General features: G+C 71.2%; 57 protein-coding genes, 2 tRNA genes and 1 other RNA gene (2 of these 60 only partly in view). 20 read left to right on the top strand and 40 right to left on the bottom strand.

The features are described 5' to 3' along the window. The 3 genes in view from DA085_RS14065 to pheS are tightly spaced (each overlapping or abutting the next) and all read right to left on the bottom strand, a layout consistent with a single transcriptional unit that may run on beyond the window. Positions 1–420 carry the start of an SDR family NAD(P)-dependent oxidoreductase gene (locus tag DA085_RS14065; protein ID WP_237565518.1) on the bottom strand. It extends 444 nt beyond the left edge of the window, so 420 of the gene's 864 nt are visible here — the first part of the coding sequence; it begins with the start codon at positions 418–420; the stop codon falls past the left edge of the window. Beyond that, positions 417–2,966, bottom strand: a complete 2,550-nt coding sequence (pheT, locus tag DA085_RS14060; protein WP_109473601.1) for a phenylalanine--tRNA ligase subunit beta — start codon at positions 2,964–2,966, stop codon at positions 417–419. The genes DA085_RS14065 and pheT overlap by 4 nt, the downstream gene beginning before the upstream one ends. Further along, positions 2,966–4,060 (bottom strand): phenylalanine--tRNA ligase subunit alpha, encoded by a 1,095-nt coding sequence (gene pheS / locus DA085_RS14055; RefSeq protein WP_109473600.1) that lies wholly within the window; start codon positions 4,058–4,060, stop codon positions 2,966–2,968. The genes pheT and pheS overlap by 1 nt, the downstream gene beginning before the upstream one ends. Before the next feature lie 567 nt (positions 4,061–4,627). Here pheS and DA085_RS14050 point away from each other — a divergent pair. Continuing rightward, the gene (locus DA085_RS14050; RefSeq protein WP_161958505.1) at positions 4,628–5,539 is read left to right on the top strand and encodes a hypothetical protein; all 912 of its coding nucleotides are present in this window, start codon (positions 4,628–4,630) and stop codon (positions 5,537–5,539) included. Positions 5,540–5,812: 273 nt separating this feature from the next. Here DA085_RS14050 and DA085_RS14045 read toward each other — a convergent pair whose 3' ends face one another. From DA085_RS14045 to DA085_RS13995, 11 genes are all read right to left on the bottom strand, one after another. Continuing rightward, the gene (locus tag DA085_RS14045; RefSeq protein ID WP_237565517.1) at positions 5,813–6,622 is read right to left on the bottom strand and encodes a TrmH family RNA methyltransferase; all 810 of its coding nucleotides are present in this window, start codon (positions 6,620–6,622) and stop codon (positions 5,813–5,815) included. 32 nt (positions 6,623–6,654) lie between these two features. Next, on the bottom strand, positions 6,655–7,053 hold the full coding sequence (gene rplT / locus DA085_RS14040) for a 50S ribosomal protein L20 (RefSeq protein WP_109473598.1): 399 nt from the start codon (positions 7,051–7,053) through the stop codon (positions 6,655–6,657). Between the two features lie 32 nt (positions 7,054–7,085). Continuing rightward, positions 7,086–7,280: a 50S ribosomal protein L35 gene (gene rpmI / locus DA085_RS14035; RefSeq protein WP_109473597.1), complete on the bottom strand. Its 195-nt coding sequence runs from the start codon at positions 7,278–7,280 to the stop codon at positions 7,086–7,088. 76 nt (positions 7,281–7,356) lie between these two features. Further along, entirely contained in the window at positions 7,357–8,007 is a 651-nt protein-coding gene (gene infC / locus DA085_RS14030; protein ID WP_109473596.1) for a translation initiation factor IF-3, read from the bottom strand. 368 nt (positions 8,008–8,375) lie between these two features. Then, the gene (locus tag DA085_RS14025; protein WP_109473595.1) at positions 8,376–9,215 is read right to left on the bottom strand and encodes an SseB family protein; all 840 of its coding nucleotides are present in this window, start codon (positions 9,213–9,215) and stop codon (positions 8,376–8,378) included. A gap of 95 nt (positions 9,216–9,310) precedes the next feature. Further along, positions 9,311–10,060 (bottom strand): HisA/HisF-related TIM barrel protein, encoded by a 750-nt coding sequence (locus tag DA085_RS14020; RefSeq protein ID WP_109473594.1) that lies wholly within the window; start codon positions 10,058–10,060, stop codon positions 9,311–9,313. Beyond that, on the bottom strand, positions 10,057–10,686 hold the full coding sequence (locus tag DA085_RS21180; protein WP_161958504.1) for a hypothetical protein: 630 nt from the start codon (positions 10,684–10,686) through the stop codon (positions 10,057–10,059). Before DA085_RS21180 ends, DA085_RS14020 begins: the two co-directional genes overlap by 4 nt. 58 nt (positions 10,687–10,744) lie before the next feature. After that, positions 10,745–13,909, bottom strand: a complete 3,165-nt coding sequence (locus DA085_RS14010) for a bifunctional [glutamine synthetase] adenylyltransferase/[glutamine synthetase]-adenylyl-L-tyrosine phosphorylase (RefSeq protein ID WP_109473593.1) — start codon at positions 13,907–13,909, stop codon at positions 10,745–10,747. Then, the gene (locus tag DA085_RS14005) at positions 13,906–15,243 is read right to left on the bottom strand and encodes a glutamine synthetase family protein (RefSeq protein ID WP_109473592.1); all 1,338 of its coding nucleotides are present in this window, start codon (positions 15,241–15,243) and stop codon (positions 13,906–13,908) included. The genes DA085_RS14010 and DA085_RS14005 overlap by 4 nt, the downstream gene beginning before the upstream one ends. 80 nt (positions 15,244–15,323) lie before the next feature. Beyond that, positions 15,324–15,917 carry a hypothetical protein gene (locus DA085_RS14000; RefSeq protein WP_109473591.1) on the bottom strand — a complete coding sequence of 198 codons (594 nt, stop codon included), beginning with the start codon at positions 15,915–15,917 and terminating at the stop codon, positions 15,324–15,326. 204 nt (positions 15,918–16,121) lie between these two features. After that, a complete protein-coding gene (locus DA085_RS13995; protein WP_109473590.1) occupies positions 16,122–16,355 on the bottom strand; it encodes a methionine aminopeptidase in 234 nt (77 codons plus the stop codon). Between the two features lie 43 nt (positions 16,356–16,398). Between DA085_RS13995 and map the strand changes: the two genes are divergently transcribed. Continuing rightward, complete coding sequence (gene map / locus DA085_RS13990; RefSeq protein ID WP_109473589.1) at positions 16,399–17,262, top strand: type I methionyl aminopeptidase; 864 nt, start codon at positions 16,399–16,401, stop codon at positions 17,260–17,262. Between the two features lie 73 nt (positions 17,263–17,335). Further along, on the top strand, positions 17,336–18,100 hold the full coding sequence (gene ppgK, locus DA085_RS13985) for a polyphosphate--glucose phosphotransferase (protein WP_109473624.1): 765 nt from the start codon (positions 17,336–17,338) through the stop codon (positions 18,098–18,100). 139 nt (positions 18,101–18,239) lie between these two features. Here ppgK and DA085_RS13980 read toward each other — a convergent pair whose 3' ends face one another. Further along, complete coding sequence (locus DA085_RS13980) at positions 18,240–19,697, bottom strand: GuaB1 family IMP dehydrogenase-related protein (protein WP_109473588.1); 1,458 nt, start codon at positions 19,695–19,697, stop codon at positions 18,240–18,242. A gap of 93 nt (positions 19,698–19,790) precedes the next feature. Between DA085_RS13980 and DA085_RS13975 the strand changes: the two genes are divergently transcribed. Further along, on the top strand, positions 19,791–20,453 hold the full coding sequence (locus DA085_RS13975) for an MBL fold metallo-hydrolase (RefSeq protein WP_109473587.1): 663 nt from the start codon (positions 19,791–19,793) through the stop codon (positions 20,451–20,453). A 26-nt stretch (positions 20,454–20,479) separates the two neighbouring features. Here the strand turns inward: DA085_RS13975 and DA085_RS13970 are convergent, their stop codons facing one another. The 12 genes from DA085_RS13970 to DA085_RS13920 all read right to left on the bottom strand — a co-directional run bounded on the left by DA085_RS13970 (position 20,480) and on the right by DA085_RS13920 (position 28,539). Next, entirely contained in the window at positions 20,480–21,583 is a 1,104-nt protein-coding gene (locus DA085_RS13970; protein WP_109473586.1) for a VIT1/CCC1 transporter family protein, read from the bottom strand. Positions 21,584–21,595: 12 nt separating this feature from the next. After that, positions 21,596–21,862, bottom strand: a complete 267-nt coding sequence (locus DA085_RS21680) for a hypothetical protein (RefSeq protein WP_237565516.1) — start codon at positions 21,860–21,862, stop codon at positions 21,596–21,598. Between the two features lie 55 nt (positions 21,863–21,917). After that, positions 21,918–22,061, bottom strand: coding sequence for a phytanoyl-CoA dioxygenase family protein (locus DA085_RS21675; RefSeq protein WP_237565515.1), 144 nt, complete (start codon positions 22,059–22,061; stop codon positions 21,918–21,920). A gap of 227 nt (positions 22,062–22,288) precedes the next feature. After that, entirely contained in the window at positions 22,289–22,690 is a 402-nt protein-coding gene (locus DA085_RS13960; RefSeq protein ID WP_109473585.1) for an ectoine synthase, read from the bottom strand. A gap of 45 nt (positions 22,691–22,735) precedes the next feature. Further along, the gene (gene ectB, locus DA085_RS13955; protein ID WP_109473584.1) at positions 22,736–23,998 is read right to left on the bottom strand and encodes a diaminobutyrate--2-oxoglutarate transaminase; all 1,263 of its coding nucleotides are present in this window, start codon (positions 23,996–23,998) and stop codon (positions 22,736–22,738) included. Further along, entirely contained in the window at positions 23,995–24,558 is a 564-nt protein-coding gene (ectA, locus tag DA085_RS13950; RefSeq protein ID WP_109473583.1) for a diaminobutyrate acetyltransferase, read from the bottom strand. The genes ectB and ectA overlap by 4 nt, the downstream gene beginning before the upstream one ends. Beyond that, a complete protein-coding gene (locus tag DA085_RS13945; RefSeq protein WP_109473582.1) occupies positions 24,555–25,886 on the bottom strand; it encodes an aspartate kinase in 1,332 nt (443 codons plus the stop codon). Before DA085_RS13945 ends, ectA begins: the two co-directional genes overlap by 4 nt. A gap of 188 nt (positions 25,887–26,074) precedes the next feature. Then, positions 26,075–26,554, bottom strand: a complete 480-nt coding sequence (locus tag DA085_RS13940; RefSeq protein ID WP_109473581.1) for a DUF421 domain-containing protein — start codon at positions 26,552–26,554, stop codon at positions 26,075–26,077. A gap of 37 nt (positions 26,555–26,591) precedes the next feature. Then, positions 26,592–27,110, bottom strand: a complete 519-nt coding sequence (locus tag DA085_RS13935; protein WP_109473580.1) for a hypothetical protein — start codon at positions 27,108–27,110, stop codon at positions 26,592–26,594. Between the two features lie 82 nt (positions 27,111–27,192). Then, positions 27,193–27,575: RNase P RNA component class A (rnpB, locus tag DA085_RS13930), an RNA gene on the bottom strand. Between the two features lie 44 nt (positions 27,576–27,619). Continuing rightward, positions 27,620–27,805, bottom strand: coding sequence for a mycothiol transferase (locus DA085_RS13925; protein WP_337189788.1), 186 nt, complete (start codon positions 27,803–27,805; stop codon positions 27,620–27,622). Positions 27,806–27,846: 41 nt separating this feature from the next. Continuing rightward, positions 27,847–28,539 carry an alpha/beta fold hydrolase gene (locus tag DA085_RS13920; protein ID WP_109473578.1) on the bottom strand — a complete coding sequence of 231 codons (693 nt, stop codon included), beginning with the start codon at positions 28,537–28,539 and terminating at the stop codon, positions 27,847–27,849. A gap of 185 nt (positions 28,540–28,724) precedes the next feature. Here DA085_RS13920 and DA085_RS13915 point away from each other — a divergent pair, with 185 nt between their 5' ends. Beyond that, positions 28,725–29,279, top strand: a complete 555-nt coding sequence (locus DA085_RS13915) for an NADPH-dependent FMN reductase (protein ID WP_109473577.1) — start codon at positions 28,725–28,727, stop codon at positions 29,277–29,279. Between the two features lie 7 nt (positions 29,280–29,286). Here DA085_RS13915 and DA085_RS13910 read toward each other — a convergent pair whose 3' ends face one another. Next, a complete protein-coding gene (locus tag DA085_RS13910; protein WP_109473576.1) occupies positions 29,287–30,723 on the bottom strand; it encodes an RNB domain-containing ribonuclease in 1,437 nt (478 codons plus the stop codon). A gap of 53 nt (positions 30,724–30,776) precedes the next feature. On the opposite strand from DA085_RS13910, the gene DA085_RS13905 reads away from it, so the two are divergent. Genes DA085_RS13905 through DA085_RS13890 form a run of 4 tightly spaced genes read left to right on the top strand, consistent with a single transcriptional unit; the run spans position 30,777 to position 34,220 of the window. After that, a complete protein-coding gene (locus DA085_RS13905; RefSeq protein ID WP_419866512.1) occupies positions 30,777–31,793 on the top strand; it encodes an aldo/keto reductase in 1,017 nt (338 codons plus the stop codon). Positions 31,794–31,799: 6 nt separating this feature from the next. After that, complete coding sequence (locus DA085_RS13900) at positions 31,800–32,558, top strand: YaaA family protein (RefSeq protein WP_109473574.1); 759 nt, start codon at positions 31,800–31,802, stop codon at positions 32,556–32,558. Beyond that, on the top strand, positions 32,555–33,301 hold the full coding sequence (locus tag DA085_RS13895; protein ID WP_109473573.1) for a B3/B4 domain-containing protein: 747 nt from the start codon (positions 32,555–32,557) through the stop codon (positions 33,299–33,301). The genes DA085_RS13900 and DA085_RS13895 overlap by 4 nt, the downstream gene beginning before the upstream one ends. Positions 33,302–33,326: 25 nt before the next feature. Continuing rightward, entirely contained in the window at positions 33,327–34,220 is an 894-nt protein-coding gene (locus DA085_RS13890) for a dihydrodipicolinate synthase family protein (RefSeq protein WP_109473572.1), read from the top strand. A 30-nt stretch (positions 34,221–34,250) separates the two neighbouring features. On the opposite strand, the gene DA085_RS13885 is transcribed toward DA085_RS13890, so the two are convergent. The 5 genes from DA085_RS13885 to DA085_RS13865 form a co-directional block, all read right to left on the bottom strand. Continuing rightward, positions 34,251–35,396, bottom strand: a complete 1,146-nt coding sequence (locus DA085_RS13885) for a cystathionine gamma-synthase (protein WP_109473571.1) — start codon at positions 35,394–35,396, stop codon at positions 34,251–34,253. A gap of 147 nt (positions 35,397–35,543) precedes the next feature. Continuing rightward, entirely contained in the window at positions 35,544–36,902 is a 1,359-nt protein-coding gene (locus DA085_RS13880; RefSeq protein ID WP_109473570.1) for a cystathionine beta-synthase, read from the bottom strand. A gap of 86 nt (positions 36,903–36,988) precedes the next feature. Continuing rightward, a complete protein-coding gene (locus DA085_RS13875; RefSeq protein ID WP_109473569.1) occupies positions 36,989–38,176 on the bottom strand; it encodes a bifunctional RNase H/acid phosphatase in 1,188 nt (395 codons plus the stop codon). 2 nt (positions 38,177–38,178) lie between these two features. Continuing rightward, the gene (locus tag DA085_RS13870) at positions 38,179–38,916 is read right to left on the bottom strand and encodes a zinc ribbon domain-containing protein (protein WP_109473568.1); all 738 of its coding nucleotides are present in this window, start codon (positions 38,914–38,916) and stop codon (positions 38,179–38,181) included. Further along, positions 38,913–39,788, bottom strand: a complete 876-nt coding sequence (locus DA085_RS13865) for a Nif3-like dinuclear metal center hexameric protein (protein WP_161958503.1) — start codon at positions 39,786–39,788, stop codon at positions 38,913–38,915. The genes DA085_RS13870 and DA085_RS13865 overlap by 4 nt, the downstream gene beginning before the upstream one ends. Before the next feature lie 212 nt (positions 39,789–40,000). On the opposite strand from DA085_RS13865, the gene DA085_RS13860 reads away from it, so the two are divergent. Further along, positions 40,001–40,073: transfer RNA gene (locus tag DA085_RS13860), tRNA-Val, on the top strand. On the opposite strand, the gene ctlX is transcribed toward DA085_RS13860, so the two are convergent. The 3 genes from ctlX to DA085_RS13845 form a co-directional block, all read right to left on the bottom strand. Continuing rightward, positions 40,033–40,983 (bottom strand): citrulline utilization hydrolase CtlX, encoded by a 951-nt coding sequence (gene ctlX / locus DA085_RS13855; protein WP_237565523.1) that lies wholly within the window; start codon positions 40,981–40,983, stop codon positions 40,033–40,035. The genes DA085_RS13860 and ctlX overlap by 41 nt on opposite strands. 207 nt (positions 40,984–41,190) lie before the next feature. Further along, on the bottom strand, positions 41,191–41,673 hold the full coding sequence (locus DA085_RS13850) for a peroxiredoxin (RefSeq protein WP_109473566.1): 483 nt from the start codon (positions 41,671–41,673) through the stop codon (positions 41,191–41,193). Beyond that, on the bottom strand, positions 41,670–42,053 hold the full coding sequence (locus tag DA085_RS13845) for a DUF3052 domain-containing protein (RefSeq protein WP_237565514.1): 384 nt from the start codon (positions 42,051–42,053) through the stop codon (positions 41,670–41,672). Before DA085_RS13845 ends, DA085_RS13850 begins: the two co-directional genes overlap by 4 nt. Positions 42,054–42,298: 245 nt before the next feature. On the opposite strand from DA085_RS13845, the gene aceE reads away from it, so the two are divergent. Beyond that, complete coding sequence (gene aceE, locus DA085_RS13840) at positions 42,299–45,049, top strand: pyruvate dehydrogenase (acetyl-transferring), homodimeric type (RefSeq protein ID WP_237565513.1); 2,751 nt, start codon at positions 42,299–42,301, stop codon at positions 45,047–45,049. A gap of 2 nt (positions 45,050–45,051) precedes the next feature. Here aceE and DA085_RS13835 read toward each other — a convergent pair whose 3' ends face one another. Further along, positions 45,052–46,041, bottom strand: coding sequence for a glycerophosphodiester phosphodiesterase (locus DA085_RS13835; protein WP_109473564.1), 990 nt, complete (start codon positions 46,039–46,041; stop codon positions 45,052–45,054). Then, positions 46,034–46,585, bottom strand: a complete 552-nt coding sequence (locus DA085_RS13830) for a DinB family protein (RefSeq protein WP_109473563.1) — start codon at positions 46,583–46,585, stop codon at positions 46,034–46,036. The genes DA085_RS13835 and DA085_RS13830 overlap by 8 nt, the downstream gene beginning before the upstream one ends. 108 nt (positions 46,586–46,693) lie before the next feature. On the opposite strand from DA085_RS13830, the gene DA085_RS13825 reads away from it, so the two are divergent. The 6 genes from DA085_RS13825 (at position 46,694) to DA085_RS13800 (ending at position 53,061) form a co-directional block, all read left to right on the top strand. Next, positions 46,694–47,878: a PucR family transcriptional regulator gene (locus DA085_RS13825; RefSeq protein WP_109473562.1), complete on the top strand. Its 1,185-nt coding sequence runs from the start codon at positions 46,694–46,696 to the stop codon at positions 47,876–47,878. A gap of 147 nt (positions 47,879–48,025) precedes the next feature. Continuing rightward, on the top strand, positions 48,026–48,997 hold the full coding sequence (locus DA085_RS13820) for an ACP S-malonyltransferase (protein WP_109473621.1): 972 nt from the start codon (positions 48,026–48,028) through the stop codon (positions 48,995–48,997). Further along, positions 48,994–50,049, top strand: a complete 1,056-nt coding sequence (locus DA085_RS13815; RefSeq protein WP_109473561.1) for a beta-ketoacyl-ACP synthase III — start codon at positions 48,994–48,996, stop codon at positions 50,047–50,049. The genes DA085_RS13820 and DA085_RS13815 overlap by 4 nt, the downstream gene beginning before the upstream one ends. Positions 50,050–50,117: 68 nt before the next feature. Then, complete coding sequence (locus tag DA085_RS13810) at positions 50,118–50,366, top strand: acyl carrier protein (protein WP_109473560.1); 249 nt, start codon at positions 50,118–50,120, stop codon at positions 50,364–50,366. 120 nt (positions 50,367–50,486) lie between these two features. Then, complete coding sequence (gene fabF / locus DA085_RS13805; protein WP_109473559.1) at positions 50,487–51,737, top strand: beta-ketoacyl-ACP synthase II; 1,251 nt, start codon at positions 50,487–50,489, stop codon at positions 51,735–51,737. A 187-nt stretch (positions 51,738–51,924) separates the two neighbouring features. After that, entirely contained in the window at positions 51,925–53,061 is a 1,137-nt protein-coding gene (locus tag DA085_RS13800; protein ID WP_109473558.1) for a glycosyltransferase, read from the top strand. A gap of 127 nt (positions 53,062–53,188) precedes the next feature. On the opposite strand, the gene DA085_RS13795 is transcribed toward DA085_RS13800, so the two are convergent. Beyond that, complete coding sequence (locus DA085_RS13795) at positions 53,189–53,704, bottom strand: DUF3145 domain-containing protein (RefSeq protein WP_109473557.1); 516 nt, start codon at positions 53,702–53,704, stop codon at positions 53,189–53,191. A gap of 247 nt (positions 53,705–53,951) precedes the next feature. Beyond that, positions 53,952–54,025 (bottom strand) — tRNA-Ile (locus tag DA085_RS13790). 216 nt (positions 54,026–54,241) lie between these two features. On the opposite strand from DA085_RS13790, the gene DA085_RS13785 reads away from it, so the two are divergent. The 3 genes from DA085_RS13785 to DA085_RS13775 all read left to right on the top strand — a co-directional run. Continuing rightward, positions 54,242–55,015 carry an amino acid ABC transporter ATP-binding protein gene (locus DA085_RS13785; protein ID WP_109473556.1) on the top strand — a complete coding sequence of 258 codons (774 nt, stop codon included), beginning with the start codon at positions 54,242–54,244 and terminating at the stop codon, positions 55,013–55,015. 32 nt (positions 55,016–55,047) lie between these two features. Further along, positions 55,048–55,899, top strand: a complete 852-nt coding sequence (locus tag DA085_RS13780) for a glutamate ABC transporter substrate-binding protein (RefSeq protein WP_109473555.1) — start codon at positions 55,048–55,050, stop codon at positions 55,897–55,899. An 88-nt stretch (positions 55,900–55,987) separates the two neighbouring features. Beyond that, a protein-coding gene (locus DA085_RS13775; protein ID WP_109473554.1) for an amino acid ABC transporter permease crosses the window boundary here: on the top strand, positions 55,988–56,011 show its 5' end (the start). The gene runs 657 nt beyond the window's last position; only the first 24 of its 681 coding nucleotides appear in the window; it begins with the start codon at positions 55,988–55,990; the stop codon falls past the right edge of the window.

Here is a 56,011-nt window from a genome sequence, read left to right as displayed (position 1 = left end):
CACCAGGAACGGGCCCCGGACGTTGGTCTCGATGACCTGCCACCACTGGTCCGGGTCGGCCTCCCAGAGCGGCCGCTCCGGCTCGACCAGTCCGGCGTTGTTCACCAGCAGGTCGATCCGTCCGTGCTCCGCGACGACCGCATCGACGGCGGACTGCACAGCGGTCACATCCGTCACGTCGCACGCGACCGTCGGCGCGCCCGTGGGGTCGCCGCTGCCGCTGCGGGACAGCCCGACGACGCTCCAGCCGGCCCCGCGCAGCGCTGCGGCGAGGTGGGCGCCGATGCCCCGGGAGGCTCCGGTGACCAGGGCCACGCGCTGCCCGCGGACGTCCCCTGCGGGGTCAGTGACAGGCGCGCTGTCGGTGCCGCCCGCGTCCTTGCGGGACCGGTCCGGGGAGGTGGGGGTCGGCATACTCATCGCTGCACCGCCCCGTGGTCCTTCGCCGCGCGGGCGACCGCGGCGTCACGCGCCGCGTTGACCTCCTCGGTCGTCAGCGTCCGGTCCGGGGCGCGGAAGACGAGGTGGAAGGCCAGGCTCTGCTGGTCCTCGCCGATCTGGTCACCGCGGTAGACGTCGAACAACCGCACCGACTCCAGCAGCGGACCCGCCCCGGCACGGACGGACGCCTCGAGGTCGCGGAAGCTGGTGCTCCGGGACACCGTCAGCGCGATGTCCGACCCGGCCGGTGGATGGTTGGACAGCGGCGCCCCCTGGGCGCGGCGATCGCTCGCCGTGAAGAGCACGTCGAGGTCGAGCTCGGCGGCCGCGGTGCGCTCGGGCACGCCCAGGGCCGTGACCACCTTCGGGTGCAGCTCGCCGGCCCAGCCGATGATCGTGCCGTCGGGCAGGCTGAGCTCGACACAGCGGCCGGGGTGGAACGGCTCGCGCTCGGCCTGCCGCCGCTCCACCGCCACACCGAGTGCGTCGCAGACCGCGTGCGCCCAACCGACCACGTCGGTGACGTCGGTCGCGCGGCCCTGGCCCCACCAGCCACTGCGGTCCGCCTGTCCGGTGGCCACGATCGCCACGTGGAGGGGCTGGTGCGGGACGGCCGCCCGGATCTCCTCCAGCACCGCGTCGTCGGGCCGGACGCCGACACCGGGCACCGGCGCCCTGCGGCTCAGGTCCGGCAGGGTGACCGTGTCGATCTCGAACAGGGCCACGTCCTTGGCACCCCGGGCCAGGTTGCGGCGCAACGCGTCCGGCAGGGTCTGCAGCAGCTCCGTGCGCATCAGGGGCGCCTCGTCCGAGAGCGGGTTCGCGAGCCGGACGGCGTGCCGCCTCTGGTCCTCCTCACCCAGGCCGAGGTCGGCGAAGCGACTCTCACCCACGAACGGATAGGTGAGCACCTCATGCAGGCCCTGACCAGCCAGGGCCGCGGCGACCGTGCGTCGCGCACGCTGGGCGTGGGAGAGCCCTCGTCCGCCGGGTGCGGTCGGCACGACGGACGGGATCTTGTCGTACCCGTCGATCCGTGCGACCTCCTCGACCAGATCGGGTCCGGTGAGCAGGTCAGGACGCCAGGACGGCGGCAGGACGGACAGTATGCCGGCACTCGCCTCCGTGACCCGGCAACCGATCTCCTCGAGCACCTCTCGCACCCGCTGCGGGCTGTAGTCGACCCCCACGTAGCGCGTCGGCAGGCTGACCTCGATGCCGATGGCCTCGCGCGGGGCGACCGCGCCCTCGTCGGTGACTGCCGGGTCCGCGGTGCCCCCGCCCAGCTCAGTCATGAGCTCGACCATCAGCTGGGCGGCCTGCGGGGCGAGCTCGGGGTCGACACCGCGCTCGAACCGCTTGGAGGCCTCCGTCGAGAGCCGGTGCCTCCGGGCACTGCGGGCGACAGTGCGCGGGTCGAAGTGCGCGGCTTCGATGAGCACGTCGGTCGTCGTGTCGCTTACCTCGCTGGAGGCTCCACCCATCACGCCGGCGATGCCGAGCAGCGTCTCCCCGCCGTCGGTGATGAGCAGGTCCTCGGGGTCGAGGGCGCGCTCGACGTCGTCCAGCGTGGTGAGCTTCTCCCCCGCGCGTGCGCGCCGGACCACGATGGGCCCGTCGACCTTGGCCAGGTCGTAGGCGTGGGTCGGCTGCCCGAGCGCCAGCATCACGTAGTTGGAGACGTCGACGGCCAGGGAGATGGGCCGCATGCCCGCCTCGGTGAGGCGGGTGACCATCCAGGCCGGCGTCGGTGCCTGCGGGTCCAGGCCGCGCACGATCCGGGTGACGAAGCGGTCGCAGCCCGGGGTGCCGTTCAGCGGCGACCCGTCGCGCAGCTCGACGGCGAAGCCGTCCTGCGTGGCCCCCGGGGCCGTCAGCGGGTTCTCCGCGCCATCCACCACGCGCACCAGCGCGGGGTCGCGGTAGGCGGCACCGGTGCTGTGGGAGTACTCCCGGGCGATGCCGCGGATCGAGAAGCAGTAGCCGCGGTCGGGGGTGACATTGACCTCGACCGTCTCCCGGTCCAGCCCCAGCAGCGGGATGGCGTCCTGCCCGGGCACGAGGCCCTCGGCGCCCGCGCCGAGCCAGTCGGTGAGCACGATGATGCCGTCGTGGTCATCGCCCAGTCCCAGCTCGAGGGAGGAGCAGATCATCCCTGCGCTGACGTGCCCGTAGGTCTTGCGTGCCGAGATCTCGAAGTTCCCGGGCAGCACCCCGCCGGGCAGGATCACCACGACCAAGTCGCCGGGGGCGAAGTTGTGCGCGCCGCAGACGATGCCCTGCGGCTCCCCGGTGCCGTTGGCCTGCCCCACATCGACCTGGCACCAGTTGATCGTCTTGCCGTTCTTCTGCTTCTCGGGGGTCATCTCCAGGACACGGCCGACCACCAGCGGTCCCTGGATGTCGCCGCCGTGCAGACCCTCCTCCTCGAGCCCGACGCGGACCAGGTCCGCCGCGACCTGGACGCCGGTCGCCCCGGCCGGCACCTCGGCATACTCCCTGAGCCAGTCAAGGGGAACCCGCATCAGATCTCCATCCCGAACTGCGCGTTGAAGCGCACGTCTCCCTCGATCATCTCCCGCATGTCAGCCAGGTTGTTGCGGAACATCAGCGACCGCTCCACCCCCATGCCGAACGCGAAACCCTGGTAGCGCTCCGGGTCGACACCGCAGGCCCGGAGCACGTTGTGGTTGACCATCCCGCAGCCACCCCACTCGATCCACCCGGTGCCACCGCACGTGCGGCACGCACTGTCCTCGCCGCGGCACACGAAGCACTGGAAGTCCATCTCGGCGCTGGGCTCGGTGAACGGGAAGTAGGCCGGGCGCAGCCGGGTCGTCAGGCCCTCGCCGAACAGCTCGCTGGCCAACCGGTCCAGGGTGCCCTTGAGGTGGGCCATGGTCAGGCCCTCGTCGATCGCCAGGCCCTCCATCTGGTGGAATACGGGCGTGTGGGTGGCGTCGAGCTCGTCGGTGCGGAAGGTCTTGCCGGGCACGGCGACATACAGCGGTGCGCCGCGCTCGAGGAGGGCGCGCGCCTGCACGGGCGAGGTGTGGGTGCGCAGCACGACGCCTGCGTCGGCGGGGTCGACGAAGAAGGTGTCCTGCATCTGACGGGCCGGGTGGTCCTTGTCGAAGTTGAGCGCGTCGAAGTTGAACCACTCGGCCTCGACACCCGGCCCCTCGGCGATCTCCCAGCCCATGCCGACCATCACGTCGGCCATCCGCTCCGCGGTCAGCGTGATCGGGTGGCGGCGCCCGAACGGGCGCCGGTCCGCGCGGAGCGTGAGGTCCATCGCCTCCTCGACGAGGATGCGCTCGTCGCGCTCGGCCTCGAGCTCGGTCTGCCGTGCCGCGAGGGCCTGGTTGACCCGTCCCCGCGCCTGGCCCACACGCTTGCCGGCCTCGGCCTTGGCGCTGGGTGGCAGGGCTCCGATCTCGCGGTTCGCCAGGGCCAGTGGGCTCTTCTCGCCGGCGTGCGCGATCCGCGCGGCCTTGAGCTCGTCGAGGCTGACGGCTGCCTTGATGGCGGCGAGGGCGTCGGTGACGTCCTGCTCGACCATGGCTGGGTCGAGGGCCGTCACCTCGACGGGGTCATAGTTCGTGTTGGGTCCGGACACGCGCCCGAGTCTAAGTGGGCGGGGACCGCCCCGGCGAAAGGGTTCCCGCCTGCCCAGCGCGACCGACCCTGCCCGGCGCCCTCGGCCCCGCGCTCCGGCCAGGCGCCCCGGCCGCGCACCCGCCCGGCCCCGCGCTCCGGCCGCGCACCGGCCCGCCACAGGACCGTCCTACCGACGAGGGGGTCGAGTCCGGCGGGCACGTGCCCGGCTTCTACCCGCGATGTCGCCTGAACCCAAGCCCGTTCCGGGGTAGAGGGCGTGCACGTGCCTCGCTGTCACCCGGGTGGTCGCCGGCAATCTGACATGTGCCCGGCTTCTACCCGCGATGTCGCCCGTTCCTGGGTAGAGGGCGTGCACGTGCCTCGCTGTCACCCGGGTGGTCGCCGGCAATCTGACATGTGCCCGGCTTCTACCCGCGATCTCGCCCGTTCCTGGGTAGAGGGCGTGCACGTGCCTTTCTGTCACCCGGGTGTTCGCCGGCGACCGGGGAGTTGCCAGCGGCTCCACCGGAGACTTCGACTGTGGATAACGTCCTCGCCAGGCAGCCGCCGTCGGCGACAGTGGGGCATGCCGTTTGAGACGCACACACCTTTCCGTTGGCGGGACGGGCATGCGGCGGGGCTGTCCAACAACAGGCTCAACTCCTCGGCCTTTCGCAAGCTCGTGCGAGGGGTGTTCATCGACAGCCGCGTCGACATCGATGCCCTGGTCGAGGCTCGAGCGGCCGTTCTGGTGGCCGGCGCACACTCGTTCGTCTCTCACCACACTGCGGCTCGCCTCTACGGGTGCGTGGTGCCGGACGAGGCCACGCTCCATGCCAGCGTGCCGCCCGGCCGGTCACGTTCGGACCATCCAGACGTGGCGGTCCACCGGTCGCGCCGGGTCCCGCAGACGTTCCGGGGAGTCCCCGTCACCAGTCCTGTGGACACCTTCCTCGACCTCGCGACCAGCCTCGGTCTCGTGGACCTCGTGGTGCTGGGCGACTCTCTCGTCAAGCGTCGTCGCACGACCCCCGAGAAGCTGCTCGCTGCGGCTCGGTCTGCCAGGGGTCGTGGCTGCCGACTGGCCCGCCGAGCTGCGTCGTTGGTGCGGACCGGAGTTGACTCGCCGATGGAGACTCGGAGCCGCCTGCTGCGGGTCCTCAGCGGGCTGCCGGAGCTGGAGACCGACATCCGGTTCCACGACCCGGTCACGCAGGCGCTTCTCAGGCGCCTGGACGCCGGCGATCGGGCCACCCGAACAGCCGTGGAGTACGACGGTAAGCACCACGTGCAACGGCAGGAGCAGTGGGAGTCCGACATCACGCGACGTGAGGAGTTCGACGATGAGGAGTGGCGCATCGTGACGCTCATCAGCAAGGACATCTACAACACACCCGGAGACACGGTGCGGCGTCTGGAGCGGATCCTCCGCAGGCGCGGGATGAGGTTCGGCCCGCTCAAGGATGAATGGCGTTTGCACTTCCGCGGACACGGCTGACGACTCGCGGACGAGGCTGGTGGCTCGATGAGCGGAGGATCAGTGTGGGCGGAGGGCGCCGGGGTCCAGACCCGTGCCGGGGAACTACCCACGGAACCGGCAAACCACGGGTATTTGCCGTGCTCGTGCCGCCGGCACAAGTCTGGGCGGCGACGTATGAACCCACGCGGTGATGTGCCAGGTCGGGCGGCGACGTATGAACCCAGGCGGTGATGTGCCAGGTCGGGCGGCAACGTATGAACCCAGGCGGTGATGGGCCAGGTCGGGCGCGTCTCAGGAAACGGCAGCTGAGGACGAGGCGTGCAGACACACGGTGGCGGCCATCGCCAGGTTCAGCGACTCCGCGCGCACGATCGGGATCGACACCACGTCGTCGCACAGGTCGCGGATCTCGGGCTCCAGGCCCCAGGCCTCGTTACCCATCACCCAGGCGTGGGGCACGGACAGGTCGACGTCCGGCAGGGACGTCTGACCGGAGCCGTCTGCAGCAAGCACTCGCAGACCGGCGGCACGACAGGCTGTCAGCAGCTCGGGAACGGGGGCGCCCACACTGACGGGCAGGTGGAACAGCGACCCCACAGTGGAGCGCACGACCTTCGGGTTGTAGATGTCCACGCTGGCGTCGCTCACCAGGACCGCGGCCGCCCCGAAGGCGTCGGCAGCGCGCAGGACGGTGCCCGCGTTGCCGGGATCACGCACGTTGGTGAGCACGACCACGAAGCCGCCCCCGACGGAGGCCAGAGCGTCGGCGAGGGGCACGTCGACCGGTTCGGCAACTGCGATCATGCCCTGCGGGTGCGGGGTGTCGGTCATGGCCGCGAGCACCTCGTCGGTGCAGGACCGCACCCGGACACCGGCCTGCTCAGCCAGCTCGACCACGTCCGTATGCCGCTCGGCGGCCGAGGCGGTGAGGTACAGGTCCCGGGCAGCGGGCCCGGCATACGACAGGAGCTCGCGGACGGCCTGCGGGCCCTCGACGACGAAGCGCCCCTGCCGCTCCCGGACAGCACGACGGCCCAGGGACCGGACCGACCTGACCCGATCGCTGCGAGCATTGCTCAACAGGTCGGGGTCAGTGGTCACGGAGCCCTGGGCCGTCGGGGTGGTGCGGTGGCTCAGGCGGCGGAGGTGTCGCCGGACTCGGCGGCCTCGGCCTGCGCGGGGACGTTGGCGCGAGCGATCTCGACCAGCGCGGTGAACGCGGCCTCGTCGTGCACGGCCAGCTCGGCCAGCATGCGGCGGTCGACCTCGATCTCGGCCGCCTTCAGGCCCTGGATGAACCGGTTGTAGGTCATCCCGTTGGCGCGGGCCGCGGCGTTGATGCGCTGGATCCAGAGGCGCCGGAAGTCACCCTTGCGGGCGCGACGGTCGCGGTAGCTGTAGACCAGCGAGTGGGTGACCTGCTCCTTGGCCTTGCGGTACAGGCGGGACCGCTGGCCCCGGTAGCCGCTGGCGCGCTCGAGAATAACCCGACGCTTCTTGTGGGCGTTGACCGCCCGCTTCACGCGTGCCACGTGAGTACTCCTTCAGTCGATGGGTGCTGGGCTCAGCGGCCGAGCAGCTTCTTGGCGGTCTTCGCATCCGGGCCGGACAGGACCTTGTCGTTGACCAGACGGCGCGCGGCAGAGGCGGTGCGCTCCTGGAACTTGTGCACGTGGCGGGCCCGCTGGTGCATGATCTTGCCCGTCCCGGTCACCCGGAAGCGCTTCTTCGCGCCGCTGTGCGTCTTCATCTTCGGCATGTGCCGATCTCCTCGTTGCTCGATTGCGACCCGGTCGGGCCGCGTGCCTGCGTGGAAACTCGTGGTGGTGCCGGCCTCAGCTGGCGGTGCTGGTCTGGGCCTGGTCGTCCTGCGTGACCCCGGCGTCGTCCTGTGTCGCCTCGACGCTGTCGTCCGAGGTGTCGGAGGACGCGGTGGAGGCGGCCTTCTCGGCGCGCTTCTCGTTGCGGACGGCAGTCTTCTTCTTGGCCGGCCCGAGGACCATCACCATGTTGCGACCGTCCTGCTTGGGCGAGCTCTCGACGAAGCCGAGCTCGGCGACGTCCTCGGCCAGCTTCTGCAGCAGCCGGAAGCCCAGCTCGGGCCGCGACTGCTCGCGACCGCGGAACATGATCGTCACCTTGACCTTGTCGCCACCCTTGAGGAAGCGCACGACGTGACCCTTCTTGGTCTCGTAGTCGTGGCTGTCGATCTTCGGGCGGAGCTTGATCTCCTTGATGATCGTGTTGACCTGGTTCTTCCGTGCCTCACGGGCCTTGACGGCGGCTTCGTACTTGTACTTGCCGAAGTCCATGAGCTTGGCCACCGGGGGGCGCGCCATGGGAGCCACCTCGACCAGGTCGAGGTCGGCTTCGGCGGCCAGGCGGAGCGCGTCCTCGACGCGCACGATCCCGACCTGCTCACCGTTAGGGCCAACCAACCGCACTTCCGGGACCCGGATGCGGTCGTTGATTCGAGGCTCGCTGATTGCGTACTCCTTCGTTCATGTCAGTGGACAACCCCCGAAACGAGGAGAGGCCCCTCGGCACGGGTGCACGAGAGGCCTGGAGCCCCGCCACGGTCGAGGTATGCCGCTGGGTCGCCCCACGCGGCCACCTCACCCTCACGGGCGGCGGACCAGATAACCCGGTAACCTCAGAGGTCGTCGCGGGTGGAAGCTCAAGGCCTCACTTGCACGGTGTCCCGAGAGTACTGCAGCACTGCGGCTGACGCACAACGAAACACCTGGATGGATCAATGGTAGCAGGGTCGCCGCACGTGGACCGAATCACCCGCAGCGAAAACCCGCTCGGCATCGCCGGGCGCGGCTCGGCATCGCCGGGCCGGGCAACCCGCTCAGCCCGCCGACACGCTGAAGGCGAGCGCATCGATCCGGGCCCGGACCTCGCCGTCCAGCGCGATCCGCTCCCCGACACGCTGCGCCAGCTGTTGCAGGTCCTCGGCCGTGAGGCCTGGGCGCAGGGCCAGGTCGATGCGCAGAGCGCCGCCCGGCCCGCCGGAGAGAGCCACCCGGACGACGTGGCCCTCCTCGGTCACGGCCGCCTCCACCCCGGACCTGACCTGCGCGTCCTGGTGCGGCGGGATCCACGGACGGTCCATGGCCAGGGACCAGACCATGGACCCGCGGAGGACCCCGTAGCTGGGGGCACCGACATCGAGCACGATCTCCTGGCACCCCTCCTGGATGGCCGCCTGAGCGGCCCGTTGGGCCGTCACGGGCACCGGCCTGGCGGTGGCGTCCCACTCCGCCAGCGTCTGCAGGCTCGTGAAGGCCGGCAGCGCCTTGTGGCCGCCCGGCGCGACGAGGGTCACGGCAGCCATGTCGCTGGTGGCGTCGCTGACCAGCCCGTTGACCTCGGTGGTCTCACCGGCAACGGCCACGACGGGGACGATCAACCGCGCGGCCGCGACCAACCCGACCAGCCGGACGTCGGCCTCGAAGGCGAGCTCGGGGTCCTCGGGCTCGACGGCACGACCGTGGGTCTGCCCACCCGTGGCGTCACGATCAGTGAGGAGAGCAAGCAGCTCCGGGTCGGCACCGCCGGTGTCGCCGTCGAAGCCGGTGCTCGTCAGCTGGCGCCCCGCCCACGGTGTGCCGCCCGTGTCGTGCCCCGCTGCCGGGTCGTGTCCTGCGAACCGTCGGCGGACCTGCTCGGCACCGTCCGTGTCACTCATCCGGCTCCCTTCCATCGCTTGTCCGTGTCGTGTCCGCTGCGTCACTCGTCCGTGTCGTGTCAGCCGCGTCACTCATCCGTGTCGTGTCAGCCGCGTCACTCATCCGTGTCACCCGTTCTCGTCACTCGGTGCCCGATGCCGCTCGCCACCTCGAGCGCCTCGCTCAGCGTGAACGCCCCGTGATAGAGCGCGGCTCCCAGGACGACACCCCGGACCCCCACGTCCACGAGCCTGCGGAGTCGGCTCAGGTCCTCGAGGGAGGCGACACCCCCGGAGGCGATGACCTGGCCGTCGACGCGCTCGGCCACGTGGCGGAAGAGGTTGTCGTCGGCCCCGTGCAGGCTCCCGTCGCGGCTCGCGTCGGCCACGACATAGGTCTGGCAGCCGGTGCCGTCCAGGTCGGCGAGGACGTCGTCGAGGGACCCCAGCCGGGCGTCGGTCCCTCGGGCCACCACCTCGCCACCGCGCACGTCGATGCCGACGGCCACCCGCTCACCGTGTGTCCGGACGGCGCGGCGCACCCACTCGCGGTCGCGCAGGGCCGTGCTGGCCAGGTTGACCCGCGTCGCCCCGCTGGCCAGCGCGGCGGCCAGGGAGCGCTCGTCCGCGATGCCCCCGGAGACCTGGACCGGCACGGTCTGGGCGGCCACCAGCTCGGCGATCAGGGCGGCGTTCTCACCCCGGCCGAAGGCACGGTCGAGGTCGACCAGGTGCAGCCACTCGGCGCCCTCGGCGACCCATCGCGCGGCGACCCTGCCAGGGTCGGCGTCAGCGTCCCCGACGACCTGGCTCGCCCGACCACCGGCGATGTCGACCGCGGGCAGCAGCGTCAGTGCGGTGTTCATGCCTCGAGCTCCTGGCGCAGGGCGACGGCGTCGCGCACCGCATCGTTGAAGTAGCCGACCTGGCGGGGGGCCGGGAGCACCGGGACCGCGCCGGGAAGGTCGGTGACGCCACTGGAGTCGAGCAGTAGCCGGGCGCCCGGCAGCTCGAGCACCGCGACGACGGCGGCGAGCAGCCGGTCGGGCTGGACATACAGCTCGTGCAGGATCTCGACGAGCTCGCTGCGGCTTCCTCCACCTGCCAGCCGCTGCAGGGTCACCGGGCCGGCGACCGCCAGCCCCGGCGGGGAGACGATGCCACGCTCGGGCTCCCACACCACCCAGCGGATCCCGCGGCGCCCGCGGGTCTGGACCGTGATGACCGCGCGCCCGTCGAGGACCCAGAAGCCGAGTGCCGGTCCGAGCCTGCGCGGCACCGGACGGCCGGCCAGCAGCATCGTGCCGTCGGCGTAGGGGGGATCAGCGAAGGAGCGCTGCTCGGGCAGGACCGCGGTCCAGCCCTGCATCGGCACCACCGTGGCCGGCACCACGCCTCGACGCACCCAGGCGGAGACGTCGGGGAGGGGGCCGCGGAGCAGGAGCAGCCCAGCCGGATCGTCCCCGGGGTCGGGGCGGGGACTGGTGCGCACCCTGCCATCCTACGAACGTCGGCACGGTCTGGACGACTCGCGACGCCCTGCCTGCCACTCACCCGCGTGAGCCACCACCCCGTTGCCGACGCTGCGCCGAGCCGGTTCCGCGCCAGGAGCCGCCACCGCGACCGGGCACGCCCTCGACACTGCCGGACGCGGCGTGGTCGGGACCGAGCGGTCCGCCGTACAGCAGCTGCTCGACGACCTGCCGGCAGCGGCGGGCGGTCCGTCGCCACTCCTCAGCGAGGTCGCCACCGTGTCCCGGCGGCCGGCCCAGGATGCGGCTCACGCCCTCGGCCTCCCGGCTGTCGCTGGGGACGGACTCGACGGGGCGGCCGCGCCACAGGACGCCGGCGTCCCGCAGGCGCGAGGCCAGGGTCCACGCCCGGCGCAGCACCGAGGCGTCCTCCTCGGTGACCAGGCCCGCCTCGACCGCGGCATGGAGGGCCGCCAGCGTGCCCGTCGTGCGCAGCCCCGGGTGCTGGTGGGCGTGCTGCAGCTGGGTGAGCTGAACCACCCACTCCACGTCGGTGAGGCCGCCGAGACCGAGCTTGAAGTGCGTCCTGGGATCGGCTCCGCGCGGCAGTCGCTCCCCCTCCATGCGTGCCTTGAGCCGACGGACGTCGCGCACCGCGCCCTGGTCGATGCCCCCCTCCGGCCAGCGCAGCGGCTCGATCAGCGCTGTGAACCGCTGCGCGAGGTCCTGGTCGCCGGCGACCGCCCGCGCCCTCAGCAGGGCCTGGGACTCCCACCCGGCCGACCAGCGCTCGTAGTAGGTCGCGTAGGACTCGAGGCTGCGCACCAGGGGCCCGGACTTCCCCTCCGGTCGCAGGTCGGCGTCGATCTCCAGCACCGGGTCCGGGCCGTTGCCGGACAGTCCCCTGCGCAACCGCGTGATGATCTCGGCGGCCTGCTCGCCGGCCCCCTCCGCACCATCGACGGGCTCGTAGACGAACAGCACATCGGCGTCGCTGGCGTAGCCCATCTCGCGACCGCCGAGCCGACCCAGTCCCATGATCAGCATCCGGACGGAGGGGGCGGCGGAGCCCACCACGCCCCGGGTGGCCAGGCCGAGGGCGGCCGCGAGCAGCTCGTCGGTGAGCTCGGTCAGCGCGGCGCGCAGCGCGGGCTGGTCGATGGCCCCGACCAGGTCGGCCAGCACGAGCCGCAGCAGCTCCCGGGCGCGGACGGCACGGATCGCCCGGAAGGCGTCGTCCACGTCGTCGTGCCGGTCCGCGGCGGCCTCCATGCGGGCCCGCATGGTCTCCCGACTGACCGGTTGCAGGCCGCTCGCCTCGCCCAGCAGGGAGACGGACTCGGGGGCCCTGATCAGCAGCTCCACGGCATACCTGCTGGTCGAGAGCACGTGGGCGAGCCGCTCGGCGGCGCTGCCCTCGTCACGCAGCATCTTCAGGTACCAGTGGGTCGTGCCCAGCGTGTCGCTGATCCGCCGGAAAGCGAGGAGGCCGGCGTCCGGGTCGGCGCCGTCGGCGAACCAGCCGAGCATGACGGGCAGGAGGTGACGCTGGATCGTGGCGCGGCGGGACACCCCGTCGGTGAGGGACTCCAGGTGGCGCATCGCGCCCGCCGGGTCCCGGAAGCCCAGCGCGTTGAGCCGTTCTCGGGCGGCCTCCGGGGAGAGCCGGACCTCGTCGGTGCTGAGCCTGGCCACGGCAGCCAGCAGGGGACGGTAGAAGAGTCGCTCGTGCAGCCGGCGCACCTCCCGCTGCTGCGCCCGCCACCGCTGGACAACGCTCGTGGCCGGGTCGCGCCGCTCGCCCAGCGATCGCCCCAGTCGGCGCTGGTCGTGCTCGGTGGCGGGCATCAGGTGCGTGCGGCGCAGACGCTGCAGCTGGACCCGGTGCTCCAGGACCCGCAGGAACCGGTAGGCGTCGTCCAGGGCGTGCGCGTCGTCGCGCGCGACGTAGCCCCCGTCACGGAGCGCGCCGAGAGCCTCGAGCGTGGTGCCGGAGTGCAGGTCGGCGTCGGTGCGGCCGTGCACGAGCTGCAGCAGCTGCACACTGAACTCGATGTCCCGCAGACCGCCCGGCCCCAGCTTGAGCTGCCACGGCGCCTCCCCGGCGGGCACGTGCTCCTCGACCCGGCGGCGCATCGCCTGCACGTTCTCCACGAAACCGTCGCGCGCGCTGGCCTCCCACACCATCGGCTGCACCAGGTCGAGCCACTCCCGGGAGAGCCCGCCGTCACCGGCGGCGTGGCGTGCCTTGAGCAGGGCCTGGAACTCCCACGTCCGCGCCCAGCGCCGGTAGTACTCGCGGTGCGAGTCGAGCGAGCGCAGCAGCGGCCCGTTCCGCCCCTCGGGCCGCAGGGCCGCGTCGACCTGCCACAGCGACCCCTCCCCCGTGGACTGCCCGCAGATGCGCATCACGGCGGTGGCCAGGTGGTTGCCGATGGTCACGGCGTCCTCCACGCCGGAGTATGCCGCTCGCCCGGCGTCGCCGGGGCGGTCACCGGCGTCGTCGGCCGGGTCACCCTCGTCGCCGTCCCGGTCATCCTCCGTCGCGGGTGCCACCAGGAAGACGACGTCCACGTCGGAGATGTAGTTGAGCTCGCGCCCACCGGTCTTGCCCATCCCGATGACCGAGAACCTCACCGAGTCGGCCCCCTCGGTCTCCTGTCGGGCCAGGAGCAGGGCGGCGTGGAGCGCGGCACACGCGAGGTCGGCGAGCGCCGAGGCCACGTCGGGCAGCAGGCCGACCGGGTCGTCGGAGACCAGGTCAACGGCGGCGATCAGGAGCAGCTCACGCCGGTAGGCCACGCGCAGCGCGTCCATGCCCTCGCGGCCCGACAGGCCGGCCACGGCGGCGGCGAGCCGCTCACACAGCGCGTCCTGGTCGGGCATGAGCCGGCCGGGCCCGAACGGCTCGGGGTCGGCGAGGACGGTCGTGTGCTCGGGGTGGCGCACCAGGTGGTCGGCGAGCGCGCTGGATCCGCCGAGCACTGCGAGGACCCGGTCCCGCGCCGTCCCCTCCTCGGCGAGCACCTCCCCCGTGGCGGGATCGGCCTCGACCAGCCGGACCGCCCCCAACAGGGCCTGGTCCGGGTCGGCCACGCGAGACAGGGCGGCGGTGAGGTCCGCGCTGTCCGGCTCCCCCGGCATACGGCCGAGCAGCTCCCCGATCAGCCGGTCGGCCCGGCGCGGGTCGGTGAACCCCGCGCGGACCAGGCCGCCGGACCGCGGCGGGGACGGTGAGGTCACAGCCGGATGAGGTAGCGGTCCAGCTCGAAGGGCGTGACCTGGGCCCGGTAGTCGTGCCACTCCTGGCGCTTGTTGCGCAGGAAGAAGTCGAACATCGTCTCGCCGAGCGTCTCGGCGACCAGCTCGCTGGACTCCATCACCGCGATCGCCTCGGACAGGGACTGCGGGAGCTCCTCGATGCCCATCGCCCGGCGCTCGCCGCTGGTCAGGGCCCAGACGTCGTCCTCGGCCTCCGGCGGGAGCTCATAGCCCTCACGCACCCCCTTGAGCCCGGCCGCCAGGATCAGCGCGAAGGCCAGGTAGGGGTTGCAGGCGGAGTCCAGGGAGCGGATCTCGATGCGGCGGCTGTGCCCCTTGCCGATGCTGTACATCGGGACCCGAACCAGGGCGCTGCGGTTGTTGTGCCCCCAGCAGACGTGGGCCGGTGCCTCGCCGCCTCCCCAGATCCGCTTGTAGGAGTTGACCCACTGGTTGGTCACGGCAGTGATCTCCCCGGCGTGCCGGAGCACCCCCGCCGTGAACCGGCGGCCGGTCGTGCTCAGCTCGTAGCTGGCGCTGGGCTCGTAGAAGGCGTTGCTGTCGCCCTCGAACAGGGAGACGTGGGTGTGCATCGCCGACCCGGGGTGCTCGGCCAGGGGCTTGGGCATGAACGAGGCGAACGCCCCGTGCTGCAGCGCCACCTCCCGCACGACCGTGCGGAAAGTCATGATGTTGTCCGCCATGGACAGGGCATCGGCGTAGCGCAGGTCGATCTCGTTCTGGCCCGGGCCGCCCTCGTGGTGGCTGAACTCCACCGAGATGCCCATCTTCTCCAGCATCGTGATCGCCGCGCGTCGGAAGTCGTGGCCGTCGCCGCGGGCGACGTGGTCGAAGTAGCCGGCCTGGTCGATCGGGACCGGGCCGACGCTGGGGTCGTAGGGCTCCTTGAACAGGTAGAACTCGATCTCGGGGTGGGTGTAGAACGTGAACCCGTCCTCCGCCGCGGAGTCCAGGGCCCGGCGCAGCACCTGCCGGGAGTCGCTGCCCGCCGGCGAGCCGTCCGGCATGAGGATGTCGCAGAACATCCGGGCCGTGCCGGGATTGTCGCCACGCCACGGGAGCACGGTGAAGGTGCTCGCGTCCGGCTGGACGATCATGTCCGCCTCGTAGACGCGGGTGAAGCCCTCGATGGAGCTCCCGTCGATCCCGATGCCCTCGAGAAAGGCCTGCTCCAGCTCTGCCGGAGCGGCGGCTACCGACTTCAGGGCACCCAGGACGTCGGTGAACCACAGCCGCACGAACTTGATATCGCGTTCCTCGATGGTGCGGAGGACGTACTCCTGCTGGCGATCCATGGCCACATCCTGCCGTATGCCGGGGCTCATCCCCCGCACCCCGGCCCTGACCGGCACCCGGGCCGTCGAGCGAGGGGCGGCTACGAGGCGACGGCCACGGACGGGCCGGGCACGGGGCTGCCAGCCGGCCGATCGAGCCAGCGCGTCAGGCGGTGCAGTCCCCAGACAGGGAGCGCGTAGACAGAGGTCAGGAGCACCGCGATCAGGACCTGGGCTGCCAGGCCGGTGCCTGCGTCCACCGTCATCATGACGACGGAGCTGACGGCGACCCAGCCCAGCCCCAGGTAGTACGTGACGCGCACGGCACGGGCCCATCGCCGGCGCACTCCGAGGAGGAGGAGCGAGCGACCGAAGGACACCAGGTCGGACCGCTCCGGCCGCTCCGCCTGTACAGCCCGCAGCTTCTCCTCGACGGACAGGTACGCGCGCTCCAGGTCTGCCAGCGCCCGCGCCACCCTGTGGTCACGCTCCGGATCGCCGTCGGCAAGGGTCGCGTGCGCCTGGGACCACTGCGCGATGAAGGACACCTCATGCAGGCCGTGCTCCAGGATCAGTCGCTCCCGGTTCTCCCAGCGCCGTTGCGTACGCCACTCCTGGAGCAGCACGCCGAGACCGGCGATCGCGGCCGTCAGGAGTGGGCCGAGAGCCAGGGCGAGAATCTGCTCAACCTTCATCAGGTCACCTGCCACGGGAGTGCCGCCGAGACGCCCCACCTGCTGGGGTCTCCGTCAGGATCCCACTGCGAGGCCTCCCGCACCAGCCCCGTGCGGCGCCGACGCACCCGCCGGCACCTCGGCATACTCAGGTGTGCACGTCCAGCTCCTCCTCGGCGCCGTGACCGGGGTTCCTGCCCCAGCCACCGGTGACCTGCCGGGTGGTCAGCCGTTGAGCGGGTTGTTGTCCCAGGTGTTGGACTCGGGGTCCCCGGTCTCCCACTCCCGCTCGCGGCGCTCGGCCTCGTCCCACTCCTCAGTGCGCCTGCGGGCGGACTCCAGGGCTGTCGAGGCCTCGGTCTCGGTCTCGTAGGGACCCATCAGGTCCCCGCCCTTGGCCCGCTCGGGATCGTCGTGGGCCTCGACCTTGCCGGTCTTGATGTTGAACCAGTAGGACATCGCGCGTCTCCTTGCCGTCGGCCTGTTGCCTAGACTCCACCGTATGCCGAGTACCGCCGCAACCGTTGCCCCAGGACGGGTCTCCCCGCGCCGCCCCGTCCCCACGACCATCGAGCGGCCCGAGTATGTCGACCGGCCGGCTCCGGCGAGGTTCACCGGCTCGGAGGTCAAGGACGCGGAGACGATCGAGCGGATGCGCATCGCCGGCCGGATCGGGGCCCAGGCGCTCGCCGAGGTGGGCCGGGCGGTCGCTCCGGGCGTGACGACGGACGAGCTCGACCGGATCGGGCACGAGTTCCTGCTCGACCACGGGGCCTACCCCTCGACGCTGGGCTACCGCGGTTTTCCCAAGTCGTTGTGCACCTCGGTCAACGAGGTCATCTGCCACGGCATCCCCGACTCCCGCCCCCTGGAGGACGGTGACATCGTCAATGTCGACATCACGGCCTTCATCCACGGGGTGCACGGCGACAACAACGCCACGTTCCTGGTGGGCGACGTCGACGAGGAGTCCCGCCTGCTCGTCGAGCGGACCGAGGAGGCGCTGCGCCGCGCCATCAAGGCGGCCCTGCCGGGCCGGCCCCTCAATGTGATCGGGCGGGTCATCGAGTCCTACGCCAAGCGGTTCGGCTACGGCGTGGTCCGCGACTACACCGGTCACGGCATCGGGGAGAGCTTCCACTCCGGGCTGGTCGTCCCCCACTACGACGCCGCGCCGGAGTACGCGCAGCTGATCGAGCCCGGGATGACGTTCACAATCGAGCCGATGCTCAACCTCGGCACCCCCGACTGGACCGAGTGGAGCGACGGGTGGACCGTGGTCACGGCCGACCTGCGCCGCTCGGCGCAGTTCGAGCACATGATCCTGATCACCGAGACCGGCAACGAGATCCTGACCCTGCCGTGAGCGACCCCGCTCCGGCCACCCGGCAGCCCACGACGTGAACTCGGCACCGGGCAACCTCGACAAGGAGACGCGCATGGGCAAGGCCACCGGCAAGGGACTGGTCCTCGGGATCGACATCGGCGGCAGCGGCATCAAGGGCGCGCCCGTCGACCTGGGCAGGGGCGAGTTCGCGACCGAACGGATCCGCATCGACACACCGGCGAGGGCGACCCCGGAGGCTGTCGCGGAGGTGGTTGCCGAGGTCGCGGCAGGATTCACCGACGAGGTCGGCGAGGACTCACCGGTCGGCGTCACCGTGCCCGCTGTCGTCCACCACGGCGTGACCAAGAGCGCCGCGAACATCGACGACTCGTGGATCGACGCCGATGCCGACGCGCTGTTCACGAGGGTGCTGGGACGCCCTGTCGTGGTGATGAACGACGCCGACGCCGCCGGCCACGCTGAGATGCGCTTCGGGGCGGGCAGGGACACCGAGGGCGTCGTGCTGCTCACCACGCTGGGCACCGGCATCGGGTCGGCCCTCTTCCTCAACGGGCAGCTCGTGCCCAACACCGAGCTCGGCCACCTGGAGCTGGATGGCGAGGAGGCCGAGCACCGGGCCGCCGCCAGCGTCCGGGAGGACGAGGACCTGTCCTGGGAGGAGTGGGCCGAGCGGCTCCAACGCTTCTACCGGCACGTCGAGGACCTCTTCTGGCCGGACCTGATCATCGTCGGCGGCGGGGTCTCCAAGAAGGCCGACAAGTTCCTGCCGCTGCTCGACCTGCGCACCGAGATCGTCCCGGCGACGCTGCGCAACGACGCGGGGATCATCGGCGCGGCCTGGCAGGCGTCCCACTAATTGTGGGGAGGTCCGGACCGGTCCGAGCCCTTTTTTGGGGAGGTTTGGACCGGTCCGAGCCCTTTCTTGGGGAGGATTGGACCGGGCTGAACTTCCCCAAAGTTGCGCACAGGGCGGTCCAAACCTCCCCAAGAATGGGCTACCAGGAGGTGTGTCGCGGGCGCCCCTCGTCGTAGCCGGCAGCGCCCTGGATGCCCACGACCGCCCGGGAGTGGAACTTGCCGATGGTGTCGGCCCCGGCATAGGTGAAGGCCGAGCGGACACCCGAGACGATCTGGTCGAGCACGTCCTCCACGCCCGGGCGCTCCGGGTCCAGGTACATCCGGGAGCTGGAGATGCCCTCCTCGAAGAGTGCGAGCCGGGCCCGGTCGAAGGCCGAGCGGTCCTTGGTGCGGCTGCTCACCGCCCGCGCCGAGGCCATCCCGAAGCTCTCCTTGTAGAGCCGGTCGGACCCGTCGCGCTGCAGGTCGCCCGGGCTCTCGTAGGTGCCGGCGAGCCAGGAGCCGATCATGACGCTGCCCGCGCCGCCGGCCAGGGCGAGGGCCACGTCGCGCGGGTACTTCACGCCGCCGTCGGCCCACACGTGCGCCCCCACGTCCTTGGCCGCCGCAGCACACTCCAGCACGGCCGAGAACTGCGGTCGGCCCACGCCCGTCATCATCCGCGTGGTGCACATGGCCCCCGGTCCCACGCCCACCTTGATGATGTCCGCACCAGCGGCGGCCAGGTCCCGGGCTCCCTCGGCGGACACCACGTTGCCGGCCACCAGGGGCACCCGGATGCCGGTCGCCAGCTCGTGGGCGTCCCGGGCCTCCCGCACGGACGGGAGCACGTCGATCATCTTCTCCTGGTGCCCGTGCGCGGTGTCCACCACCAGCACGTCGACGCCGAAGGACAGGATCGCCTCGGCCCGGGCACGCACGTCACCGTTGATGCCGACGGCGGCACCGATCCGCAGCCGCCCGTCGCCGTCGAGGGCCGGGCGATAGATCGCCGAGCGCAACAGCCCCTTGCGCGTGACGACACCGCGCAGCTCGTCCCCGGCCACGACCGGCGCCAGGTTGATGTGCTGGCTGTCGAGCAGGTCGAACGCCTCCCGCACGTCGGTCCCCTCGGGCACCAGCGCCTCGGGCTCGTGCATCACGTCCCGGACCTGGGAGAAGCGGTCGACGCCGGTGCAGTCCTCCTCGGTGGCGATGCCGATGGGGCGGCCGTCCTCGACCACGACCGCCGCGTGGTGGGCGCGCTTGCCCATGACCGAGAGCACCTGCGCCACGGGCGAGCCGGGCTCGACGACGATGGGCGTCTCGTAGACGGTGTGGGCCCCCTTGACGGCGGCGACCGTCTCCCGGATCGCCTCGACGGGGATGTCCTGCGGCAGCACGGCGATGCCTCCCCGGCGCGCCACGGTCTCGGCCATCCGCTTGCCGGAGACCGCCGTCATGTTCGACACGACCACCGGCACCGTGGTGCCGACCCCGTCGGGTGTGGTCAGGTCGACGTCCATCCGTGAGGTCACGGAGGACCGGGAGGGGACCATGAAGACGTCGTTGTAGGTCAGGTCGTGCTGCGGCTCGGCGCCACCCAGGAATTCCACGCCCAGCAGCCTACGTCGCCGGGAGCGGTTCCGGGCCTTCCCACCCGGCCGCACCGGGCTGCACCACGCTGCCCCACGGCATACGGTGGCGGAATGGAGATCACCCACCTGGGTCACTCGTGCGTCCTCCTCGAGGTGGCCGACCAGCGCATCCTGGTCGACCCCGGGACCTTCAGCGACTTCACCGACGTCCACGACCTGACCGCTGTCCTGGTCACCCACCAGCACCCCGACCACGTGGACCCCGCGCGGTTCGCCGACCTGCTGACGGCCAACCCGCAGGCCCGGGTGCTCCTCGAGCCCGAGACCGCGCAGGTGCTCATGGGTGCTGCCGGCCGCCACACAGCCCGGCTCGAGGGTATACCGTCAGGCACCGACCTGGAGCTCGGCGCCGTCACCGTCAGTCCCGTCGGCCACCGCCACGCGTTCATCCACGACTACGTCCCGCGGATCGACAACACGGGCCTGGTGGTCCGGGCCGAGGGTGAACCGACCGTCTTCCACCCCGGCGACGCGCTGGACGCCGACCCCGGTCACGTCGACGTGCTGCTCGTCCCGGTGAACGCGCCCTGGGCCAGGGTCGGGGACACCGTCAGCTTCGTCCGCCGGATCGCCCCGGCACGCGTGGTCCCCATCCATGACGGCCTGCTCAACGACACCGGCCGGGCGATGTACCTGGGTCACATCGGCACGCACGGTGCCGACGGTGGGGTCGAGGTCGTCGACCCCCGTGGGCAGGGCGCGACGCGGCTCTAGCGGCTCCTGCGCGGCTGACCGCGCTGTTACGTCACCAGCCCGCTGGCCCCGAAGGCGAGTCCCAGCAGGTAGGTGAGCGCGGCTGCGCCGTAGCCGATCGCCAGCTGTCGCAGGGCCCGCCGCAACGGCGGGGCCCCCGACAGCAGACCGACCACGCTGCCGGTGATCATGAGGGCCATCCCGACGAGGACCGCCGCCACGAGCAGCGCCGGGTAGCCGGTCATCCCGAACACGAAGGGCAGGATCGGGATGAGGGCCCCGCTGGAGAAGAAGCCGAAGCTCGAGGTGGCCGCGCCCCAGGCGCTGCCGATGTGGTCACCGTCGACATCGACGACCGCGTCAGGCATCGCCCCCTCCGGGAGGTGTCGCTCCGGGTGCCCGTGGACGGCCGTCATCACCTCGTGCGCCTTGGACCGCGCCTCGTCGTCGGCCATGCCCCGGGAGCGGTAGACCAGCGTCAGCTCGTTCTCCTCGAGGTCGAGCTCGGGCACGGCGGCCCGGGCGTCCTGGCTCGGGTGCGAGGCCGCCAGCAGCTCGCGGGCGGACCGGATCGAGATGTACTCCCCCGCGCCCATCGACAGGGCGCCGGCCAGCAGTCCCGCCACTCCGGCTGCGAGCACCACGCCGCTCGACGCGCCCGTGCCGGCCATGCCCATGACCAGCGCGAGGTTGGAGACCAGGCCGTCGTTGGCACCGAACACCGCGGCGCGGAAGTTGCCGGTCATGTGGGCGCGGCCACGCGCCGCCAGACCCCGCAGGACCTCCTCGTGGATCATCTCGTCCGCCGCCATCTGCGGGGTGGCGGCGGCCTCGGTGAAGTAGGGCGTGCGCGCCTCGGCGCTCTGAGCGAGCGCGAGGACGAAGACCGAACCGAAGCGCCTGGCCAGGAAGCCCAGAACCCGGTTGTGCACGCTGGGTGGGACGGGGCGGCCCACCTCATCCCCGAGGAGCTCCACCCAGTGCGCCTCGTGCCGCTTCTCCGCCTCGGCCAGGGCCAGCAGGATCTCTCGCTCCTCGCCGTCGCGGCGCTCCGCGAGCGCACGGTAGACCTGGGCCTCGGCACGCTCGTCGGCCAGGTAGCGACGCCAGCGTCGGGTCTCCTGTGACGAGGGCGTGGTGGCGCTGGTCATGATCCTCCTGAGTCAGGTGCGGCCGGGCCCCCGCCCGGCCCTGGTGTACGTCCCCAGGGTAGGCAGGGGCCCGGCCAACTGCCAGGTAGGTGAGGCTATCCCTCGTGGCGCCCAGACCGGTGAGTGGTCGCGCGCCCCGAGATGGGCAGGCCGCGCCGCTGGCGCCGCGAACGGCTCGACGCAGGCGTTCTCCACGGAGTTGAAGACGACGAAGAGGTTGGAGCGCGGGTAGGGCGTCACGTTGCCGTTGGAGACGTGCATGCAGTTGGAGTCGAACATCGTCGCACCGCCTGCCCCACCGGTGAGCACGTCGATGCCGTAGCGGTCCGCGAACTCACGCAGGATCCTGCGGTCCGGCGTGCCACGTCTCGAAGTCGGAGTGCCAGGAGAACTCCTTGCCGTCGAAGCCGGGTTTGAAGTTCACCCTGCTCTGGTGGATGTAGACCTCCGACCCGAGCACCTGCCGGGCGCGGCCCACAACCCCGGGGGTCGTGGGCGATGGCCGAGGACACCGGGTTGCTCAGGTGCGCCTCGAAGATGGAGCGGACCACCGGCTCCCGGCGGTGATCACCTGTGGCTCGTCGTCCAGGCGCGTGCGGTAGCGGTCTGTCGTGGTGATGGCTGTCATCAGTATCCTTTTGTCGGGTCGTGATGTGACATCGGGATCTCTGGTCAGGATCGTGCGGGGCCCGGCGTGCGGGCGGGTCAGGCCGGGCTGGTCTCCTCGGTCAGCAGGGGGTACACACCGTGCTCGTCGTGCACCTCCCGGCCGGTGACCGGCGGGTTGAACACGCAGGCACAGTGGATGTCCTCCTCGACACGCACGGTGTGTCGCTCGTTGCCGTCGAGAAGGTACATCGTGCCGGGCGCCAACGGGTGCTCCTCCCCTGTCTCCCGGTTGACCAGCGTGCCCTTACCGGCATACACGTAGACGCACTCGATGTGGTTGGCGTACCACATCTCCGTCTCGGTCCCGGCACGGAGCACGGTGTCGTGGAAGGAGAACCCGACGCCGTCGCGCGCCAGCACGAAGCGCCGGCTGCGCCAGTTGCCGTGATCCACGTCGTTGTCGGTGCCGTCCAGGTCGTGCAGGTTGATGACCTTCATCTCTGGGTCCTCTCGTCAGATGGTGGGTGGGTCGCCGACCGTGGCTCAGGCAGCCGCGGCGGCAGTGCTGGTGGTCGCCTCGCGGAGGATATCCAGCCCGTGCTGCAGCTCCGCGGCCGAGATGGTCAGCGGGGGCATGACCTTGACGACCTCGCTGTCCGCACCGGAGGTCTCCACCAGGAGGTGGCGTCGGAACGCCTCAGTGGCGACCCGGCCCGCCAGCTCGGGATCCTCGAACCTGACCCCGGCCAGCAGGCCGCGACCTCGGTACGCGGCGCCGGGCACCAGGGCGGCGATCTCCTCCAGGCCCGACCGCAGCTCGGCGGACCGCTCACGGACCTGGGCAGCGAAGGTGTCATCAACCCAGAACTGGCGCAGTGCCGCGGTCGCGGTCACGAACGCAGGGTTGAAGCCACGGAAGGTCCCGTTGTGCTCACCGGGCTCCCACAGGTCGAGGGTGGGCCGTAGCAGGGTGGCCGAGAAGGGCAGCCCCAGCCCCGAGAGGGACTTGGACAGGCACACGATGTCTGGCACGATCCCGGCCTCCTCGAAGGAGAAGAACCGCCCGGTCCGGCCGCAGCCAGCCTGGACATCGTCCACGATGAGGAGCACCCCGGACCGGTCGCACAGCTCGGACAGCGCGCGCAGCCACTCCGTGCGGGCGGCGTTGAGGCCACCTTCGCCCTGGACCGTCTCCACGATGACCGCGGCGGGCAGTGCGAGCCCGGAGCCGCTGTCCGCCCAGACCCGCTCCAACCAGCCGAAGTCCGGCGTCGAGCCGTCCAGGTAGTCGTCGTAGGGGGCGGTCGAGGAGTGATACAGCGGAGTCCCCGCACCGGCCCGCTTCATCGAGTTCCCCGTCACGGCGAGCGAACCGAGGGTCATGCCGTGGAAGGCGTTGGTGAACGAGACGACATCGGTCCGTCCCGTTGCCTTGCGTGCGATCTTCAGCGCCGTCTCCACCGCGTTCGTGCCGGTCGGACCGGGCAGCTGGATCCGGTAGTCCAGGCCGCGGGGCGCGAGCACCGTCGCCTCGAAGGTCTCGAGGAACTCCCGCTTGGCGACGGTGTACATGTCCAGGGAGTGGATGACGTTGTCCTCTGCGAGGTAGTCCGTCAGCGCCTGCTTGAGCACCGGGTGGTTGTGGCCGTAGTTCAGCGCGCCGGCGCCGGCGAAGAAGTCCAGGTACCGCTCCCCTGTCTCGGTGACCTGTTCGGCGCCGGAGGCCTTCTCGAAGACCACCGGCCAGTTGCGGCAGTAGCTGCGGACGGTGGACTCGCGTCGTTCGAAGATGCTGGTGTCGGTCACGAGAGCTCCTCTGCTCGGTGCGGTGTGTCCTGGTGCTGGGCCGTGGTGTGGGAACGGCCGGTCCCGCGTAAGGGGCTGATCCGGTGGAGCAGCTCCGCGTCCCAGTCCTGGCCGGGTGGGAAGTGCTCCTCGGTGAACAGGTCCGTCACGGTGTGCGTCGCCCTGTGCCGTTCGGCGAAGGCCGCGAAGAGCCGCTGCGAGGCCGGGTTGTCAGCGGTGATCGTCGTCTCCAGGGAGGAGACACCGCTGCGTCTGACGACCTCATCCAGCAGCTGCCCTGCCAGGCCGCACCCGCGGTGCGCCTCGTCGACGGCGACCTGCCAGATCATCAGCGTCTCGCAGGCCTCGGGCCGGCGGTATCCGGTGACGAACCCACCGACCTGCCCGTCCACCTCCAGGACGAGGGAGGTGGCGTGGAAGTCGCGGGCCCACAGGATGTAGGCGTACGGCGTGTTCAGGTCGAGCCTGATCGAGTCCCGGGCGATGCGCCACATCGTGGCGCCGTCCTCGATGGTGGGGTGCCTGAGCTGTGTCTGCAGGGTGGTCGTTGCGGTGCTCATCGGCCGCTCCCGGCGTGCGCGAGGGCCAACGGGCTCCCGTCCGTCGGCAGTCCGTCCGAACCGAGCTCGACATCCAGGCCGAACGCACTGTGCACCGCCTGGGTGGCACGCTCGAGCTGGCTGGCCTCGACGACCACCGAGAGCCGGATCTCGGACGTCGAGATGAGGTGCACGGTGATGCCCGCCGACGACAGCGCGGTGAAGAGAGTGGCGGGGACCTGTGGAGACGAGCGCATCCCCGCACCGACGACGGACAGCTTGCCGACATCGGCATCGAGCGAGACGCGGCTGAAGCCGAGCTCCTCCTGCTGCTGACCGAGCGCTGCGACCGCCTTGTGGGCGTCCTCCACCGGGAGGGCGAAGGAGAAGTCGATCACGCCCGTGTCGCTGGCGGTGTGGGTCTGCCCGATCATGTCGAGCGTGTCGACCGTGTTGGTGATCACGGCGAAGATGGCGGCGGCACGGCCCGGGACGTCGGGCACGTTGACGACGGTGACCTTGGCCTGGTCGTGGCTATGAGCCAGGCCGCGAACGAGCGGTTCCTCCATGGGATCCTCCTGGTTCTTGTGGGGTGCCGGCCCTGGTGGGACGACCCGGTGGTCGTCCGTCACCCAGGTGCCCGGCCGGTCGGTGAAGCTGGAGCGGACGTGGAGCGGCACGTGGTAGCGCCGGGCGAACTCGATCGACCGCAGGTGCAGGATCTTGGCGCCGTGCGCGGACAGTTCCAGGGCCTCCTCGGTGGACAGCAGTGGCTGCTGCCGCGCTCTGGGCACCACCCTGGGGTCAGCTGAGAAGAGCCCGTCGACGTCGGTCAGCACCTCGCACACGTCCGCGTCCAGGGCCGCCGCCAGCGCGACGGCCGTGGTGTCCGAGCCGCCGCGACCGAGGGTCGTGGCGTCGTCGTCGACGGATCCGCCCTGGAAGCCGGCGACGATGGCCACGGCCCCGTCAGCGAGCGTCTGTCGGATGCGGCCCGGGGTGACCTCGAGGATGCGGGCCCTGCCGAACTCGTCGTTCGTGCGCAGACCCGCCTGGACCCCGGTGAAGGAGATGGCCGGGTGCCCGAGCTCGTGCATGGCCATGGCCAGCAGTGCCATCGAGATCCGCTCACCGGCGGTGAGCAGCATGTCGAGCTCACGGGCGGTCGGTTCCGGGGTGATCTCCCGGGTGAGTTCGAGGAGGTCGTCGGTGGTGTCTCCCATCGCCGAGACCACGACCGCTACGTCGTGGCCGGCCTGTCGGGTGGCGACGATCCGACGAGCCACCCGGGCGAGCCCGTCCGCGTCGGCCACCGAGGACCCACCGTACTTCTGAACGACCAGAGCCATGCCTGCTCCCTGAGGGGTTGAGGACTGGACGGCCCAAAACGTTAGCGACCGCGAGGGGCCCCGAATGGTGGGGGGACCCCCATGACGGCAGAGGCCCACGTGTTACCGAAGGCGCGCGTGCGCGCGGGCGCGGGCCGCGCTCCGCAGGTTCTTGGCGGCGCAGCCCCGGAGGTCGTGATGGTCCGGGATCAGCCGACCGAGGGCTTCTCGTTGGCCCCCGCCGAGCCCTGGTCGCCGGTGAAGAACGAGAGCTGACCGTTGGCCTCCAGGATGGCCAGGCGTATCTCGGCTACCCGCTCGATGCCCTGGCCTCGCGCCGCGGCGAGAAGGTCGTCGAGCCCGAGACGTTCCCGGTGCAGGACGTCGTGCAGCACCTGCCCGTCCGTGGCCACGACCACGGGCACGCCGTGGGTCATGACCGCGGGTCGTCGCCAGCGTGAGTTCACCCAGGAGATCGCGATGGTGAGGACTGTGAAGGTGCCGACCGCGAGGACGGCCGCCGTGGTCGAGTAGTCCTGCTGGACGACACCCTCGGCGACCAGGTCTCCCATCGTGATGAAGAGGATCAGCTCGAAGGAGCTGAGCTCGCCCAGGGTCGACCGACCCGCCAGGCGGGTGATGAACCACAGGAACAGGAACACCACAGCCGCGCGGATGACGATGTCCATGGAGCCTCCAGACGTGGGTTGAGCGACCGCGGTGCGGTCACGGGAACAGGACTGTGCGGAACGACAGCGGATCCACCGGCGTGCCGTCCACCACCAGGGCGATCTCGCCGTCGTGGATGCCCCGCGACGTGGGCTGGATGTAGGCGTCGAAGTCGATGACCATGACGGGCTGGCCCTCGGTGGCGAAGGTGAGGTAGAGCCACTCGCCGTCGCGCTTCTCCTCGGAGGCGGCCGGGTACCAGGCCTGGGTCTCGTAGATGTCCAGGTACTCCCCGGTCAGCGCCAGGGTGACCTCCGGATCGAGGCCCTCGGGGTTGGTCAGCGTGACCTCGAACGGCACGTCAAGTCCGGGTCGCGCGGAGGCGGCGTACTCCAGCCGGAGGTGGTGACCCTCCGGCGCGTTCCCCTCGACCACGCCCACCCGGTCACCGAGGAACCCGAAGAGCCCCGCGAGCACGACGAGGAGCATCAGGAAGAAGCCGGTCCTGCGCCACAGGAGCGGCCGGGGGCCCTTGCTCACCGGGCGCACATCTACCAGCGTCGACATCTCGGACATGCCACGTGTCTACACCGTTCGGCACGGTCTGGCACGGCAGAACGGCCGGTTCCGCCGTGCGACAGCACAGGCCGGGGTGTGGTGGATGAGTCGGTCGATACGCCGGGTCCTGTCCCGCCGCGCCGTTACCGGCACTGCGACGGTGGCGACCATCCATCTCGGGTGACTGTTGCCAGCCACCTCCAGCGGTCTACCCGCACACTCGGGCGGGCCGCCCTCAGACGCGTGCTGTCTGACCTTGCTCCCGGTGGGGTTTACCTAGCCGCGCCGGTCACCCGGCACGCTGGTGGTCTCTTACACCACCCTTTCACCCTTACCCCCGGCCGGAGCCGGAGGCGGTCTGCTTTCTGTGGCACTGTCCCGCGGGTCACCCCGGGTGGCCGTTAGCCACCACCGTGCCCTGTGGAGCCCGGACGTTCCTCGGCGAGTCCCCGAAGGGCTCGACGCGGCCGCCTGACCGACTCATCCAACAGGACAGTCTACGTGGCCAGGGGCCGGATCCGGCCACGTCAGCGCTGCATCCGTCCGAGTGCGGCGAAACGGAGCATGTGCGCCTGTCCGGCGTGGAGGGCGTACTCGTCGATCATCTTGATCAGCATGTGCCCGAGGGGCTGACCGTGACCCAGTCCCACGTCATCGAGCGCGGACAGCGCAGCCATCGCGGCATCGGCTCGGGCGACCTCCGCCAGATACAGGCACCGCCACCCTGCCGTCCGGTACCGTCACGTCGTCGGTCTCACCCGGCATGCTGGTCCGCCAGATCGGCCAGTATGCCGGCCAGCTGGCTGGGCGCACTGACCATCGGCCAGTGGCCGGTCGGGATGTCCACGAACGACAGGTCGGACGCCGCCGCGAGCTCGGGCAGGTCCCCGGAGGCGATCCACTCCCGGGCGTCCTCCGGTGAGAACTCCGGACAGATCAGCACGGTGGGCAGCTCCCGGCGTCGCTCGTCGTGGTAGTCGACCACGGCCCGGCTCACCCCGACCGGGACCGGGATCATCTCCTCGGCCAGCGCCGCCCTCGTCGCCTCGTCGAGGTCGGCCGAGTCGGGTCCCTCGAACGCCGCCCAGCCGGGGAACGCCATGGCTCCCTGGACCGGTTCGAAGAAGTCGGCGTAGGTCGTGGCCCCCGTGGCCGGGAACCCGCCGATCAGCCCGACCGCCGCGACGGCCTCGGGCCGCCGGTCGGCCACCAGCCAGGCCAGGGTGCAGGCCGCGGAGTGGCCGACCACGAGTGGCCGGTCCTCCGCGGCGTCGACCGCCGCGAGTGCGTGGGCCAGCTGGTCCTCGAGCGTGGCCTCCCCGTTGCCGTCGCCCTGACCGGGCAGGGTCAGCGGCACAGCCCGGTGGCCCCGGTCCCTGAGTCCCACGGCGACCTCGTCCCAGATGTCTCCGGCGAGCCAGAGCCCCGCCATCAGGATCACGTCCATCCCAACTCTCCTCTACCCCGTGTGGTGTTGACCGTGTGGTGAGGCCCACGCTAGGGGCCATCCCGGACGATCACCGTCCTGGACGAACTTCGCCCCCGGATCCCGTGCAGCACGGCCCCGGCGCGACCGCACCCGTCGTCTGGGACAGGATGGGGCCGGAGACGTCCCCGACAACGAGGAGCACCATGACCATCGGCATCATCATCGGCTCGGTCCGCGACGATCGCAAGGGTGACGACGTGGGCCGCTGGGTCCACGCGCAGGCCCGGGCGAGGGACGTGGCCTACGACCTGATCGACCTGCGCGAGTTCGAGCTGCCGGTGCTCACCTCCGCCACGGTCCCGGGCGCCGCGGACCGACAGTACGACGATGAGCGGGTCACCCGGTGGGGACAGAAGATCGACGCCTACGACGGGTTCGTCTTCGTGACCCCGGAGTACAACCACGGCATCCCGGGCGGCTTCAAGAACGCGTTCGACGTGATCTACCCCGAGTGGGTGAGGAAGGCGGTCGCCTTCGTCTCCTACGGCGCGGCCTCCGGTTTCCGCGTCGTCGAGTCCTGGCGCCTGGTCGTCGGGAACGCCGACATGTACGACATCCGCGCCCAGGTCGCCTTCAGCACGTTCCTCGACTTCGACGGTGAGACCTTCACGCCCGCCGACCGGCACCCGCAGGAGCTGGCCGGTCTGTTCGACTCGTTGGAGGCGGCGACCAGGGCCATGACGACCCTGCGGGGCTGACGCCCGCTCAGACGATCCGGAAGCGCACGGTCTGCGTCGCGATCTCGGCCTCGACCAGCTCGACCCGGACGGCGTCTCCCAGCTGGGCACTGCCCTCGGCAACGGCGTTCACCGCCGGCTCGGTCAGCTGGATCTGGAACCCGCCCTTACCTGCCTCGTCGACAACCACAGCGTCGAACTGCTCGCCGACCAGGTGGGCCAGCACCGCGGCCTCGGTGGCGTCGGTGCAGGCGCGCTCGACCGCCTTGGCGAGCCGACCCGACGCGTCCATGAGGTCGGGCAGCGTCGGCAGGGCCTCACGCACCCAGCCCGGCACCTCGCGGCCCTGGGTCAGCGCCTCGCAGACGACGAGCACGAACCGGTCGACCAGGCGGCGCAGCGGCGCCGTCACGTGCGTGTAGGGCGCCGCGATCGCGGCCTGTTCCGTCTGCTCCGGCGCTGCCCCGTCGAACGCCTCGTAGCCGGCGCCCCGGAACAGGGCCGTCGCGTCGTTGATGATCGCCAGGTGCTTGGGGTCGGTCCGGTCCAGGGTGCGCAGGAAGTCGCCGTAGGCCATCTCCTGGGGCCACTCCACACCGAGGGCCCGCACCTGGCGGCGGAACCGGTCGACGTCGCGCTGCTGGGCCGGCGGCATCGTCCGCAGGATCCCGACCCTGCCTTCGAGCATGATCTCGGCCGCCACGATGCCGGTCAGCAGGCTGATCTGGGCGTTCCAGTCCTCGGACGGGCGCAGCGGCCGCAGCTGCAGGCTGTAGCGGCCCTCCTCGTCGACGTGGACCTCCTGCTCCGGCATCGGCAGGCTCGCCCCGCCCCGCTCGGACTCGCGGCGGATCCGGCGCTCCCCCACCTCCTTGAGCAGCAGCAGCGTCTCCTCCGCCTCGCCGCTGTCGACCAGGCCCTGCACCTCCTCGTAGGTGTAACGGCGCACCGACCGCACCATGGCGCGGTAGAGCTCGGCGGAGTCCCGCACCCCCTCGGGCGTGAGGCGCAGGTCCCAGACGAAGGCGGGACGCTGGGTGTCCGGGAGCAGGCTCGCCGCTCCCTCGCTGATCTCCGCGGGGTGCAGCGGGACCCGGGTGTCCGGGCAGTAGATGGTCTGTCCGCGCAGCCGGACCTCGGCGTCCAGCGCGCCGCCCGGCGTGACGAACGCCGGCACGTCGGCGATGGCGTAGCGGATGCGGTAGCCCTCCCCGTCACGCTCGATGTGCATCGCCTGGTCCAGGTCCATCGACCCGGGCGGGTCGATCGTGATGAACGGCACGGCCGTCTCGTCGCGGTCGGGCAGGTCCGGGCCGTCGACGGCCGCGCGGGCCTCGGCGAGCGCGGCCTCGGGGAACTCCTGCCGCACCTCCATCCGGCTGCGGATGTCGGCGAAGGCCCGCTCGAGGGCCTCGCCGTCCGGCTCCGTGCGGTCATAGTGGATGCTCGTCGCTCGCTGCGCCATGCGGTCACCCTACGCAGACGACCGACCCGTGCGCTCGGCATACTGGCCTGGTGATCCCCACCACCGTGCTGTCCGACACCCTCACCGTCAGTGCCCTCGGCCTGGGCGGGATGGGGCTGACCGCTGCCTACGGCGGCACCACGACCCAGGAGGCTGTCGCGACGGTCAACGCCGCGATCGACCTGGGTGTGACCTTCCTGGACACCGCCGACGTCTACGGCGAGCCGCGGCCCGGCACCGAGGGCCCCCCGGGCACCAACGAGGAGATGTTCGGGCAGGTGCTGGCGACCCGGCGGGACGAGGTGCAGATCGCCACCAAGTTCGGCATCACCGGTGCGGTCGGCGACGGCATCCCGACCCGGGGCGACGCCGCCTACGTCCAGGCAGCGTGCGAGGCGTCCCTGCGGCGCCTCGGCGTCGAGACCATCGACCTGTACTACCTGCACCGCCGCGAGCTGGACCGGCCGATCGAGGAGACCGTCGGCGCCATGGCCGAGCTCGTCCGGCAGGGCAAGGTGGCCCACCTGGGACTGTCGGAGGTCACCGGCCCGGAGCTGCGCGCCGCCGCTGCCGTCCACCCGATCGCCGCGGTGCAGAGCGAGTGGAGCCTCTGGTCCCGCGACGTCGAGCGGCACGTGGTGCCGGCAGCCATCGAGGTCGGCGCCGGCTTCGTGCCCTACTCCCCGCTGGGGCGCGGGTTCCTCACCGGGACCCTCACCCGGGAGTCCCTGGCCGGCACGCTGCGCGCCGGCCAGGCCCGCTTCGAGGAGCACTTCGAGGCCAACCAGCAGGTCGTGGAGGTCGTCCGGTCCGTGGCCACCGAGGTGGACGCGACACCCGCGCAGGTCGCCCTCGCGTGGCTCTACGCCCAGGGCCGCAGGCTCGGGATCCCCGTCGTGCCGATCCCGGGGACACGCCGCGCCGAGCGCGTCGCGGAGAACGCCGGTGCGCTGGCCGTCGAGCTGACCGAGGACCACCTCACCCGGCTCGACGCCGTCGCCGACCGGGTGCAGGGCGGCCGCAACCTCGGGTTCGCCGGCCCCACCTGGATCTCGGCGGGACGGGAGTAGGCCCCCGTGCTGATCCTGCTCCCGCCCTCGGAGTCCAAGACCGGTCGCGCCCGCGGCCGGACCCTGGACCTGGAACGCGTCTCCCTGCCCGGCCTCACCGCTCCCCGGGCGGCGGTCGTCAGCGCCGTGGCAGAGGCCAGCACCCGTCACGACGCGGCCACCCTCCTCGGGGTCAGCCCGAATCTGACCGAGGAGATCGCCCGCAACACCCGGCTCACGACCGCGCCGTCCGTGCCGGTCGCCGACCTCTACACGGGCGTGCTCTACGACGCCCTCGACCTGCCCTCCCTGGATGCTGCGGCACGGCGCCGCGCCAACCGTCGGGTCCTGGTCGTGTCGGCGCTGTTCGGCGCCCTGCGTCTGACCGACCGCGTGCCGCCCTACCGGCTGTCCATGGCGGTCAACCTGCCTGGCGTGGGCCCGCTGGCCGGTCACTGGCGCCGGCCCCTGGCCGAGCACCTCCCGGAGGTCGTGGGGCGTGGCCTGGTCATCGACTGCCGGTCCAGCACGTATGCCGCAGCCTGGGTCCCGCAGGGAGAGCTGGCGCGGCGGTGGGTCCAGATCCGGGTGCCCGGCGCGACGCACATGGCCAAGCACACCCGGGGCCTGGTGACCCGGGCGCTGTGCCAGTCGCCGGCGGACCCCCGCTCCCCGCGGGGCCTGACAGCGGTGCTGGCGGAGACCTTCCGGGTGGAGCTGCACGAGCCCGCCGGTGCCGCCAGACCGTGGGTCCTGGACGTCCACCCGCCGGCCACTCCCGCATGAGCCGGGCCGTCAGCCAGGTCGACGTGCACGAGTTCGTCGACAGTGCCAGCGTCGACGCCGCCGTCTTCGGCCTGCGCCCCGACTACCACGCGATGGTGCTCGCCGTCGCAGGGCTCGAGGCCGGTCCCTCCGACGAGGCCAGTGAGGCGTTGCTCGTGGCGGCCGAGGCCTCGGCCCGCGCCGCCCTGCGGGAGCATCCGGTGCAGGAGCTGCCGCACGTCGCCGCGTGGCGGGACGCCTATCGTGCGTTCGGCGCCAAGCCGCAGCGCACCCGGAACAGTCTCGAGGCGCTGGTGCGCCGTGCCGAGAGCGGTCTGCCTCGCGTGAACCGCCTGACGGACATCTACAACGCGATCTCGGTGCTGCACCAGGTGCCGCTCGGTGGCGAGGACCTCCTGCGCTACGTCGGGGCGCCCCGGCTCGCCCACGCGACGGGACAGGAGGCGTTCGACACGGCCAGCGGCGGTGAGGCCGTCATCGAGCACCCCGAGCCGGGCGAGGTGGTCTGGCGCGACGACCAGGGAGTGACGTGCCGCCGCTGGAACTGGCGACAGGGACGACGCACCCAGCTCAGCGACTCGACGACCGCGGCGTTCTTCGTCCTCGACGCCCTCGCCCCGCTCGACAACGCTGCCCTCGGCGCCGCTGCCGACGACCTGGCGACGCACCTGGCTGAGCTCGGTCCGGGGGTCACGATCGCGCGCCGACAGATCTCCGGCGGCACGCCCCCGGTGTCCGCCTGACTCCCGTCCGATGAGGAGAGTGCCGATGTTCACCGGCCTGAGTGCCTTCCCCCACACCCCGCTCCGCGACGACCGCGTCGACGAGGCCGCCTGTGCGCGGCTGGTCGAGCGGCTGGCCGTGGCCGGCGTCGACTCGATCACCGCGCTCGGGTCGACGGGGTCGTACATGTACCTCGACCGTGAGGAGCGACGTCGCGTGGCCCGGGTCGCGGTCGAGCACGCCGGTGCGGTACCGGTCATCGTGGGGATCGGCGCGCTGCGCACGTCCCAGGTGCGGGCGCTGGCGTGGGACGCGCAGGAGGCCGGCGCGAGCGCGGTGCTCCTGGCCCCGGTGACCTATCAGCCGCTCGGCGACGACGAGGTCCTCGGCCTGTTCGAGGACGTCACCGCGGACCTTTCGGTGCCGCTCGTGGTCTATGACAACCCCGGGACCACCCACGTGACGTTCACCGACGACCTCTACGCACGGATCGCGCAGCTCCCCCACGTCGCGTCCATCAAGATCCCGGGCGTCCCGGTCTCGCCCGGCGAGGCCGCCGCACGGGTCCGGACGATCCGCGAGCGTCTCCCCGGCGGCGTCACGGTGGGCGTCTCGGGCGACAGCGTGGCGGCCACCGGTCTCACCGCCGGCTGCGACGCCTGGTACTCCGTGATCGCGGGCACCCTCCCGACGCCCGCGCTGAGGATCACCCGCGCCGCCCTCTCCGGCGACCACGCGGCGGCCGGTGCGGAGTCCGCCCGTCTGGAGCCGTTGTGGGCGCTCTTCGCCGCGCACGGCAGCTACCGGGTCACGGCGGCGATCGCCGAGCACCTGGGACTCGTCGCGGCCGACTCCCTGCCGCGGCCGGTCCAGGGTCTCGGTGCCGGCGCCAGGGCGCGTGTCGCCGAGGTCGTTGACGAGCTGGGTCTCTTTGACTGACACCCCACCGACCGAGGCCCCGCCCGCGCGTCAGCCCAGGCGCTCGAGGGCCTGCTGCACGTCGGCGACCAGGTCGGCCTCGTCCTCGATGCCGACCGAGAGCCGGATGATGTTGTCGGGCACCTCGAGCTCGGTGCCGCGCACGGAGGCGTGGGTCATCTCGGCGGGGTAGTTCACCAGGGACTCCACCCCACCCAGGCTCTCGGCCAGCTGGAACACGGACGTCGACTCGGCGAACGCCCGCGCCGCGGCAGCGCCACCGGCCAGCGCGAGGGAGACCATGCCGCCGAAGTTGCTCATCTGCCTGGACGCGATGTCGTGACCCGGGTGCTCGGCCAGACCCGGGTAGTAGACCCGCTCCACGGACGGGTGTCCCACGAGCGCCTGAGCGATCGCGGTCGCGTTGGAGCTGTGCTTCTCCATCCGCAGCGCCAGGGTCTTGATGCCGCGGATCGTCAGGAACACCTCCCACGGCGCGGACACGCCACCGGCGGCGAACTGGAGGAACTGGATCTTCTCGCCCAGCTCCTCGGAGGCCGTGACCGCGATGCCGCCGAGTACGTCGGAGTGCCCACCGAGGTACTTCGTCGCCGAGTGCACCACGACGTCGGCGCCGAGCGAGATCGGGGTCTGCAGGGCCGGGGAGGCGAAGGTGTTGTCGACGACGACGATCAGCCCGTGCTCGTGACCGAGCGCGGCGAGGGCCTCGATGTCGCTGATCTTCATCAGCGGGTTGCTCGGCGTCTCCAGCCACAGCATCCGGGTCTCGGGCCGTATGCCGGCACGCACCTGATCGAGGTCGGTCATCTCCGCGGTGCTCAGGTCCAGGCCCCACGGCCTCAGGATCCGGTTGACGAGCCGGTGGGTGCCGCCGTAGACGTCGTTGCCCATCAGGACGTGGTCACCAGGCGTGAGCAGGGCGCGGAGCACGGCGTCCTCGGCGGCGAGGCCCGAGGCGAAGGACAACCCCTGGACACCGCCCTCGAGGTCGGCGACCAGCTCCTGCAGCGCGTCCCGGGTCGGGTTGGTGCCACGGGTGTACTCGTAGCCGTTCCGCAGGCCGCCGACGTGCTCCTGCACGAAGGTCGAGGTCTGGTAGACCGGCGGGATCACCGCTCCGGTGGTGGGGTCGAAGGCCTGGCCGGCGTGGATGGCGCGGGTCGAGAATCCGGACACGTCAGTGAGCTCCGTTCACAGTTCTTGGGGAGGTTCGGCACGCGCTGAGCGCATTTTGAGGGAGGTTCGGCACGCGCTGAACGCATTTTGAGGGAGGTTCGGCACGCGCTGAACGCATTTGAGGGACGTTCTGCCCAGCTGCACCCCTCACTTGGACAGGAAGGTCAGCAGGTCGGGGCGGGTCAGCACGGCGACGGGCTTGCCGCCCTCGGTGACCAGCAGGGCGTCGGCGTCGGCGAACGCCTCGCGCGCCGCGGACACCGAGTCGTTGACACCGATGAGGGGCAGCGGCGGACCGGTCAGGGCGCTGACCGTGTCGGTCAGCCGTGCGTCCCCGTGGAACACGGCGTCCAGGAGGGCACGTTCGGTCAACGAGCCCTTGACCTCACCCATGACCACCGGCGGTTCGGCACCGAGCACGACCAGCTGGCTGACGGCATACTCCGCCATGATGTCGATGGCGTCCCGGACGGTGTCGGTCGGGTGCACGTGCACCAGGTCGGGCAGGTGACCGGTCTTGACCGACAGCACGTCCCGGACGGTCTTCTCCTCCGAGACCGGGCTGAAGCCGTAGCTGCGCATCCACCCCTCGTTGAAGATCTTGCCCAGGTAGCCGCGACCGCCGTCGGGCAGCAGCACGACCACCGTGTGCTCCGGCCCGAGGTCCTTGGCCGCCTTGAGGGCGGCCACGACCGCCATGCCGGAGGAGCCGCCGACGAGCAGGCCCTCCTCGAGGGCCAGGCGGGTCGTCATCGCAAAGGACTCGGCGTCGCTGACGGGGATGATGCGGTCGGGCACCGACGTGTCGTAGGCGCCGGGCCACATGTCCTCCCCGACCCCCTCGACCAGGTAGGGACGACCGGTGCCACCGGAGTAGACCGAGCCCTCCGGGTCGGCGCCGATCACCGTGACGTTGCCGACCTCCTTGAGGTAGCGGCCGGTGCCGGAGATGGTGCCGCCGGTGCCGATGCCCGCCACGAAGTGCGTGACGGTGCCGTCGGTGTCCCGCCAGATCTCCGGGCCGGTCGACTCGTAGTGGGAGGCGGGGCCGTTGAGGTTCTCGTACTGGTTGGGCTTGTAGGCGCCCTCGATCTCCTCGGCGAGCCGGTCGCTGACGGAGTAGTAGGACTCGGGGTGCTCCGGGGGCACGGACGTCGGGGTCACCACGACCTCCGCGCCGTAGGCCTTGAGCACGTTGATCTTGTCCTCGCCGACCTTGTCCGGGCACACGAAGATGCACTTGTAGCCGCGCTGCTGCGCGACCAGGGCCAACCCGACGCCGGTGTTGCCGCTGGTCGGCTCCACGATGGTGCCGCCGGGCCTCAGCCTGCCCTCGGCCTCGGCCGCGTCGATGATCTTGATCGCGATCCGGTCCTTGACCGAGCCGCCCGGGTTCACGTACTCCACCTTGGCCAGGACCGTGGCGGCGATGCCCTCGGTCACGTGGTTGAGCCTGACGAGCGGCGTGTTGCCGATCGTGTCGAGGATGGTCTCTGCGACGCGCATCAGTGGTTGCTCCCGGGTCGGTGGATGCCTGACCCCAAGCGTAGGCGACGGGCCCCCTCACCCGACCCTCGGCATACGGCCGCTGGTCAGGTCAGCTCGTGGAGGTGATGGGTGTCGTTGACGAAGGCGACCTGCACGCCGCCGTCGGGCCAGAACTCCAGGGCGGTCAACGAGGCCGGTGCCGTGGCGATCGACCAGGCCCGGTTGGCGTCGATGCCGAGCACCTGGGAGAGCACCACCATGAGCGGCAGCCTGTGCGTGGCCACGACCACCGTGCCGCCGCGGGCGACCGCGCGGCCGAGGGCCTCGGTGACCCGGCCGGTGAGCTGGGTGCGGCTCTCCCCGCCGGGACGGGCGTATGCCGGGTCCTGGCGCAGCGCGAGCAGGTCGGCCCCGGCCTCGGCCACCAGATCGGCCATCACCCGGCCGTCCCAGTCACCGAACCCCTGCTCGTCCCAGTCCCGGTCGACCTCCGGGGTGAGTCCGAGCGCCTCGGCGACCGCTCCCCCGGTCTGCATGGCGCGGGTCAGGGAGGAGGTCACGACCTTGACCGTCGTCGGACCCGACCGGTCGATGAGCCGCTTGACCGCACCGGCAGCCGCGGCCGCCTGGGCCAGCCCCTCGTCGTTGAGCGGTGGGTTGGCGCCACCGCGCCCGTCCAGCTTGTGGCTGCGGGTGAAGTCGGTGACGCCGTGGCGCACCAGGATGAGCCGACAGGACCCCTCCAGCGTGGGGTCCGTCTCCGTGCTGAAGACGACCTCGCCCACGGGTGCCTTGACCTCGCCGAAGGTCGGCTCCGTGCGCGACCCCGGGGGCTCCACGAGGTCGCGCCGCACGGTCCGGCCGTCCATGCCGTCGTTGGACAGCCGGTCGGCCGCCGCGTTCTCGGTGCGGGGGATCCACTGGTAGCGCACCGTCCCGCCCGCCGCCTCGATCTGCGCCACCAGGTCCTGGGCCTCCCGCGCGAGGCGGCGCATGTCCTCGTGCTTGATCTTCCAGCGGCCGCTCATCTGCTCGACGACGAGCTTGGAGTCCATCCGCACCTCGACCGATGCACCGGTCGCCAGGTCCAGGTCCAGGACGGCGCGCAGGCCCTCGATGAGGCCGCTGTACTCGGCGACGTTGTTGGAGGCCGTGCCCAGCGGAGCGGCACGCTCGGCCAGCAGCCTGCCCGTCCCGTCCCGCACCAGCGCGCCGTAGCCGGCCGCGCCGGGATTCCCCCGGGACCCACCGTCGGCCTCGACGACGACCCGCCGCCCCCGGCCCCCCGGCATACTCACAGGCCGGACTCGGGCGTGCGCACGAGGATCCGGCGGCACTCCTCGCAACGCAGCACCTCGTCCTCGTCCGCGCCCCGGAAGCGGCCGAGGTCGACGTTGTTGAGCTCGAGCTGGCAGCCGCCGCACCGGCGCTGCTGCAGGGGCGCCGCCCCCGTGCCGGACTGGGCCCGGATCTTGTCGTAGAGGGCCAACAGCTCGTCGCTGATGTCGGCGACGATGGCCTCGCGCCCCGCGGCGACCTCCGCGCGGTCGGCCTCGAGCGCCCCGGCCTTGGTGTCCCGGCTGGCCGTGACCTCAGCCGTCTCGGCGGCGAGGGCCTCCCGTGCCGCCTCGGCCCTGGCGACCTCACCGTCCAACGCCTCGGCGCGCTCCATGACCTCGAGCTCCTCGTCCTCGAGGGTCCGCTGGCGCCGGGCCAGGGACTCCAGCTCGTGCTGGATGGCCTGCAGGTCCTTGGCGCTGCCCGAGCCGGCGTCCAGACGCTGCTGGTCCCGCGCCGCCCGGTCACGGACCAGCTGCACGTCCTGCTCGGCCTTGGTCAGCTCACGCTGCACGTCGCCCCGTGCGGTCGTGGTCCGCACCACCTCGGCGTCGAGGTCGGCCGCGCGCGCGGTCAGCGTCTCGAGCCGGGCGTGCTCCGGCAGGCTGCGCAGCTGGTGGTCCAGCTGCCCGAGCCGGGTGTCGAGGGCCTGCAGGTCGAGCAGTCTCTGCTGCTGGGTCGGGTCGGCTCTCACGCGTGGTCTCCCTGGGTGTGCTCTGGTGCGGCTGCTCCGAGGACGAAGTCCCACGGGTCGGTCCGCACCTGCGAAACGTGGACCTCCAACCTAGCCGCAGCCGGTCCCAGTTCGGTCACCAGCCGGGAGGCGAGTCCGGGCAGCCACAGCGACTCGCTGGCGAAGTGCCCGGCGTCGACCAGGTAGGGCGTGCCGCCGGTCAGGCTCGCCTCCTCGCGTGCCTCGAGAGCAGGGTGGTGGCGCAGGTCCGCCGTGACGTAGACGTCGGCCCCGCTGGCACGCACCGCCTCGAAGGAGCTGTCACCGGCGCCGCCCAGGACCGCGACCCGGCGGACTGTGCCGTCGGCCGGCCCGGACACCCGGACGCCCCCCGCGGTGCGGGGCAGTGCCTCGTGCAGACGCCGAGCGAACTCGGCGAGCCCGAGCGGCTCGGGCAGGTCCCCGACCCGCCCCAGCTCCTGGCCCTCGGTGATCTCCAGGGCCTGCGTCCCGGAGAGTCCGCAGGCCTCCGCGAGCGCCTGCCCGACGCCGGGGTCGGCCACGTCCGCGTTGGTGTGGGCGCAGTAGAGCGCGATGTCGTTCACGATGAGCTCAGTGACGGCCGCCCCCTTGGCCGTGGTCGTGGCGACCGAGTGGATGCCGCGCAGCAGCAGCGGGTGGTGGGTGATGACCAGGTCGGCTCCCGCCTGCTTGGCCTCCTCGATCACGGCCAGTGTCGGGTCCACCGCCAGGTGGATCCGGCGGACCGGCTGGTCGAGGTCTCCGGACACCAGGCCCACCCGGTCCCAGGACTGCGCCGTGTCCAGCGGGTAGAGCCGTTCCAGTGCCGCCACGACGTCCCGCAGGCTCAGGTCATCCGTTGTCTCCGTCACGCGCCCCATGCTAGGTCGGCTCCCCCACCCCACGCCCACACGCCGCCCCTCTCCCGACCGAGCGCGCTGTGACGCGAGATCTCGGCCCACCGAGCGCGTGGTGGCTGGTGATTTCCGCCGACCGGGCGCGCCGGATGGTGAGTGTCTGCCCTGCGGGCTGGCACAATGGTGCGCCGCAGCGCTGCGAGGGGCTATCCCTGACGGACGCTGAGGGGCCTGTAGCTCAGTTGGTAGAGCACCGCGTTTACACCGCGGGTGTCGTCGGTTCGAGCCCGGCCGGGCCCACCCAGCTCGTCAGCGGCTGACGGGCGTCCAGGTCGATGCCCGCCAGCATGCACCTCACTGACCCTCCCGCGAGCTCGATGGTCGGAACGTCGAGCGGCAGCAGCGTGCAGCTCCGCTCGATGACCTCGCGCTGCTCGCCGGTCAACGTGCTGGCCGCGCGCGTCGAGAGCGCCAGGAACCGTTGACCCTCGTGTCCCTCGAGCTCGATGGCGTTGCCGGCGAAGTCGTGGATCTGCTCGGGGCTCAGGTCGAGCACCGGGCGGGTGCCGCGGCGTCCGGCGAGCCGGTGTGCGATCTCCTCCCGCCGGCGGGAGTCGGTGATCATCGAGAGTCCGATCAGCACGAACTCCGAGGCGATGCACATGAGCACGTTCGTGTGATAGACCGGCGTGCCGTTGTTGTCCGCGGCGTCGAACACCATCGGCTCGTAACCGAAGGCCGTGCAGAACCGTTCCAGCACAACGGGATCGGCACGACGGGAGCGCGCCGTGTAGGCGATCCGGGAGACCTGGTCCAGCACCATGGCGCCGGTCCCCTCGAGGAAGATGTTGTCGTGCTCCAGACCGGAGTAGTCGATGACGTCCTGCACGCGGTACCGCGCCTTGAGCATCTCCACGATGTCGGGCCGCCTCTCCGTGCGGCGACTGGGCGCGTACATCGGGTAGAGGGCCACCCGACCACCGGCGTGGGTGGAGAACCAGTTGTTCGGGAAGACGCTGTCCGGGCGGGTGGCGTCCTCGTCGTCGAACAGGTGCACGGTGATCCCGGCGGCCTCGAGCACCTCGGCGGCCCGTGTGACCTCCTGGAAGGCGGCGTCCGCCAGCGCGTCAGGGTCTCCGGTCGCGGCCACCTGGAAGGCGTTGTCGGCCGCGGTGTCCGGGTTCGGCGTGAACCGGTGGGGACGGATCATCACGACTGCACTCGGGGCCTGGACCGGCATGGACACCTCTCTCACGATGGACTCGACGCGGCGGGCTCGCGGCGTTGTCAGGAGTGTCCCACCCCGGCGATGGGGAGCAGAATCTCGCCAGGCTCATGCGCTCGGTCGAGGGAAAGCACGCGTCCCGAGGCGCCCGGTCGAGGGAGAGCACGCGTCCCCGCGCGCTCGGTCGAGGGGTCAGAGGTCCTTGACAGCCGCGTGCAGCACACCGATGTCACGCTGCTCACCCGGCCCGTGGACCAGGCTCCAGCGGACCTTCATCTCCGGGTCCACGACGAAGGTGCCCCGGACCGCCATCCCCGAGGTCTCGTCGAAGACGCCGTAGTCGCGGGCCACCGCCCCGTGGGGCCAGAAGTCCGACAGCAGCGGGAAGCGGTAACCCTCGTGCGCCGCCCACGCCGCCTGGGAGTGCCGGGGGTCGCACGAGACGGCATAGACCCCGACGCGCTCGTTGACGAACTCGTCGATGTTGAGCTGGATCTCCAGGAGCTCACCGGTGCAGATGCTCGAGAACGCGAACGGGAAGAACACCAGCAGCGCGTGGCGGTCCCGCACCACGTCCGAGAGGGTGACGGTGGCACCGGTCTGGTCGGTCAGGGTGAAGTCGGGCGCCGTGTCCCCCACGCCGGGGGCCGACCGGGGCAGGGTGTCCACGGTCATCGTCGCCCCACCAGTCGCTGGGCGTGCCACTGGCCGTCGCCCCCGAGCGGCACCGCACCGCTGGCGGTCAGCCCGGCGGTGGCGCAGGCCTCCTGGGCGTCGTGGGCGGCGACCCGGTCGGGCCGACCGCTGCCGGGCGTCACCAGCGCGATGAAGCCCCCCTCCTCCAGCAGGGCGAGGCAGTCGACGAGCTCGTCGGTCAGGTCCCCGTCCCCCTCGCGCCACCACAGGAGCACGGCGTCGACGACCCCGGTGTAGTCCTCCTCCTCCAGGGGGCTGCCGACGACCTCCTGCACCTGTTCCCGGAACGACTCGTCGACATCGTCGTCGTAGCCGTACTCGAGCACGATCTGGTCGTGGGCGAACCCCAACTTCTTCACAGCACCACCCTGCGGGCGGTTCCCTTCGTTAGCCATAGTGCGCACAGTCCACTATGGAACCGCTGTGGAGGCAAGACGGGACACGCGCCGCCCCCACTGGACAGTGGGACGGAGGGGCCGGTATGCAGTGGGCCGGGCGGGCGGCATACGACCGGTCCGCGGTGGTGGGGAGGGGCATGGGACCACGCTACCGGTCGTGCGAGGATGAACGGAGGAGAGTGCTGCTCCCAGCGGAAGGAACGTTAGTGACAACCAACAACCCGGGCCCCATCGTCAACGGGCTGCCGAGCCAGATCCCGGACACCGATCCTGAGGAGACCCAGGAGTGGCTCGACTCCCTCGACGGCGCGATCGACGCCGGCGGTCGGCGCCGCGCGCGCTACCTCATGCTCAAGATGCTGGAGCGGGCCAGGGAGTCGCGCGTCGGCATCCCCTCGCTGACCACCACGGACTACATCAACACGATCCCGCCGGAGCGCGAGCCGTGGTTCCCCGGTGACGAGGAGGTGGAGCGACGCTACCGGGCGTGGATCCGCTGGAACGCCGCGGTCATGGTCCACCGTGCACAGCACCCCGACATCTCGGTCGGCGGCCACATCTCCACCTACGCCTCGGCGGCGACCCTCTACGAGGTCGGCTTCAACCACTTCTGGCGCGGTCGCGACCACGAGGGTGGCGGCGACCAGATCTTCTTCCAGGGGCACGCCTCCCCCGGCATGTATGCCCGCGCCTTCCTCGAGGGGCGCCTGGAGGAGGAGGACCTGGCCGGCTTCCGCCAGGAGAAGTCGCACATCGTCGACGGCAAGATCCGCGCCGTGCCCTCCTACCCGCACCCGCGGAGCATGCCGGACTTCTGGCAGTTCCCGACGGTGTCCATGGGCCTGGGCCCGATGAACGCGATCTACCAGGCGCAGTTCAACAAGTACCTCCAGAACCGTGGCCTGAAGGACACCTCGCAGCAGCACGTGTGGGCGTTCCTCGGCGACGGCGAGATGGACGAGCCGGAGTCGCGCGGCCTGCTGCACGTCGCCGCGAACGACGAGCTGGACAACCTGACCTTCGTCATCAACTGCAACCTGCAGCGGCTGGACGGCCCGGTCCGCGGCAACGGCAAGATCATCCAGGAGCTGGAGTCCTTCTTCCGCGGTGCCGGCTGGAACGTCATCAAGGTCGTCTGGGGCCGCGGCTGGGACGAGCTGCTCGCCGCGGACCCGTCCGGTGCGCTGGTCAACCTGATGAACACCACGCCGGACGGTGACTACCAGACCTACCGCGCCAAGGACGGCGGCTTCATCCGCGACCACTTCTTCGGCCGCGACCCCCGCACCAAGGAGCTGGTCAAGGACTGGTCCGATGACCAGGTGTGGTGGGCGCTGAAGCGCGGTGGCCACGACTACCGCAAGGTCTACGCCGCCTACAAGGAGGCCATGGAGCACACCGGTCAGCCGACCGTCATCCTGGCCAAGACGATCAAGGGCTACAGCCTCGGCTCCAACTTCGCCGGTCGCAACGCGACGCACCAGATGAAGAAGATGACCGTCGAGGACCTCAAGGCGTTCCGCGACGGGCTCAAGATCCCGGTCACCGACGAGGAGATCGAGAAGGACCCCTACGCGCCGCCGTTCTACCGGCCGGCGGACGACGACCCGGTGCTGCAGTACATGCGGGACCGCCGCACCAAGCTGGGTGGCGGCCTGCCCAAGCGGCAGCCCGAGAAGGCCGTCCCCCTGAGGATTCCCGGGGACGAGACCTACCAGGTCGGCAAGAAGGGGTCGGGCAAGCAGCAGATCGCCTCGACCATGGCCTTCGTGCGCATCTTCAAGGACCTCATGCGCGACAAGGAGTTCGGCAAGCACATCGTGCCGATCATCCCGGACGAGGCGCGGACCTTCGGGATGGACTCCTTCTTCCCCACCGCCAAGATCTACAACGTCCACGGGCAGAACTACACCTCGGTGGACGCCGAGCTGATGCTCGCCTACAAGGAGTCCGAGTCCGGGCAGCTGCTGCACGTGGGCATCAACGAGGCCGGGTCGATCGCGGCGCTCACCGCCGCGGGCACGTCCTACGACACGCACGGCCTGCCGATGGTGCCGTTCTACGTCTTCTACTCGATGTTCGGCTTCCAGCGCACGGGTGACGGGATCTACGCCGCGACCGACCAGCTGGCGCGGGGCTTCCTCATGGCCGCCACGGCCGGACGCACGACGCTGACCGGTGAGGGTCTGCAGCACGCCGACGGCCACGGCCACCTCCTGGCCTCGACCAACCCGGCCGTCGTGGCCTACGACCCCGTCTACGCCTACGAGATCGCGCACATCGTGCAGGACGGCATCCGCCGGATGTACGGCGAGAACCCCGAGGACGTCCTCTACTACATCACCCTCTACAACGAGCCGATGGTGCAGCCGCCGGAGCCCGAGAACGTGGACGCCGAGGGCATCCTCAAGGGCATGCACCGCATCGCCGAGGGCGGCGACGGCGACAAGAACGTCCGCCTGCTCGCCTCCGGCGTGGGTGTGCCGTGGGCGCTGGAGGCCCGTGAGCTGCTCGAGCAGGACTGGGGTGTCACCTCCGAGGTGTGGTCGGTGACCTCGTGGACCGAGCTGCGCCGCGAGGCGATGCGCTGTGACGAGGACCGCTTCCTGCACCCCGAGCAGGAGCGCCGCGTGCCCTACGTGACCCAGCGGCTGTCGGAGGGCAGCGGGCCGGTCGTCGCCACCAGCGACTCCATGCGCGCCGTCCAGGACCAGATCGCCCCGTGGGTGCCGGAGGACTACTACTCCCTGGGCGCCGACGGGTTCGGGTTCGCCGACACCCGGGCGGCGGCCCGCCGGTTCTTCCACATCGACGGCCCGTCCATGGCGGTCAAGGCCCTCCAGATGCTCGCCGACCGTGGCGTCCTGGACTCGGACGTGCCCCTGCAGGCGATGGAGAAGTACCAGCTGCACGACGTCCGCGCCGGGCGCAGCGGCACCACCGGCGGGGAGAGCTGACCTCAGCCCAGGGCCTGCACCCCGAGGTCGGTGTGGTCGGTGAAGAAGCCGTCCACACCGACCGCCAGGTGGGCGCGGATCTCGGCCACCACGTCACCGGTGCCGTCGGGACCGCGCAGATCGGCAGGGAGGAACTGGTTCTCCTGCCGGAAGGTCCACGGGTGCACCTGCAGCCCGACCGCGTGCGCGTCGGCGACCAGGGACGTGGGCTGCCCGAGTCCACCGTCCGCGGTCCGGGAGATCACCAGGTCCTTGTGAGGACCGACCGCCTCGACCCAGCGCGCCAGGTCCGCCAGCCCGGCCGGCCGGAGCAGGTCCGCACAGGTCCGCGGGTCCCCGGCCGCCACCAGGTCGGGCGGTGCACCGGCGACGTCCGCGAGGAACACCAGCGGCACCCTGGCGCCGTGGTCGCGCCTGAGCGCGACGAGGTTGCCCAGCTCGAAGGACTGCACGAACACCGGCGCGTCCGGGTCGTTCAGGCCTGAGCCCTCGAGCTCCGCCACCAGCGGCTCCTCCAGGGGCAGCCCGACCGAGCGGAAGTAGCTTGGGTGCTTGGTCTCCGGGTAGATCCCGAGCGGGCGGGCGAGCTCGGCAGCCAGTCGCTCGCGCAGGGCGAGGACCTCACTGAGCGTGGGGACGAGGAACTGCCCGTCGTATGCCGTGTTGCCGGCTCGGAGCCCCGGCAACCGTTCGCGGCAGCGCAGGGTGCGGAGCTCGGCGAGGGTCAGGTCCTCGGTGAACCAACCAGTGACCTGCTGACCGTCGATGACCTTGGTGGTCCGCCGGTCGGCGAGCTCGCTGTGGTCGGCGACGTCGGTGGTGCCGGAGATCTCGTTCTCGTGGCGGGCCACCAGGTGACCGTCGGCGGTCGCCACGAGGTCCGGCTCCAGGAAGTCGGCTCCCGCCCGGGCCGCGAGCTCATAGGCCTCCAGGGTGTGCTCGGGACGGTCCCCGCTCGCTCCCCGGTGGGCGATGAGGACCTGCTCACGCATCGCCGGGGCCGCGCCGGCGCACGCCCACGTCGTGCAGGTGGTGCTCCAGGTCGTGCAGGAGGTAGCGCGCCAGGGTCAGCCCGGTGAACGGCACCCCGTCCGAGCGCCGCACCGGACGGTCCCAGTCGGTGCCCCGGTAGCCGGCCAGCACCTCGAGCAGCTCGTCGGCCCGCTCGGGGATCTGGGCAGCGACCCGCTCGGGCAGCTCCGCGGCATACCGCCCCTCGACCGCCGCCACATCCTGGTCCCAGTTGCCCATCGCGGGGTCGTCCTGCTCGCGGGCGAGCGCGAACCGGCCGGTGAAGACGGTGAGCACGTCGCGGACGTGGCAGGCGTACTCCACCGGCGACCACGTGGTCGGGGTGGGACGTTCGGTGACCCGCTCACCGGTCAGCACCTCCGCCCACGGCGCGACGGCCGAGCGCACCGCCGTGGTGACGTCCTCGGGCGCGACCTGGGTGGCGTCGAAGCCGCACTCGGGGCACGGGCGCGTCAGCGTCCAGGTCCAGTCCTTGGTGTCGGGCTCGATGGGGTCCTCGGTCATGCTCTGAATCTACCGTCGCCCGGTGCCGGTGCGGAGGCGGGCAGCACGGGTCGCTTTGTGCGGCGCCCACAAAGCGGAGGGACTGCGGCGCGGCGCTACAGTGCGCGGATGGACCGTGACCCCACCGCCGACCGGGAGCCCGCCCTGCGCAACGTCGGGGCGGTGGCCACCCTGGCCGCCCAGCGGATGGACCGGGAGCACCAGTGGTACCGCGAGCTGTCCGCCGAGGACCGCTCGTGGGTCGGTCTGGTCGCCCAGGCCGGGATCCACGCCTTCCTCACCTGGTACCGCCAGGACGACGACTCCCTGCCGGTGACGGCCGACATCTTCGGCACCGCGCCGCGCGAGCTCGCGCACACCATCACGCTGCGCCAGACCCTCGACCTGGTCCGCACCACCATCGACGCCGTCGAGGCCCACGTCGAGCTGCTGGCCCGCCCGGGCGAGGAGGCGCGGGTCCGTGACTCGCTGCTGCGCTACTCCAGGGAGGTCGCCTTCGCCGCGGCCCAGATCTATGCCTCGGCGGCGGAGTCACGCGGCGCGTGGGACGCCCGGCTGGAGTCGCTGGTCGTGCAGGCCGTCGTCCGCGGCGAGGCGGACGACACCCTGCACTCCCGGGCGGCCGAGCTGGGCTGGGAGCAGGTGCCGGACGTCGCGGTCGTGGTCGGGACGACACCCCAGCGGACCAGCGCCGAGGCGGCCGAGGCGATCCGCTCGGCGGCGGCCCGGAACGGTCTGGAGGTGCTGATCGCGGTGCAGCGCAACCGGTTGATCGTGGTCCTGGGCCGGTTGGCCGACCCGCTGGCCGGCGCCGCGACCCTGGTCGGACAGTTCGGCCCGGGCCCGGTGGTGGTCGGCCCCCGCGTGCCCCACCTGTTCGCGGCCGGCCGCTCCGCCCGGTCCGCGCTCTCGGCGCTCGACGCGGCAGCGGCCTGGGTCGACGCACCGCGCCCCGTGGCCGCCGACGACCTGCTGGCCGAACGGGCCCTGAACGGCGACGGACCGGCCCGCCGGCTGCTCGTCGACCGCGTCTACCGACCGCTCGTGGAGCAGACCGGGCTCCTCGAGACGGCCACTGCCTATCTGGACTCCGGCGGCAGGCTCGAGGCGACGGGGCGCGACCTGTTCATCCACCCCAACACGGTGCGCTACCGGCTCGGCCGGATCGCGGAGGTCATCGACCTGGACCTGACCCGCCCCCGCGAGGCCTGGGTGGTGCGGGTGGCCCTGGCCTACGGCCGCATCGCCGACGGTGCCCAGGTGGCGTGGCGCAGGCGGCCCGGACGGGACTAGGCGGTATGACGCGTGCCTTCGGGGTGCGCTGTGCCTGGTGGGCGGTGACCCTTTCGCCCTGGTTGTAGGTTTCCTACAATGATCCCGAGGAGATGTCGTGGGTAATGATGTCGTCGGTGACGCCCCGCCGGCGGGAGAGTGGGACGCGTGCTTGTGATCGTCGCGCCCGGACAGGGCTCCCAGACCCCCGGTTTCCTGGCTCCCTGGCTGGAGCTCGACGGCTACCGGGACCGGCTCGAGTGGCTGTCCGCCGTCGCTGGCCTCGACCTCGTGGCCCACGGCACCACCTCTGACGCCGACACGATCCGCGACACGGCGGTCGCCCAGCCGCTGCTCGTGGCCGCCGGTCTCACGTCGTTGCCGACCCTGTTCGACGACCCCGCTGAGGTCACCGGCCGGGTCGGCGCCTGGGCCGGACACTCCGTCGGCGAGATCACCGCTGCGGCCGCCGCCGGTGTCCTGGGCCACGAGCAGGCGATGGTCCTGGTGCGCGAGCGCGGACGGCTGATGGCCGAGGCCGCCGCGGCCACCCCGACCGGCATGAGCGCGGTCCTGGGCGGCGACCCCGACGAGGTCGCCACCGTGCTGCAGGGGCACGGTCTGACTCCGGCCAACATGAACGGCGGGGGGCAGGTGGTCGCGGCCGGCACCACGGAGCAGCTCGCCGCGCTGCAGGAGGCGCCGCCGACGCGTGCCCGGGTGATCCCGCTGCAGGTGGCGGGCGCGTTCCACACCCACCACATGGGCAGCGCCGTCGAGCAGCTGGGGCGTTATGCCCGCGCCATCGTCACGCAGGACCCGGGCACCCGACTGGCCTCCAACGCCGACGGTCAGGTCGTTGCCAGCGGGCACGAGGTGCTCCAGCGCCTGGTCACCCAGGTCAGCAACCCCGTGCGCTGGGACCTGTGCATGCAGACCTTCGCCGACCTCGGTGTCACCGGCCTCATCGAGCTGGCCCCCGCAGGCACCCTGACCGGCCTGGCCAAGCGCGCCCTCAAGGGCGTGGAGCTGCTGCCCCTGAAGACCCCGGACGACCTCGAGGCCGCCCGCCGCATGATCCGCGAGCACGGCACCCCCGCGGAGACCACCCGAGCCGCCGCGCAGGAGGAGACCCAGTGACCACACAGTCCAGCCCCGAGACCAGGGCCGACCAGCCCGTCCTCACGGTCCCGGAGGGACCGCGCCACGCCCGCATCCACGGCGTGGGTGGCTACCGCCCGGAGCGGGTCGTCACCAACGAGGAGGTCTGCACCTGGATCGACTCGAGCGACGAGTGGATCACCCAGCGCTCGGGCATCAAGGAGCGGCGCTTCGCCCGCGAGGACGAGACCGTGATCGACATGGCTGAGGCGGCGGCGCGGGACGCCATCGCGATGGCGGGCATCACTCCCGACCAGATCTCGGTGATCCTCATGGCGACGGTGACCCACCCCTACCAGACGCCGGCCGCCGCACCGTTGCTCGCGATCCGGCTCGGCACCAACGGTCCCGCAGCCTTCGACATCTCCGCCGCCTGCGCCGGCTACTGCTACGGGATCTCCCTGGCCAACGACATGGTGCGGGCCGGCAGCGCCGAGTACGTGCTGGTCGTGGGCGTGGAGAAGCTGTCCGACTTCACCGACAAGCACGACCGCGGCACGGCCTTCATCTTCGGTGACGGTGCCGGCGCCGCAGTCGTCGGGCCCTCCGACTTCCCCGGCATCGGCCCGACCATCTGGGGCTCGGACGGCGACAACTGGGACAAGATCATGCAGAAGGAGTCCTGGACGGGGCTGCGCGGCGACATGACCGACCCCGCCGGCGGGGCCGTCGAGTGGCCCAACTTCGCCATGCAGGGACAGTCCGTGTTCCGCTGGGCCGTCTACTCCATCGCACCGATCGTCGACAAGGCACTGGCTGCCGCCGGCCTCACCGCCGCGCAGCTGGACGCCTTCATCCCCCACCAGGCCAATATGCGCATCACCGACGCGATGATCAAGCACATCGGGCTCCCGGAGAACGTGCCGGTGGCCCGCGACATCGCCGAGACCGGCAACACCTCGGCCGCCTCGGTCCCGCTGGCCACGGCCCGCATGCTCAACGAGGGTGAGGCACCGCACGGCGGCCTGGCCCTGCAGTTCGGGTTCGGCGCGGGCCTGGTGTATGCCGCCCAGGTCGTCGTCCTGCCCTGAACCAGGTTCCCGAGGCCCGGCGGGTATCCCGGGTCAGCCCATTGGAAGAGAAGCAAGGAGCACGCCAGATGGCTATGAACGAGCAGGAGATCCTCGCCGGACTCGCCGAGATCGTCAACGAGGAGACCGGCATCGAGGCCGATGCGGTCCAGATGGACAAGTCCTTCCAGGAGGACCTCGACATCGACTCCCTGTCGATGATGCAGGTCGTCGTCAACGCCGAGGACAAGTTCGGCGTGCGCATCCCCGACGACGAGGTCAAGAACCTCACCCACGTCCGGGACGCCGTCACCTTCATCACCAACGCCCAGGGCTGACCCGGCGCTCCCACCGGCCGGGCACACGGCATACGGCCAGTGCCCGGCGGTGGGGCCCCACCGCCCCGCCTCCCGAACCACCTCACCACCCCCACCTCAGCACCCACCGAGGAGCAGCAGATGTCCGCGAACCCCGAGCGTCGCGTCGTCGTCACCGGTCTGGGCACCACCAGTCCCGTCGGCGGCAACGTCGAGGAGACCTGGCAGGCCATCCAGGCCGGCACGTCCGGTGTCCGCACCCTGGAGCAGGAGTGGGTGACCGAGCACGAGCTGCCGGTGACCTTCGCCGCGACCGTGCACACCTCCCCCGACCAGGTGCTGCCCAAGGTGGAGGTGCGCCGCAACGACCCGGCGGGGCAGTATGCGCTGATCGCCTCCCGCGAGGCGTGGGCACACGCCGGCACCCCCGAGGTGGAGCCCGAGCGGCTCGGTGTCGCCATCGGCTCCGGCATCGGTGGTGTGTGGACCCTGCTCGACCAGTGGGACAACCTGCGCACCAAGGGACCGCGCCGGGTCTTCCCCCTCACCGTTCCCATGCTGATGCCCAACGGGCCGGCCGCCGCGGTCTCCCTCGACCTGACCGCCCGCGCCGGTGCCCACACCCCGGTCAGCGCCTGCGCGTCAGGCGCGGAGGCCATCGGCCTGGCGCTCAACATGATCCGCTCCGGACGGGCCGACGTGATGGTCGCCGGCGGCACCGAGGCCGCGGTCCACCCGCTGCCGATCGCCGCGTTCGCCGCGATGACGGCGCTGTCCAAGCGCAACGACGACCCGGCCACCGCCTCGCGGCCCTACGACGTGACCCGCGACGGTTTCGTCCTCGGCGAGGGCGCGGCGGTCATGGTGCTGGAGGCGGAGGAGCACGCCCGCGCCCGCGGCGCCACCATCTACGGCGTGGTCGCCGGGGTCGGCAGCTCAGCCGACGCCTACCACATCACCGCCGGTGAGCCCGAGGGCGCCGGAGCGGCCCGGGCCATGGTCGAGGCCCTCGAGGACGCCGACCTCGGCGCCACCGACATCGCGCACATCAACGCCCACGCCACGTCGACACCGGTCGGGGACGCCGCGGAGGCCAAGGCGATCGCCCGGGCCTTCGGCTCCCACAGCAGCGAGGTCCCGGTCACCGCGACCAAGTCGATGACCGGGCACCTGCTCGGCGCCGCGGGTGCCCTCGAGGCCGTGCTCACCGTGCTGACCCTGCACCACCGCTCGATCCCGGCGACGATCAACCTCACCGAGCAGGACCCGGAGATCGCGATGGATGTCGTCACGGGGTCTGCCCGCGAACTCCCGGCCGGCGACCTGGCTGCGCTCAGCAACAGCTTCGGTTTCGGCGGGGCCAACGTGGCCCTCACCTTCCGCAACGTCTGACCCGACCGGGCGCACGGTGGCCCGTGCTTCTGGGCCACCGGGCGCGTGGCGACCCGGTTTGCCCGGGCACCGAGCACACGGTCACGCGGGTTTCTGGGCCAGCGGGCGCGTCGTGTGGCGCACCTTGCCCGGCTCCCGCGGGTTGATGACGACCCGACCGTGAGGCCGGGGTAGCGTCTGTCGCGTTATGCATATTCTCCGGGTCGCGAACTTTGTCAGCCCCACCTCCGGCGGCATCAAGACCGCGCTCCGGCACTGGGGTGAGGTCTACCGCGAGCGTGGCCACCAGGTCTCCCTGATCATCCCGGCGGTCAAGGGCGATGAGCCGGTGACCGAGGAGTCCCAGGGCACCGTCTACCGGGTGCCCGCCACGCCCATCGTCGGGACCGGCTACTCCCTGATGTGGAACCGCGCCAGGCTCAGCCGGCTGATGGACGAGATCGCACCGGACTCGCTCGAGGTCTCGGACCGGGCTACCACGCGCTGGATGGGTCGCTGGGCCAGACGGCGGGGCATCGGCAGCATCATGATCAGTCACGAGAACATGACCGGGATCATGGTCCGACGCACGCCGGTCCCCGACGTGCCGGCGGTCTGGATGGCTGACTTCATCAACACGCGCAGCGCCAACGACTACGACGTGATCGTGTGCCCGAGCCGGTTCGCGGCCGAGGAGTTCCGCCGTCTGGGCATCCCGGCCCGCGTGGTCGAGCTCGGCGTCGATCTCGACGTGTTCCACCCGGACGACTCCTACGAGCGCCTGACTCCCGGCGGCCACCGTCGGACCGATGACGCCGCGCTGCACATCATCCACTGCGGCCGGCTGGCCCCCGAGAAGAACCCCCAGCTGTCCATCGAGACCCTGCGGCACCTGGTGCGCCGGGGTGTCAACGCGCACCTGACGGTCCTGGGTCAGGGACCCCTGCGTGACGAGCTGATCGAGAACTCACGGAATCTTCCCGTGACCTTCCACTCCTACATCCACGGCAGGGCCGAGCTGGCTGCCATCATGCGCCGGGCAGACGTCGCCATCGCGCCAGGGCCCCTGGAGACGTTCGGTCTCGCGGCCCTGGAGGCCCTCGCCTGTGGTGTGCCGACCGTCTGCCCCGACGAGGGCGCGCTGGCTGAGGTCGTGCGCGACGGCGGCACCGCCGCTCCCTCGGATCCGGCGCTGTTCGCCGATGCCGTGCTGGAGCTGAGCAACCGCCCCGACGCACGACGCCTGGCCCGCGAACAGGCTGAGACGTTCAACTGGGGGCGGTCGGCCGACGAGATGCTCGCGATCCACGAAGAGCTGGAGGTGCTGCACTCCAGGAGGTCGTGAGTGCAGCAGGCTCGCCGGGGCGAGCACCTCCCAACCGACAGGCTGCTCGTATGCCGGCGCGCACCGGCATACGGCAAGGTCACCCGGGGCCGTGCGCACCTGAGCGGCACGACTCCGGGAGGTCAGGTCAGCTGACCTTGTGCAGCCACTTGACCGGAGCACCCTCGCCGGCGTAGCGGAAGTCCTCCAGCTCGGCGTCCCAAGCCGACCCGAGGGCACGGTCCAGCTCCGCGGTGAGCACCGCGACGTTGCCGGACGCCTCCTCCACGATGCCGCGGATCCGGTCCTCGTTGACGACGATGTCACCGTTGGCGGACAGGCGGCTGTGGTGGATGCCCAACTCGGGCGTGTGGGTCCAGCGGGCACCGTCGCTCCCGCGGCTGGCTTCCTCGACGACCTCGTAACGCAGGCCGTCCCAACCGCGCATGGCGCTGGCGAGATAGGCACCCGTCCCGGCGTCGCCGGTCCAGGAGAACTCGGCCCGCATGGTGCCGGGCTGTGCCGGCTGCGGGACCCAGTCGAGGGACACCCGGGTGTCGAGGACACCCTCGAGCGCCCAGGTGATGTGCGGGCACAACGCAGTGGGGGTGGAGTGAATGAACACCACCCCGCGCGTGACGATACGCGGCGTCACAGCAGACATCCGGACCTCCTGTTTGGTGCGAGGGACGTCTTCCCCAACGGCCTCGGGCACCACACTCGATCGGGTGTCGCTGTGTGACGTCACCCATTGTGCTCTCTTGTCACACAAGTATCAAGTGTCACTCGCGACGGCCTGTCCGACACGCCGTCCGCAGCGTGGACCGAGGCACCGCACGGGGCTCGCACCACGGCGCGGCCGCGTCGGGCGCAGACGCTGGCTCAGCGGACGTGCGCAGGGCAGATCGGGGTGGGCCAGCAGGGGCTTGAACCCTGGACCGACGGATTATGAGTCCGCTGCTCTAACCGGCTGAGCTACTGGCCCCAAGCCGCACGATCCTAACGCGGTCGGGCCAGGTATTCGGTCGGTGCCTCGGGCGCCCGTGCGTCCGGTCGAGATCGCACGTCACCACGCGCGCGGTCGAGGGAAAGGGCACGTCACCACGCGCTGGTCGAGGTGGGGATGCTGTTAGGACTCGATTCGGTCACGGCTGCGCGTATTTGCTACGCGTCGACGGCACACATAAGTAGGGTGCCTGGCATGAGCGATGATGCCAACGGGTTCCCGCGACCCACCAACGAACCGCTGGTGGTGCTACAGGACGTCAACAAGCACTTCGGCGACCTGCACGTGCTCAGGGACATCAACCTGACGGTCCACAAGGGTGAGGTCGTCGTGGTGATCGGCCCGTCCGGCTCGGGCAAGTCGACGCTGTGCCGGACCATCAACCGGCTCGAGACCTTCGAGTCAGGGTCGATCACCATCAACGGTGAGACGCTCCCGGAGGAGGGCAAGGCCCTGGCGAGGTTGCGTGCCGACGTCGGCATGGTCTTCCAGTCCTTCAACCTCTTCTCCCACAAGACGATCCTCGAGAACGTCACGCTTGGCCCGATCAAGGTGCGCGGAGCCAAGGCGGCCGCGGCGAAGAAGCGGGCGATGGAGCTGCTGGACCGGGTCGGCGTCGCCCACCAGGCCGAGAAGTATCCCGCCCAGCTCTCCGGCGGACAGCAGCAGCGGGTCGCCATCGCCCGTTCGCTGGCGATGGAGCCCACGGTGATGCTCTTCGACGAGCCCACCTCGGCCCTCGACCCGGAGATGATCAACGAGGTGCTCGACGTGATGGTCCAGCTGGCCAAGTCCGGCATGACGATGATCGTCGTCACCCACGAGATGGGCTTCGCACGCAAGGCCGCCGACCGCGTCGTGTTCATGTCCGACGGCGCCATCCTCGAGGAGAACATCCCCGAGGAGTTCTTCAGCAACCCGCAGACGGATCGGGCCAAGGACTTCCTCGGCAAGATCCTCACGCACTGACAACCCACCGTGACTCAACCAAGGAGATACTCATGAAGCACACCCCCTTCCGACTCGCGGCCGTGCTCGCGGCCGGCGCCCTCGTCCTCAGCGCCTGTGGAAGTGAGGACGGCGGTGACGACGGCGAGGGCGCCTCACCGGGCGGCGGCGGCGAGGACGGCCTCACCATCGGCATCAAGTTCGACCAGCCCGGCCTGGGCCTCAAGTCCGGCGACGAGTATGTCGGCATGGACGTCGACGTCGCCCTCGCGGTCGCCGAGAAGCTCGGCTTCAGCGAGGACCAGGTGACGTTCAAGGAGTCCCCGTCCGCGCAGCGCGAGACGATGCTGGAGACCAACCAGGTCGACATGATCTTCGCGACCTACTCGATCACCGACACCCGCAAGGAGAAGGTCCAGTTCGCCGGCCCGTACTTCGTCGCCGGCCAGGACCTGCTGGTGTCCGCCGACAGCGACATCACCGGCCCGGAGGACCTGGACGGCAAGCTCCTCTGCTCGGTGACCGGCTCCACCTCCGCTGAGAACGTCAAGGAGGAGGTCCCGGGTGTGCAGCTGCAGGAGTACGGCACCTACTCGGAGTGCGTCGAGCAGCTGTCCAACGGCACCATCGACGCCGTGACCACCGATGACGTGATCCTGGCCGGCTTCGCCGCGCAGGACACCTACGCGGGCAAGCTCAAGGTCGTCGGTGCCCCGTTCAGCGAGGAGAACTACGGCGTCGGCCTCAACAAGGAGAGCGAGCTCTGCGAGGACATCAACACCGCGCTGACCGAGCTCTGGGAGGACGGCACGATGGAGCAGATCATCGAGGACAACGTCGGCGCCGCCGGCTACACCCCGAACCCCGAGACCAACCCGGCCGAGGCCGGCGGCCACTGCGCCTGATCCCCTAGCCGACCGGCATACTCTCTCGTCCTGACGGAGGGTATGCCGGTCGTGCCGGTCCACCGACCACGTCACCTACGGGAGTCTTATGTTCGAGCTGATCGAGGAGTAC

The sequence above is a fragment of the Ornithinimicrobium cavernae genome, from assembly GCF_003121625.1.
GTDB classification, from domain to species: domain Bacteria; phylum Actinomycetota; class Actinomycetes; order Actinomycetales; family Dermatophilaceae; genus Ornithinicoccus; species Ornithinicoccus cavernae.
Note: the sequence above shows the minus strand (reverse complement) of the source record. Positions and strands in the feature narration are given on the sequence as shown.

Bases quoted from the DNA above. Each gene is read 5' to 3' on its own strand.
- DA085_RS13785 (WP_109473556.1), top strand. From the start codon at position 54,242: ATGAGCGATGATGCCAACGGGTTCCCGCGACCCACCAACGAACCGCTG.
- DA085_RS13995 (WP_109473590.1), bottom strand. From the start codon at position 16,355: ATGTCCTACTGGTTCAACATCAAGACCGGCAAGGTCGAGGCCCACGAC.
- DA085_RS13875 (WP_109473569.1), bottom strand. From the start codon at position 38,176: ATGCCGGGGGGCCGGGGGCGGCGGGTCGTCGTCGAGGCCGACGGTGGG.
- DA085_RS14000 (WP_109473591.1), bottom strand. From the start codon at position 15,917: ATGAAGGTTGAGCAGATTCTCGCCCTGGCTCTCGGCCCACTCCTGACG.
- DA085_RS13850 (WP_109473566.1), bottom strand. From the start codon at position 41,673: ATGACCGTGGACACCCTGCCCCGGTCGGCCCCCGGCGTGGGGGACACG.
- DA085_RS13960 (WP_109473585.1), bottom strand. From the start codon at position 22,690: ATGAAGGTCATCAACCTGCACGACCTGGACGGCACCGACAACGACGTG.
- ectA (WP_109473583.1), bottom strand. From the start codon at position 24,558: ATGAGCACCGCAACGACCACCCTGCAGACACAGCTCAGGCACCCCACC.
- fabF (WP_109473559.1), top strand. From the start codon at position 50,487: ATGTCCGCGAACCCCGAGCGTCGCGTCGTCGTCACCGGTCTGGGCACC.
- map (WP_109473589.1), top strand. From the start codon at position 16,399: ATGCCGAGTACCGCCGCAACCGTTGCCCCAGGACGGGTCTCCCCGCGC.
- DA085_RS13895 (WP_109473573.1), top strand. From the start codon at position 32,555: ATGAGCCGGGCCGTCAGCCAGGTCGACGTGCACGAGTTCGTCGACAGT.
- DA085_RS13975 (WP_109473587.1), top strand. From the start codon at position 19,791: ATGGAGATCACCCACCTGGGTCACTCGTGCGTCCTCCTCGAGGTGGCC.
- DA085_RS13810 (WP_109473560.1), top strand. From the start codon at position 50,118: ATGGCTATGAACGAGCAGGAGATCCTCGCCGGACTCGCCGAGATCGTC.
- rpmI (WP_109473597.1), bottom strand. From the start codon at position 7,280: ATGCCGAAGATGAAGACGCACAGCGGCGCGAAGAAGCGCTTCCGGGTG.
- DA085_RS21680 (WP_237565516.1), bottom strand. From the start codon at position 21,862: ATGTTCGACTCCAACTGCATGCACGTCTCCAACGGCAACGTGACGCCC.
- DA085_RS13940 (WP_109473581.1), bottom strand. From the start codon at position 26,554: ATGGACATCGTCATCCGCGCGGCTGTGGTGTTCCTGTTCCTGTGGTTC.
- DA085_RS13880 (WP_109473570.1), bottom strand. From the start codon at position 36,902: ATGCGCGTCGCAGAGACCATCCTCGACACGATCGGCAACACGCCGCTC.
- DA085_RS13935 (WP_109473580.1), bottom strand. From the start codon at position 27,110: ATGTCCGAGATGTCGACGCTGGTAGATGTGCGCCCGGTGAGCAAGGGC.
- pheT (WP_109473601.1), bottom strand. From the start codon at position 2,966: ATGCGGGTTCCCCTTGACTGGCTCAGGGAGTATGCCGAGGTGCCGGCC.
- DA085_RS14025 (WP_109473595.1), bottom strand. From the start codon at position 9,215: ATGAGTGACACGGACGGTGCCGAGCAGGTCCGCCGACGGTTCGCAGGA.
- DA085_RS14050 (WP_161958505.1), top strand. From the start codon at position 4,628: ATGCCGTTTGAGACGCACACACCTTTCCGTTGGCGGGACGGGCATGCG.
- DA085_RS14020 (WP_109473594.1), bottom strand. From the start codon at position 10,060: ATGAACACCGCACTGACGCTGCTGCCCGCGGTCGACATCGCCGGTGGT.
- ctlX (WP_237565523.1), bottom strand. From the start codon at position 40,983: ATGATCCGTCCCCACCGGTTCACGCCGAACCCGGACACCGCGGCCGAC.
- DA085_RS13825 (WP_109473562.1), top strand. From the start codon at position 46,694: ATGGACCGTGACCCCACCGCCGACCGGGAGCCCGCCCTGCGCAACGTC.
- DA085_RS13920 (WP_109473578.1), bottom strand. From the start codon at position 28,539: ATGGACGTGATCCTGATGGCGGGGCTCTGGCTCGCCGGAGACATCTGG.
- ppgK (WP_109473624.1), top strand. From the start codon at position 17,336: ATGGGCAAGGCCACCGGCAAGGGACTGGTCCTCGGGATCGACATCGGC.
- DA085_RS13945 (WP_109473582.1), bottom strand. From the start codon at position 25,886: ATGGCTCTGGTCGTTCAGAAGTACGGTGGGTCCTCGGTGGCCGACGCG.
- DA085_RS13795 (WP_109473557.1), bottom strand. From the start codon at position 53,704: ATGTCTGCTGTGACGCCGCGTATCGTCACGCGCGGGGTGGTGTTCATT.
- DA085_RS13800 (WP_109473558.1), top strand. From the start codon at position 51,925: ATGCATATTCTCCGGGTCGCGAACTTTGTCAGCCCCACCTCCGGCGGC.
- DA085_RS13835 (WP_109473564.1), bottom strand. From the start codon at position 46,041: ATGCGTGAGCAGGTCCTCATCGCCCACCGGGGAGCGAGCGGGGACCGT.
- DA085_RS13890 (WP_109473572.1), top strand. From the start codon at position 33,327: ATGTTCACCGGCCTGAGTGCCTTCCCCCACACCCCGCTCCGCGACGAC.
- DA085_RS13970 (WP_109473586.1), bottom strand. From the start codon at position 21,583: ATGACCAGCGCCACCACGCCCTCGTCACAGGAGACCCGACGCTGGCGT.
- DA085_RS13910 (WP_109473576.1), bottom strand. From the start codon at position 30,723: ATGGCGCAGCGAGCGACGAGCATCCACTATGACCGCACGGAGCCGGAC.
- DA085_RS13915 (WP_109473577.1), top strand. From the start codon at position 28,725: ATGACCATCGGCATCATCATCGGCTCGGTCCGCGACGATCGCAAGGGT.
- DA085_RS13780 (WP_109473555.1), top strand. From the start codon at position 55,048: ATGAAGCACACCCCCTTCCGACTCGCGGCCGTGCTCGCGGCCGGCGCC.
- DA085_RS14005 (WP_109473592.1), bottom strand. From the start codon at position 15,243: ATGGATCGCCAGCAGGAGTACGTCCTCCGCACCATCGAGGAACGCGAT.
- DA085_RS13830 (WP_109473563.1), bottom strand. From the start codon at position 46,585: ATGACCGAGGACCCCATCGAGCCCGACACCAAGGACTGGACCTGGACG.